The sequence below is a fragment of the Marinifaba aquimaris genome (genome assembly GCF_013328345.1).
Taxonomy (GTDB): Bacteria; Pseudomonadota; Gammaproteobacteria; order Enterobacterales; family Alteromonadaceae; genus Marinifaba; species Marinifaba aquimaris.
In genome coordinates, this window is record NZ_JABULX010000007.1 from 57,672 (window position 1) to 115,342 (window position 57,671).

Annotated in this window: 51 protein-coding genes and 1 other RNA gene (1 of these 52 only partly in view); 18 read left to right on the forward strand and 34 right to left on the reverse strand. The window is 41.0% G+C overall.

Annotated features, from left to right (window positions below; genetic code table 11):
- The 5 genes from aceF to ampD all read right to left on the reverse strand — a co-directional run.
- Window positions 1-1,734 carry the 5' portion of a pyruvate dehydrogenase complex dihydrolipoyllysine-residue acetyltransferase gene (gene aceF / locus HR060_RS06745; protein WP_174199528.1) on the reverse strand. Its footprint begins 198 nt before the window's first position, so 1,734 of the gene's 1,932 nt are visible here — the first part of the coding sequence; it begins with the start codon at window positions 1,732-1,734; its stop codon lies off the left edge, out of view.
- Window positions 1,735-1,749: 15 nt separating this feature from the next.
- The gene (gene aceE, locus HR060_RS06750; RefSeq protein ID WP_174199529.1) at window positions 1,750-4,419 is read right to left on the reverse strand and encodes a pyruvate dehydrogenase (acetyl-transferring), homodimeric type; all 2,670 of its coding nucleotides are present in this window, start codon (window positions 4,417-4,419) and stop codon (window positions 1,750-1,752) included.
- 85 nt (window positions 4,420-4,504) lie between these two features.
- Window positions 4,505-5,269, reverse strand: coding sequence for a pyruvate dehydrogenase complex transcriptional repressor PdhR (pdhR, locus tag HR060_RS06755; protein ID WP_174199530.1), 765 nt, complete (start codon window positions 5,267-5,269; stop codon window positions 4,505-4,507).
- Between the two features lie 374 nt (window positions 5,270-5,643).
- Complete coding sequence (gene ampE / locus HR060_RS06760) at window positions 5,644-6,507, reverse strand: beta-lactamase regulator AmpE (protein WP_174199531.1); 864 nt, start codon at window positions 6,505-6,507, stop codon at window positions 5,644-5,646.
- A gap of 37 nt (window positions 6,508-6,544) precedes the next feature.
- Window positions 6,545-7,093 (reverse strand): 1,6-anhydro-N-acetylmuramyl-L-alanine amidase AmpD, encoded by a 549-nt coding sequence (gene ampD, locus HR060_RS06765; RefSeq protein WP_174199532.1) that lies wholly within the window; start codon window positions 7,091-7,093, stop codon window positions 6,545-6,547.
- 23 nt (window positions 7,094-7,116) lie between these two features.
- Between ampD and HR060_RS06770 the strand changes: the two genes are divergently transcribed.
- From HR060_RS06770 to yacG, 9 genes are all read left to right on the forward strand, one after another.
- The gene (locus tag HR060_RS06770; protein ID WP_174199533.1) at window positions 7,117-7,647 is read left to right on the forward strand and encodes a retropepsin-like aspartic protease family protein; all 531 of its coding nucleotides are present in this window, start codon (window positions 7,117-7,119) and stop codon (window positions 7,645-7,647) included.
- Window positions 7,648-7,707: 60 nt separating this feature from the next.
- A complete protein-coding gene (gene nadC, locus HR060_RS06775; RefSeq protein WP_174199534.1) occupies window positions 7,708-8,547 on the forward strand; it encodes a carboxylating nicotinate-nucleotide diphosphorylase in 840 nt (279 codons plus the stop codon).
- 374 nt (window positions 8,548-8,921) lie between these two features.
- Entirely contained in the window at window positions 8,922-9,413 is a 492-nt protein-coding gene (locus tag HR060_RS19635; protein WP_217434884.1) for a pilin, read from the forward strand.
- A gap of 100 nt (window positions 9,414-9,513) precedes the next feature.
- Window positions 9,514-11,208 carry a type IV-A pilus assembly ATPase PilB gene (gene pilB, locus HR060_RS06785; protein WP_174199535.1) on the forward strand — a complete coding sequence of 565 codons (1,695 nt, stop codon included), beginning with the start codon at window positions 9,514-9,516 and terminating at the stop codon, window positions 11,206-11,208.
- Window positions 11,209-11,365: 157 nt separating this feature from the next.
- The gene (locus HR060_RS06790; protein ID WP_174199536.1) at window positions 11,366-12,595 is read left to right on the forward strand and encodes a type II secretion system F family protein; all 1,230 of its coding nucleotides are present in this window, start codon (window positions 11,366-11,368) and stop codon (window positions 12,593-12,595) included.
- Between the two features lie 14 nt (window positions 12,596-12,609).
- Complete coding sequence (locus HR060_RS06795) at window positions 12,610-13,506, forward strand: prepilin peptidase (protein ID WP_174199537.1); 897 nt, start codon at window positions 12,610-12,612, stop codon at window positions 13,504-13,506.
- An 8-nt stretch (window positions 13,507-13,514) separates the two neighbouring features.
- Entirely contained in the window at window positions 13,515-14,111 is a 597-nt protein-coding gene (gene coaE / locus HR060_RS06800; protein WP_174199538.1) for a dephospho-CoA kinase, read from the forward strand.
- Window positions 14,112-14,181: 70 nt separating this feature from the next.
- Window positions 14,182-14,928, forward strand: a complete 747-nt coding sequence (gene zapD / locus HR060_RS06805) for a cell division protein ZapD (RefSeq protein ID WP_174199539.1) — start codon at window positions 14,182-14,184, stop codon at window positions 14,926-14,928.
- Window positions 14,929-14,938: 10 nt separating this feature from the next.
- Entirely contained in the window at window positions 14,939-15,169 is a 231-nt protein-coding gene (yacG, locus tag HR060_RS06810) for a DNA gyrase inhibitor YacG (RefSeq protein ID WP_174199540.1), read from the forward strand.
- Window positions 15,170-15,195: 26 nt separating this feature from the next.
- Here the strand turns inward: yacG and mutT are convergent, their stop codons facing one another.
- The 3 genes from mutT to HR060_RS19640 all read right to left on the reverse strand — a co-directional run bounded on the left by mutT (window position 15,196) and on the right by HR060_RS19640 (window position 19,433).
- Window positions 15,196-15,588, reverse strand: a complete 393-nt coding sequence (gene mutT / locus HR060_RS06815) for an 8-oxo-dGTP diphosphatase MutT (RefSeq protein WP_174199541.1) — start codon at window positions 15,586-15,588, stop codon at window positions 15,196-15,198.
- A gap of 81 nt (window positions 15,589-15,669) precedes the next feature.
- Window positions 15,670-18,375, reverse strand: a complete 2,706-nt coding sequence (secA, locus tag HR060_RS06820; protein WP_174199542.1) for a preprotein translocase subunit SecA — start codon at window positions 18,373-18,375, stop codon at window positions 15,670-15,672.
- Between the two features lie 119 nt (window positions 18,376-18,494).
- Window positions 18,495-19,433, reverse strand: coding sequence for a M23 family metallopeptidase (locus HR060_RS19640; RefSeq protein WP_174199543.1), 939 nt, complete (start codon window positions 19,431-19,433; stop codon window positions 18,495-18,497).
- Window positions 19,434-19,513: 80 nt separating this feature from the next.
- Here HR060_RS19640 and HR060_RS06830 point away from each other — a divergent pair, with 80 nt between their 5' ends.
- Complete coding sequence (locus HR060_RS06830) at window positions 19,514-19,987, forward strand: DUF721 domain-containing protein (protein WP_174199544.1); 474 nt, start codon at window positions 19,514-19,516, stop codon at window positions 19,985-19,987.
- Window positions 19,988-19,995: 8 nt separating this feature from the next.
- Here the strand turns inward: HR060_RS06830 and lpxC are convergent, their stop codons facing one another.
- From lpxC to HR060_RS06930, 20 genes are all read right to left on the reverse strand, one after another.
- Window positions 19,996-20,904, reverse strand: coding sequence for a UDP-3-O-acyl-N-acetylglucosamine deacetylase (lpxC, locus tag HR060_RS06835; protein WP_174199545.1), 909 nt, complete (start codon window positions 20,902-20,904; stop codon window positions 19,996-19,998).
- A 356-nt stretch (window positions 20,905-21,260) separates the two neighbouring features.
- Complete coding sequence (gene ftsZ, locus HR060_RS06840; RefSeq protein WP_174199546.1) at window positions 21,261-22,436, reverse strand: cell division protein FtsZ; 1,176 nt, start codon at window positions 22,434-22,436, stop codon at window positions 21,261-21,263.
- Window positions 22,437-22,514: 78 nt separating this feature from the next.
- A complete protein-coding gene (gene ftsA / locus HR060_RS06845; RefSeq protein WP_174199547.1) occupies window positions 22,515-23,747 on the reverse strand; it encodes a cell division protein FtsA in 1,233 nt (410 codons plus the stop codon).
- 18 nt (window positions 23,748-23,765) lie between these two features.
- Window positions 23,766-24,527, reverse strand: coding sequence for a cell division protein FtsQ/DivIB (locus HR060_RS06850; protein WP_174199548.1), 762 nt, complete (start codon window positions 24,525-24,527; stop codon window positions 23,766-23,768).
- A gap of 5 nt (window positions 24,528-24,532) precedes the next feature.
- Complete coding sequence (locus HR060_RS06855) at window positions 24,533-25,450, reverse strand: D-alanine--D-alanine ligase (protein WP_174199549.1); 918 nt, start codon at window positions 25,448-25,450, stop codon at window positions 24,533-24,535.
- A complete protein-coding gene (gene murC, locus HR060_RS06860; protein WP_246283112.1) occupies window positions 25,443-26,879 on the reverse strand; it encodes a UDP-N-acetylmuramate--L-alanine ligase in 1,437 nt (478 codons plus the stop codon). Before murC ends, HR060_RS06855 begins: the two co-directional genes overlap by 8 nt.
- A 49-nt stretch (window positions 26,880-26,928) precedes the next feature.
- The gene (gene murG, locus HR060_RS06865; protein WP_174199550.1) at window positions 26,929-28,008 is read right to left on the reverse strand and encodes an undecaprenyldiphospho-muramoylpentapeptide beta-N-acetylglucosaminyltransferase; all 1,080 of its coding nucleotides are present in this window, start codon (window positions 28,006-28,008) and stop codon (window positions 26,929-26,931) included.
- Complete coding sequence (ftsW, locus tag HR060_RS06870) at window positions 28,005-29,219, reverse strand: cell division protein FtsW (RefSeq protein WP_174199551.1); 1,215 nt, start codon at window positions 29,217-29,219, stop codon at window positions 28,005-28,007. Before ftsW ends, murG begins: the two co-directional genes overlap by 4 nt.
- Complete coding sequence (gene murD / locus HR060_RS06875) at window positions 29,216-30,559, reverse strand: UDP-N-acetylmuramoyl-L-alanine--D-glutamate ligase (RefSeq protein WP_174199552.1); 1,344 nt, start codon at window positions 30,557-30,559, stop codon at window positions 29,216-29,218. The genes ftsW and murD overlap by 4 nt, the downstream gene beginning before the upstream one ends.
- Before the next feature lie 12 nt (window positions 30,560-30,571).
- Window positions 30,572-31,654, reverse strand: coding sequence for a phospho-N-acetylmuramoyl-pentapeptide-transferase (mraY, locus tag HR060_RS06880; protein ID WP_174199553.1), 1,083 nt, complete (start codon window positions 31,652-31,654; stop codon window positions 30,572-30,574).
- Window positions 31,648-33,042 carry a UDP-N-acetylmuramoyl-tripeptide--D-alanyl-D-alanine ligase gene (locus tag HR060_RS06885; RefSeq protein WP_174199554.1) on the reverse strand — a complete coding sequence of 465 codons (1,395 nt, stop codon included), beginning with the start codon at window positions 33,040-33,042 and terminating at the stop codon, window positions 31,648-31,650. The genes mraY and HR060_RS06885 overlap by 7 nt, the downstream gene beginning before the upstream one ends.
- A complete protein-coding gene (locus tag HR060_RS06890; RefSeq protein ID WP_174199555.1) occupies window positions 33,039-34,532 on the reverse strand; it encodes a UDP-N-acetylmuramoyl-L-alanyl-D-glutamate--2,6-diaminopimelate ligase in 1,494 nt (497 codons plus the stop codon). Before HR060_RS06890 ends, HR060_RS06885 begins: the two co-directional genes overlap by 4 nt.
- Window positions 34,525-36,270: a penicillin-binding transpeptidase domain-containing protein gene (locus tag HR060_RS06895; protein ID WP_174199556.1), complete on the reverse strand. Its 1,746-nt coding sequence runs from the start codon at window positions 36,268-36,270 to the stop codon at window positions 34,525-34,527. The genes HR060_RS06890 and HR060_RS06895 overlap by 8 nt, the downstream gene beginning before the upstream one ends.
- Window positions 36,267-36,626 (reverse strand): cell division protein FtsL, encoded by a 360-nt coding sequence (ftsL, locus tag HR060_RS06900; RefSeq protein ID WP_174199557.1) that lies wholly within the window; start codon window positions 36,624-36,626, stop codon window positions 36,267-36,269. Before ftsL ends, HR060_RS06895 begins: the two co-directional genes overlap by 4 nt.
- A gap of 20 nt (window positions 36,627-36,646) precedes the next feature.
- Complete coding sequence (rsmH, locus tag HR060_RS06905) at window positions 36,647-37,618, reverse strand: 16S rRNA (cytosine(1402)-N(4))-methyltransferase RsmH (protein ID WP_174199558.1); 972 nt, start codon at window positions 37,616-37,618, stop codon at window positions 36,647-36,649.
- An 11-nt stretch (window positions 37,619-37,629) separates the two neighbouring features.
- Window positions 37,630-38,079, reverse strand: a complete 450-nt coding sequence (gene mraZ, locus HR060_RS06910; RefSeq protein ID WP_174199559.1) for a division/cell wall cluster transcriptional repressor MraZ — start codon at window positions 38,077-38,079, stop codon at window positions 37,630-37,632.
- A 292-nt stretch (window positions 38,080-38,371) separates the two neighbouring features.
- Window positions 38,372-39,514 carry a lactonase family protein gene (locus tag HR060_RS06915; RefSeq protein WP_174199560.1) on the reverse strand — a complete coding sequence of 381 codons (1,143 nt, stop codon included), beginning with the start codon at window positions 39,512-39,514 and terminating at the stop codon, window positions 38,372-38,374.
- Between the two features lie 98 nt (window positions 39,515-39,612).
- Complete coding sequence (locus tag HR060_RS06920; protein WP_174199561.1) at window positions 39,613-40,086, reverse strand: Lrp/AsnC family transcriptional regulator; 474 nt, start codon at window positions 40,084-40,086, stop codon at window positions 39,613-39,615.
- A 74-nt stretch (window positions 40,087-40,160) separates the two neighbouring features.
- A complete protein-coding gene (locus tag HR060_RS06925; RefSeq protein ID WP_174199562.1) occupies window positions 40,161-41,426 on the reverse strand; it encodes a cysteine desulfurase-like protein in 1,266 nt (421 codons plus the stop codon).
- The gene (locus tag HR060_RS06930; protein WP_174199563.1) at window positions 41,426-42,088 is read right to left on the reverse strand and encodes a 2OG-Fe dioxygenase family protein; all 663 of its coding nucleotides are present in this window, start codon (window positions 42,086-42,088) and stop codon (window positions 41,426-41,428) included. The genes HR060_RS06925 and HR060_RS06930 overlap by 1 nt, the downstream gene beginning before the upstream one ends.
- A 227-nt stretch (window positions 42,089-42,315) precedes the next feature.
- Here HR060_RS06930 and HR060_RS06935 point away from each other — a divergent pair, with 227 nt between their 5' ends.
- Window positions 42,316-43,503 (forward strand): tetratricopeptide repeat protein, encoded by a 1,188-nt coding sequence (locus HR060_RS06935; protein WP_174199564.1) that lies wholly within the window; start codon window positions 42,316-42,318, stop codon window positions 43,501-43,503.
- Window positions 43,504-43,520: 17 nt separating this feature from the next.
- Here HR060_RS06935 and HR060_RS06940 read toward each other — a convergent pair whose 3' ends face one another.
- From HR060_RS06940 to rsmI, 5 genes are all read right to left on the reverse strand, one after another.
- Window positions 43,521-43,886, reverse strand: coding sequence for a cytochrome b562 (locus HR060_RS06940; RefSeq protein WP_174199565.1), 366 nt, complete (start codon window positions 43,884-43,886; stop codon window positions 43,521-43,523).
- Window positions 43,887-43,907: 21 nt separating this feature from the next.
- Complete coding sequence (locus HR060_RS06945) at window positions 43,908-44,900, reverse strand: glycosyl transferase family protein (protein WP_174199566.1); 993 nt, start codon at window positions 44,898-44,900, stop codon at window positions 43,908-43,910.
- Between the two features lie 26 nt (window positions 44,901-44,926).
- An RNA gene (gene rnpB, locus HR060_RS06950) (RNase P RNA component class A) lies at window positions 44,927-45,294 on the reverse strand.
- 51 nt (window positions 45,295-45,345) lie between these two features.
- On the reverse strand, window positions 45,346-46,056 hold the full coding sequence (locus HR060_RS06955) for a DUF6445 family protein (RefSeq protein WP_174199567.1): 711 nt from the start codon (window positions 46,054-46,056) through the stop codon (window positions 45,346-45,348).
- A 1-nt stretch (window position 46,057) separates the two neighbouring features.
- On the reverse strand, window positions 46,058-46,897 hold the full coding sequence (gene rsmI / locus HR060_RS06960; RefSeq protein ID WP_174199568.1) for a 16S rRNA (cytidine(1402)-2'-O)-methyltransferase: 840 nt from the start codon (window positions 46,895-46,897) through the stop codon (window positions 46,058-46,060).
- 124 nt (window positions 46,898-47,021) lie between these two features.
- Here rsmI and HR060_RS06965 point away from each other — a divergent pair, with 124 nt between their 5' ends.
- From HR060_RS06965 to HR060_RS06990, 6 genes are all read left to right on the forward strand, one after another.
- Window positions 47,022-48,842 carry a penicillin-binding protein activator gene (locus HR060_RS06965; RefSeq protein ID WP_174199569.1) on the forward strand — a complete coding sequence of 607 codons (1,821 nt, stop codon included), beginning with the start codon at window positions 47,022-47,024 and terminating at the stop codon, window positions 48,840-48,842.
- The gene (locus tag HR060_RS06970; protein WP_174199570.1) at window positions 48,826-49,194 is read left to right on the forward strand and encodes a YraN family protein; all 369 of its coding nucleotides are present in this window, start codon (window positions 48,826-48,828) and stop codon (window positions 49,192-49,194) included. Before HR060_RS06965 ends, HR060_RS06970 begins: the two co-directional genes overlap by 17 nt.
- 23 nt (window positions 49,195-49,217) lie before the next feature.
- Complete coding sequence (locus HR060_RS06975) at window positions 49,218-49,805, forward strand: SIS domain-containing protein (protein ID WP_174199571.1); 588 nt, start codon at window positions 49,218-49,220, stop codon at window positions 49,803-49,805.
- Between the two features lies 1 nt (window position 49,806).
- A complete protein-coding gene (locus HR060_RS06980) occupies window positions 49,807-50,385 on the forward strand; it encodes a BON domain-containing protein (RefSeq protein WP_174199572.1) in 579 nt (192 codons plus the stop codon).
- Window positions 50,386-50,801: 416 nt separating this feature from the next.
- Entirely contained in the window at window positions 50,802-53,474 is a 2,673-nt protein-coding gene (locus HR060_RS06985) for a TonB-dependent receptor (protein WP_174199573.1), read from the forward strand.
- Between the two features lie 72 nt (window positions 53,475-53,546).
- Complete coding sequence (locus HR060_RS06990; protein WP_174199574.1) at window positions 53,547-55,070, forward strand: tryptophan halogenase family protein; 1,524 nt, start codon at window positions 53,547-53,549, stop codon at window positions 55,068-55,070.
- Between the two features lie 25 nt (window positions 55,071-55,095).
- On the opposite strand, the gene HR060_RS06995 is transcribed toward HR060_RS06990, so the two are convergent.
- The gene (locus tag HR060_RS06995; protein ID WP_174199575.1) at window positions 55,096-56,634 is read right to left on the reverse strand and encodes a tryptophan halogenase family protein; all 1,539 of its coding nucleotides are present in this window, start codon (window positions 56,632-56,634) and stop codon (window positions 55,096-55,098) included.
- Between the two features lie 223 nt (window positions 56,635-56,857).
- On the opposite strand from HR060_RS06995, the gene HR060_RS07000 reads away from it, so the two are divergent.
- Window positions 56,858-57,550 (forward strand): SapC family protein, encoded by a 693-nt coding sequence (locus tag HR060_RS07000; protein ID WP_174199576.1) that lies wholly within the window; start codon window positions 56,858-56,860, stop codon window positions 57,548-57,550.
- Window positions 57,551-57,671 lie beyond the last annotated feature (121 nt).

Genomic DNA, 57,671 nt, shown 5'->3' on the forward strand with positions numbered 1-57,671 from the left:
AACGATAGGCGTAAATGAAGTACCACCGATACCACCAAGACTTGAGATAGTGAAAGTACCACCTTGCATGTCAGCGGCTTTAAGCTTACCGTCACGTGCTTTCTTAGATGTTTCGATTAACTCACGAGAAAGCTCTTCGATACCTTTTAAGTTCACGTTTTTGATAACAGGAACAACCAGACCACCAGGTGTCGCAACCGCGATACCAATGTTGATGAATTTCTTAACGATTAAGCTCTCACCGTCATCAGATAATGAAGAGTTGAAGTTAGGGAACCTCTCTAGCGCACGCGCTACCGCTTTCATTACAAATACTAGTGGTGTGATCTTAAGACCCGTCTGTTTCTTCTGATGGAATGCATTTTGTTCTTTACGGAACGCTTCTACATCAGTGATATCCGCTTCATCGAACTGAGTAACATGAGGAATAGTTGCCCAGTTGCGGTGTAAGAATGGACCTGAGATCTTTTGAATACGTGATAATGGTTTAACTTCTACTTCACCAAACTTGCTGTGATCAATAGGTTTAACCGGAACAATTTCAAGTACATTTTCAGGAATAGGACCTGATGCACCGCCAGCCGCTTTTGGTTTAGCAAGCTCAGCTTTAACATAGTTTTGAACATCTTCTTTAAGGATTCGACCCTTGCGACCTGTTGCTGAAACAAGTGTTAAATCAACACCGAATTCACGAGCAATACGACGAACAGATGGTGAAGCGTGCACATTTTTGCTTGGCTTAGCAGGTTCTACGTTAGCTGTTGGCTCTGTTTTAGCAGCTGGGGCTGCAGGAGAAGGAGCGGCTGCAGCTTGTGGTGCTGGAGCAGGTGCCGGAGCGGCAGCTGGTGCAGCAGAACCTTTTGTTTCAACTAAAACAATTAGTGAGCCTTCAGAAACCTTGTCGCCTACAGCTACCTTGATTTCTTTGACTGTACCTGCAAATGGTGCCGGTACGTCCATTGTCGCTTTATCCGTTTCTAGAGTGATAAGACCTGCTTCTTCTTCAATCTCTTCACCAACAGAAACTAATACTTCGATGATATCAACATCAGTGTCACCACCGATATCTGGTACTTTCACTTCTTTTACTTCAACTGCTGCAGGGGCAGCAGGCGCTGGAGCAGCGGCAGCTTGAGGTGCTGGAGCAGGCTCAGCAGCTGGTGCGTCTGTTGCACCGCCAGCCGTTTCAAGAAGTAGTACAAGTGTACCTTCAGACGCTTTGTCGCCAACAGCAATCTTAAGCTCTTTAACTACACCATCTTGTGGACAAGGAACATCCATCGTTGCTTTATCAGTTTCTAAAGTGATTAAGCCATCTTCAGCAGATACTGCATCACCCACATTAACTAATACTTCAATGACTTCAACGTCTGTGTCGCCACCAATATCTGGTACCTTAACTTCAACAACAGCAGTTGAAGACGCCGCTGGTGCAGCTTCAGCTTGAGGAGCTGCTGCAGGAGCTTCTTCTGCAGCTGGTGCAGGAGTAGCTTCAGCTGCGCCTGTTTCAACAGTCACAATTAAAGTACCTTCAGATACTTTATCGCCCACTGCAATTTTGAACTCTTTCACTGTACCTGCAACGGGTGCAGGAATATCCATTGACGCTTTGTCAGATTCAACTGTGATAAGTGAGTCTTCAACTTCAACTGTGTCACCTACGGCTACACATAGTTCGATAACTTCAACTTCATCACCGCCCACATCAGGGACTAATACATCTTGAATTGCCATTTATCTATTCCCCTATTAAGCGTAAAGCGGGTTGATCTTGTCTGCGTCGATACCGAACTTAGCAATTGCTTCGGCAACTACTTTCTTCTCGATTTCGCCACGCTTAGCTAATTCGTATAACGAAGCAACAACAATGTAATGCTCATTTACTTCAAAGTGAGTACGTAAGTTTTCACGGCTATCTGAACGACCGAAACCGTCAGTACCTAATACACGGTAATCGGTAGGAACGAAACCGCGGATTTGGTCAGCGTATTGCTTCATGTAATCCGTAACAGCAACAACAGGACCTGCAGCATCTTTCAATAATTCAGTTACATAAGGTACTTTTTCTTCAGCTTCTGGGTGAAGCATGTTGTAACGCTCACAATCTAAACCGTCACGCGCTAACTCGTTGAATGAAGTTGCAGAGTAAACATCAGAGCTGATGTTGTAGTCTTCCGCTAAAATTTGAGCAGCTGCACGAGCGCGCTCTAAAATTACACCTGAAGATAAGATATTTACATTAGCAGTAGGTGCTTTAGCAGCAACTGTCTCTAACTTGTAAAGACCTTTTCTGATACCTTCTTCAACGCCTTCTGGCATTTCAGGTTGAACGTAGTTTTCGTTCATTACTGTGATGTAGTAGAAGACATTCTCGTTATCACCGTACATACGCTTGATACCGTCTTGAACGATAACTGCAAGCTCATAACCGTAAGTTGGGTCATAAGTAATACAGTTAGGAACCGTACCAAAGTGTAAGTGTGAGTGACCGTCTTCGTGCTGTAAGCCTTCACCGTTAAGTGTTGTACGACCAGCAGTACCACCAATTAAGAAACCACGTGCTTGTAAGTCACCTGCTGCCCAAACCATATCCCCAACACGTTGGAAACCGAACATTGAGTAGTAGATGTAGAATGGAATCATTGGTAAGTCAGAATGCGAGTATGAAGTCGCAGCTGATACCCATGAAGACATCGCACCTAATTCGTTGATACCTTCTTGTAATACCTGACCTTTAGTGTCTTCACGGTAGTAAGCAACTTGGTCTGCATCTTGAGGTGTGTATTTTTGACCTTCGTGAGCGTAAATACCGACTTGACGGAATAAACCTTCCATACCGAAAGTACGCGCTTCATCTGGAATGATAGGAACAATGTTCTTACCAATTTGCTTGTCTTTTAATAATGCTGTTAAGACACGAACGAATGCCATTGTCGTTGAAATTTCACGACCTTTAGAACCAGCCGTTGTCGCTTTAAACGCATCCATTTGTGGAATAGTTAACTCTACAGATGAGTTTTCACGACGAACAGGCACCACACCACCTAAAGCATTACGACGGTCCATCATGTACTTGTATTCTGGGCTGTTCTCTGGGAAACGGTAGTAAGGTAAGTTTTCTAACTCTTCATCAGAAACAGGCACATTGAAACGATCACGCATGTGGCGGATGTTGTCTAAGTCCATTTTCTTAACGCCGTGAGCAATGTTCTTACCTTCAGCCGCTTCACCCATACCGTAACCTTTAACTGTCTTAGCTAAGATTACGCTTGGACGACCTTTAGTCGCTTTTGCTTTTGCGTATGCAGCGTATACTTTCTGTGGATCGTGACCACCACGGTTTAAACGCCAAATGTCTTCATCAGACATGTTAGCAACCATTTCTTTTAATTCAGGGTACTTACCAAAGAAGTGTTCACGCGTGAATGCACCACCTTTAGCTTTGAAGTTTTGGTATTCACCATCAACTGTTTCGTCCATTAACTGTTGTAATAAACCGTTAGTGTCTTTAGCTAATAATGCATCCCAGTAACGACCCCAAACAACTTTAGTCACATCCCAACCAGCACCGCGGAAAGTACCTTCTAATTCTTGGATGATTTTACCGTTACCACGTACCGGACCATCTAAACGCTGTAAGTTACAGTTAACGATAAACACTAAGTTATCTAACTCTTCACGTGAAGCAAGGCCGATAGCACCTAATGATTCTGGCTCATCAATCTCACCGTCACCTAAGTAACAATATACAGTTTGCTCTGAACAGTCTTTTAAGCCACGGTCAGTTAAGTACTTTAAGAAGCGAGCCATGTAGATAGCTTGCATTGGACCTAAGCCCATAGATACCGTAGGGAACTGCCAGTAATCCGGCATTAATTTCGGGTGTGGGTAAGAAGATAAACCATCAGCGAAAGCTTCTTGACGGAAGTTATCTAATTGATCTTCTGATAAGCGACCTTCTACGAAAGAACGTGCGTAGATACCCGGAGAAATGTGACCCTGGAAGTAAACTAAGTCACCGCCGTCTTTTTCATTTGGTGCACGGAAGAAGTGGTTAAAACCTACATCGTATAACATAGCTGAAGATTGGAAAGACGAGATGTGACCGCCTAACTCTAAATCTTTTTTAGAAGCACGAACAACCATCATCATTGCATTCCAACGAATTACCGCACGGATACGCGCTTCTAATTCGCGGTCACCCGGCATTGCAGGTTCTTGACCAGCAGGGATCGTGTTGCAGTATGCAGTAGTTGCATCAAATGGCATGTGAGCACCATTGCGGCGTGAAGTTTCGATCATTTGATCGATTAAGTAATGCGCGCGCTCTGGGCCTTCGTTTTCTAATACAGATTCAATTGAGTCGATCCAATCATGTGTTTCGATTGGGTCTACATCATTTTTAAGGATGTCTGACATCAGTTTTTCCTTATTGCTATTAAATTTTTTACCTAACTCTTGCTTCCATTGAATCAAGAGAAAAGCGTGAAATTAAACTTCTGTTCTATTGTTTCGTACTTTGTTGCAAGCGGCGTAAAGCGCGTTGGTTTCGGTCTAACTCCGATCCCATTTGCAGCAATGTTTCTTCAATAAAAGCTAAATGATGGTGCGAAGCATTGCGGGCCTGTATAGGATTGCCCGAAATAATCGCATTCATCAGAGATTCTCTATCATCATTTACTTGTCTTGCCGTATCCGGCTTAGACTTAAGCATCTGAAAATTAGTTTCAATATTCTGCTTAAGCAGAGGGGCCATAGCATTAACTAAATGCGAGATCACTAGGTTGTGAGAAGCTTCTGCAATGGCCTTAAAAAATTCAAATATGGCATCAATTTGATCGCCAACCATATTATCGTTGCATGAAATAATAGACTCAAAACTGAGTTTTATCCTTTCAAAATCAGCTGGGGTACCTCGAAGCGCAGCATAATATGCAGCAATCCCTTCTAATGCGTGACGAAACTCGAGTAGATCGAGCTGTGATTCAGGCTTAGATAAGATGAGTTCAAATAATGGATCGCTAATAGCACTTTGCAGGTTTTCACTGACAAAAGTGCCCCCGCCTTGACGACGAGTGACTAAACCTTTGGCTTCGAGTTTTTGAATGGCTTCACGCAGAGAAGGGCGAGAGACAGCAAACTGAGCAGCGAGTTCACGCTCAGGAGGTAGTTTTTGACCGGGCGTCAAACTACCTTCCAAGATCATGGCTTCAAGTTGCTTTAAAATAACATCGGCTAATTTTGGCTGGCGTACTTTATTAAACGTCATGCGTTAGCTGAATTTCTCTCTTTATATTTGAGCCAACTACTCAGGTTTGAAAAAGGTTTGGCTAAGCTTAGTACAAACTCGGCAAACATCGTAAAACTTCAACCATTGCGAGATACACCACAACAGAAATGCTTGCCAAACCACCACAATCAAACTCGGTAAATTGGTCTTACCAATCTAAATTTGCGCAATACTTTAGCAGAATTGGTGGTCTATGCCAATGCTTATTAGAAAATGTAACAAATTGGTCAACTAGCTTTACGTAAAGTAAAAAAGGTGAAAAGAGTCGATAAATGAATTGTTTAGAGGCTTGGTGAACGGTTAGATAAATACAAAAAAGGCCTGAAAAACAGGCCTATTTGATAACAGATTGGCTATTGTAAAATGCCAGCTATGGTCAGTGTAGCAATCACGGCAATACAAAAAACGACAGCCCTTTTCGCTAGTTTCAACATGACTTTTGGTTCAGTCAAACAATCACCATCTGGGCAAGTAAAATCTTCTGCAGCAACGGCTACTTTCCTCACATACTCCCTAGTATCGATTTGAGTATCAAATAAGTGTTCAAACCAATAACCAACAGCATTAGAAAAATTCCCAACAAACATATAAGCAAAAGTGGCTATTCTCGCTGGCACGAAGTTGAGCACCAGTAAAATATGATCTAGGACAGGTTCTGCATGGACAAAAGGCGTCTCAGCCCCCTCTGCTTTTAATTTCTGTATTTCGCTGAGCATAGCCATGCTAAAGGCATACAAAATAGCTCCCGCAGGCCCCAGTAATGCAAACCAAAAAATGACACTTATATAGTGGCGAAAATTAAGCCAAACAAGTGTTTGACCAAACGTTTCTTTGCACTGTTCTTGCTCATCAACTTGCATCCCAAGCTGCCTTGCGTACTCATAACACGCTTGTTTATCCCCTCTGTTGGCCGCTTCTAAATACTTTTTGTAAAGCATGCGTTGATTTGGGCAACCTAAACAAACGAATAAAATTAAACAACTGAATAAAATGCCAAACAGACTAAACCCAAGCAGGTGCTGAATGTAAAACAAAATAAGTACTGGCAGTAATAAACAAATCAATACTTGTTTTTTTAAGCTATTGATTGAATCAAACTTAATTTGATCGGCCAGTAAATTCCTATATATATTGTACCAAGAGGCATAATGTAATGACGATTTGGTTAACGCCATGCGTTCTAACAGTATTACCACTAATAAACTAATTAATGTCATCTTATATTCTTATCAAATTGGAAAGTAGGTTTTTGGGCTAAAGTTCGCTTTTATAGTAAGACCAATCAAAGCCCGTTCCAGGGTCCGTTTTTCGGCCAGGGGCAATATCACTATGCCCAACAATTTTGTCTAAAGTAATCTTAGGATAGCTTTGCATAATCGCACGCGTCACTTCTATTAAACTTTGGTATTGGGCAGATTCAAACTCACTATCATCAGTGCCTTCTAATTCTATCCCGATTGAATAATCATTACAGCCATCTACACCTGCAAAACTTGACACACCAGCATGCCAAGCGCGTTCATTAAAAGGTACATACTGGATAATTTCGCCATCTCGTCGAATCAAAATGTGTGAAGACACCTTAACGTCTTTTAAGTCAGCAAAGCTCGGATCGGCCTGACAGTCTAAGCAGCCTAAAAATAAGTCATCAATATAAGGTAACCCGTATCGCCCTGCTGGTAAGGATATGCAATGGATCACCAGTAAATTGATCTCTGTATTTGTGGGTCGAGTATTAAAATGTGGGGAAGCTTGGTAATGCACATCTGACAAGATATGATTAGCAATAGACAAGTTCTTCATTGTTTTATTAGGGTAGCTAAACTATGTCTGATGATTATCAACCAAAAACGCAAGATAGCACACAAAAGTTTGCAAAATGGATGCATTACGCCGCTTGGTTGAGTGCATTGCTACTGCTCTATGTGTTTTTTGATGACAGCCTGCAAAAGCAAGTTAACCCTAACATGGATCCCAACGCTAGGTTTGAAAATGGTGTTGCTCAAGTTGAGTTAAAGCGCAATCGTGCAGGTCACTATGTCACCACGGGTTTCATTAATGGCAAAGAAGTTACTTTTCTACTCGATACCGGAGCAACTAACGTATCTATACCTGAAAAGTTAGCTCAGAGATTGAACCTGGAATACGGTTACGAGCAAAGAGTTAATACCGCTAATGGTCAAATTACCGTATACAGTACCAACATCCCTACCCTAGAAATTGGTACCATTAAGTTGAGAAACATCTCAGGGAATATCAACCCTTATATGGATGGAGAGGGCATCTTATTGGGTATGAGTGCACTAAAACGGTTGGAGCTGGTGCAAAAAGGTGATTATCTGACGCTGCGCTTATAAATAGCTATTCTGGCTGATATCCATTAATATTTGCTGCATCAAAATATTAAGACCTTTGTTATGACGTTATCAGCCTCTATTCAATCTCAAGTAGCGCAAGCTTTATTCGAAGACTTAAACGGCAGCCAAGCCGATTTAGATATTACCGCGCAACTAATACCTGCCGCACAAACATCAAATGCAAAAGTCATAACGCGTGAAGATTCTATAATTTGTGGTGTAGATTGGGTTAATGAAACATTCAAACAACTGGATGAGGGCTTAGAAATTCAATGGCTAGTCAAGGATGGCGACGAAGTTAAAGCAAATAGCACTTTATTTACGCTATCTGGCAATGCCCGAGTGATATTAACTGGTGAACGCACCGCTCTAAACTTCTTACAGACGCTGTCAGGAACGGCAACTGCTACGTCTATTTATGCCAAGCAAATCGCTCATACAGACACCAAATTACTCGACACAAGAAAAACCATTCCAGGACTGAGACTAGCACAAAAGTATGCAGTTAAATGTGGTGGCGGCGCCAATCACAGAATTGGCTTATACGATGCGTTTTTAATTAAAGAAAACCATATTGCCGCTGCAGGCGGTATTGATAAAGCAGTTGAGCAAGCCCACCAAATTGCGCCGGGAAAAAAGGTTGAAGTAGAAGTGGAAAATAACGATGAATTAAAACAAGCGCTTAACGCTGGCGCTGACATCGTGATGCTTGATAACTACCAACCTGAAGATATCGCTAAAGCGGTCGAAATAGCCAATGGCCAATTACAAATAGAAGTATCAGGCGATATCACCATAGAGACAATTGCCAACTACGCCCAACCTGGCGTCAACTTTATTTCAAGCGGCGCTTTAACTAAACACGTTAGAGCAGTCGATCTTAGTTTGCGACTCGAGTGATTCTAACAATAACGGTCATGCAGACTAAAAAAACACCACAATTTATTAACATTCTCTAAAAACGGCTTAATTTTAAAAGCCGTTCTTTGGAAACAAATCGCTTTATTTTGAAGCCCCTTACAAACTGGACAGACCTCTTATGTGCACTGCAAGGCCTTGTAAATAAAGGCCTTAAGCCATTAAGATGTGAATTACATTCCGTTACAAACATTAACCTAAATTAAAGCTTGTTTAGGTTTTTTTATTGATCTAATCTTAGCTTTAACGTCTGTCAACAATAATAAAAGTCAGGCGGTTACTGACAGTTTGTAGTCGTTGGTAACGGGCTGTCGCCTAAATAACAACTTTGGAGAAACTAATTTATGAAAAACCAAATGAAAAAATCGCAAGGTTTTACATTAATCGAATTAATGATCGTAGTAGCGATTATCGGTATCTTAGCTGCAGTAGCGGTACCTGCGTATAATGATTACATTAACTCAGCTCGTCAAACAGAAGCAGTGCAAACAGCAGAGTCACTTAAAAAAGTGGTAGCGGCATGTGTTACAACTCAAACAGCGCTAGGTGCTCCTAACTTGAATGCTTGTGTTGCAAGCCAAAATGGTATTCCTGCAGCTATTGCTGCTACAGCAGGTTCAACTGTTTTTTGTGCTAACGTAGTAGCCGGCGGTATCATCCATGTCGAAGCACAAAGGGATGCTCCTGCGGCAGGTGCGGTGCAAAATGATATTGATTATGGTATTACATTAACACCTGTAGTAGCAAATAGCCGTGTTACCTGGTTAACTTCTGAAAATATCGATGGCACAGCAAACAACCAAGCTGGTGCAACGGCCTCTACAATAAACGGGAACTGTGCTAACTAGTTTTAATTTTCCCTTTTAAAAAGCGGCTTATGCCGCTTTTTTTGTATCTGTAGTAAACTCAGTGTAAAGTTAAAAAAGAATAAAAAAGAATTAGCTTTATATGAACACTAGCTTAATTTCCAGTCTTACACAGATTGGCCTAATCAATAATGCAATTACAGAAGAGTTATCCGCGCTCGAAGAAGTCACTAATGATTTATCTTTTATTAAAGCACTATGCAATAAAACAGATAACCTAAACGCTTTTTCAATCGCTGAGCAACTTAGCCGTTTTCATCACATTCCTTTTGTAGATATTGAAAGTATCGATTTTTCAAACTTCGATCGAGAAAAAGTCAATGAAAAACTCATTCTCAAACATCAATGCTTACCTATCCATCAAAAAGGCAGAGTTTTATATTTAGCAACTGCGAACCCGCAAAATTATGCCGCGTTAGAAGATTTCCAATTTAGCACAGGTCTTGCTGCTGAATTTATCTGTGTCAGCGCTGATCTTCTTCAGCAAACCATTGATAAATTATTAGAAGAAGAAGAGCTGGGCCTCGATGACTTTAATGAGGAAGAGTTAACGGGTATTGAAGTTGCTGAAGATAAAACACAAGATGATGATGATGCGCCAGATAAAGATGATGCACCGATTGTTGTTTATATCAACAAAATTTTATTAGATGCCATTAAAAAAGGCGCGTCCGATTTACATTTTGAGCCTTATGAAAACTCGTATCGCGTGCGTTTTCGAATCGATGGTGTTTTACATGAAGTTGCATCCCCACCAGTTAACCTATCAACTCGTTTAGCAGCACGTTTAAAAGTCATGTCGCGTTTAGATATTGCAGAGAAACGTAAACCGCAAGATGGACGTATCAAGCTAAAGATATCGAAGAAAAAATCTATAGATTTTCGTGTTTCAACCTTGCCTACCATGTGGGGCGAGAAGGTAGTAATGCGTATCCTAGATTCATCAAGCGCAATGTTAGGGATAGATGTATTAGGTTATGAAGCAGAACAAAAAGAAAAATATTTAAATGCATTAAATCAACCACAAGGCATGATTTTAGTTACAGGGCCGACGGGTTCGGGTAAAACCGTATCGCTTTATACTGGCTTAAATATCTTAAATACTGCAGAGCGTAATATCTCAACAGCTGAAGACCCAGTTGAAATTAACTTAGAAGGCATCAACCAAGTACAAATTAACCCAAAAGCCGATTTAACCTTCGCAGCAGCATTACGGTCATTCTTACGTCAAGACCCTGACATTGTTATGGTTGGTGAGATTCGTGATTTAGAGACTGCCGAGATTGCGGTAAAAGCGGCACAAACTGGTCACTTAGTATTGTCAACACTTCATACTAACTCAGCACCAGAGACACTCACTCGTTTATTAAATATGGGTGTCCCGAGTTTTAATATTGCAAGTTCAGTATCACTTATTATTGCTCAACGTCTCGCTCGTAGGTTATGCAAACACTGCAAAGAACCAGAAACGGAATTACCAACAGAAAATGAGCTTTTAAAATTTGGTTTTACTCAAGAACAAATAAGCAATATGACGCTATACAAACCTGTTGGCTGTGAATTGTGTTCTGGTGGTTATAAAGGCCGGGTTGGTATTTATGAAGTGGTACCTATCACATCAGAAATTGCTCATTTAATTATGCAAGAAGGCAATTCATTGCAAATTGCCGAGCAAGCACAAAAAGAAGGCTTTAATAACCTAAGACAATCAGGTATCAAAAAAGTGCTAGATGGTGTGACAAGTTTAGAGGAAGTATCTAGGGTTACTAACTATTAAATCAATAGACTGAATATAGTTATATCAATTGCTAGGCTGACAAAAAATTATGCAGGCGTTATAGTAATCGAATATCAGGCTCTTAGAGCTGAAAATTTAAAATCCAATAGCAAAATTAACCTGTCGATATCAGGTCGTTATTGTTAGGTTGAATCACATGGCACCAAAAAATACAAAAAATAAAGTCAAAGAACCCAGTGAATTTCAGTGGAAAGGTGTTAATCGCCGCGGTGAAAAAGTTAATGGTACTCTCGTTGCGGAAACATTAGCCCAAGCTAAATTACAACTCCGACAACAAGGTGTAACCCCAACACAAGTTAAAGCAAAAGCTAAATCGAGGAAAAAAGGCAAGGTTACCTCAACTGATATTACCGTAATGACTCGCCAACTCGCGACCATGCTTGCTGCAGGTGTACCATTAGTGCAATCGGTAGAACTCATCTCTCAAGGTTCAGACAACCCAGCATTAAAGAAATTACTGGCAGATATTGGTACCGATATAGCTGCAGGTAATCCATTAAATCAAGCATTAAGGAAGTACCCTCTTCACTTTGATGATTTATATTGTGATTTGGTCATGGCAGGTGAGCAATCTGGTGCTTTAGAAGGCATTTATGACAGAATTGCAGTTTATAAAGAAAAATCAGAAGCGTTAAAATCTAAAATTAAAAAAGCAATGTTCTACCCTGCTGCAGTAGTCGCTATAGCAACGATTGTCACGATTATTCTTCTGTTATTTGTAGTGCCACAATTCCAAGAAATTTTTGCCAGTTTTGGAGCAGAATTACCTGCTTTTACTCAAATGGTCATTGGAATTTCAGAAGTTCTACAAGACCACGGGCTAAAAATAGCCGCTATTTTGGCCATTGCAGTGGCTGCATTTTTATATACCTACAAACGAAACCGCAAACTCAGGGACAACCTAGACGGAGTGCTATTAAAACTTCCCGTAGTTGGCATGATAGTCAATAAAGGATCACTTGCTCGTTATGCAAGAACATTAGCAACAACCTTTTCTGCTGGTGTACCATTAATCGAAGCACTGGATTCTGCAGCGGGTGCATCTGGGAATGCTGTATACCGTAAGGCAATTTTAAATATCAAACACGAAGTATCAGCTGGTATGCAAATGAACATTGCTATGCGTAACACTAACCTATTCCCCGCTATGGTTGTACAAATGGTGCAAATTGGTGAAGAGTCGGGTGCAATTGACGATATGCTAAATAAGGTTGCCGCTATTTATGAACAAGAAGTTGATGATGCGGTAGATGGCTTATCATCATTAATCGAGCCATTAATTATGGCTGTGTTAGGTGTTGTAATTGGTGGCCTTATCATCGCCATGTATCTACCTATCTTTGAGATGGGTAAAATTGTTGGTTAAGTTACTAAAATTATATGTTTGATAATATCTTCACTCTTTTTCTCGAAAACCCTAGCCTTTGGCTAGGGTTTGTTTTTATTTTCAGCCTTTTAGTTGGTTCATTTTTAAATGTCGTTATTCATCGTTTACCTATCATGCTCGAGCGAGAATGGTTTTGTGAATGCAGAGATTTACTTGCAGATGAACTGAATAACAAAGGCAAAGACAATCAAAAAAAACAACAAGAAACTTACAACCTTGTTTTACCTAACTCTACCTGTCCTAAATGCAAATCATCTATCAAGCCATGGCAAAACATTCCCATCATCAGCTGGCTAGTTTTAAGAGGAAAGTGTGCTAATTGTGATAATCCAATTTCTGTACGGTATCCTCTAGTTGAGCTACTAACAGGCTTAGCAGGTGCTTTTGCCGCTTGGCATTTTGGCTTTGGGCTAGCAGCCATTGCCGCACTTATTTTTACCTTTATGCTGATTTCATTGACCTTTATTGATCTTGATAAAATGCTACTGCCAGATCAAATCACCCTACCGCTATTATGGTTAGGTCTATTAATCAACATTAACTCAACCTTTGTTACGTTAGAAAGTGCCGTTATTGGTGCAGCATTGGGTTACCTGTCGCTCTGGTCTATTTTCTGGCTCTTTAAACTAATCACAGGTAAAGAAGGTATGGGCTATGGCGATTTCAAACTACTCGCAGCCCTTGGAGCTTGGATGGGCTACCAAGCTTTACTACCCATAATATTAATTTCATCTTTTGTCGGCGCTATTTTGGGTATATTAATCATGAAATTTCAAAATGAAGGTGAAAGTAAACCCATTCCCTTTGGTCCCTATTTAGCTATAGCTGGCTGGATTGCATTTTATTGGCGTGACGACCTTACTCAGTATTACTTAGCAAATTTCGTTTAAATTCAAAAATGACTAAACTAATTATTGGCTTAACCGGTGGAATTGGCTCTGGTAAAAGTGCGGCTTGTCAGCTATTTGAAGAATCTGGCATCGATATTGTCGATGCAGATCTAATCGCAAGAGAAGTCGTTGCTAAAGGTCAGCCAGCACTTGAGGAAATTAGTACTTATTTTGGCTCTCATGTTCTTCAAGACGATTGCGAGCTAAATCGAGCCGTACTAAGAAAAATTGTATTCTCTACTCCAAATGCAAAAGCTTGGCTCGATAATTTACTTCACCCAATTATTCGAGAACAAATGATTGTTCAAGCTCAAAGCGCTCATTCAGCTTATGTTATTTTGGCCATCCCACTTTTAGTAGAAAATAACTTATCTGATCTCGTCGATCGTATTCTAGTCATTGACTGCCCAGAAAGCTTGCAGATTGAGCGAGCTAGCAAACGCGATAAAAACTCAACTGACTTAATAAAAAGTATAATAAAGACCCAAGCAACAAGAGAACAAAGAAAAGCAGTAGCTGATGATATTGTTGATAACAGTCGCGATCTTGCCTATTTATCCCAACAAATTGACAGTTTTCATCGCAAATATCTAAGTTTAATCTAAACTAGTTGTTAACCTTAATAAAACTAAGTGTTATTGTAGGCGATTAAGTAGAAAAATAAGAATCATGACCATGGCTTGTGTTGAATACGAATTCCCACTAAATGAGAAAATACGTACTTATCTCAGAATTGAGTATTTGATCAACCGTATGAAGTCATTGTCTACTGACCTATCAGCTGAATCTATGATAGGTTTTTTCGAAGCCTTATTTGCAATAGCCGAAGTTACAGAACGCGGTGATTTAAAAGGTGACCTGCTCAAAGATCTAGAAAAACACGAAAAAAACCTAGTAGCATGGTCACAACACCCCAATATTGACGATTCTGCACTCGGCGATGTGCTACAAACAGTAATGCGCACTACCAATGCTTTACAAAAGTCAGGCCGACTCGGTCAGGAAATCAAAGAAGATAAATTTCTTTCCTCTATCAAGCAAAGATTTAATATTCCCGGTGGTACTTGCTGCTTTGATCTACCACACCTACATTTCTGGCTGCATCAAGACGAGGCTTGTAAACGTCAAGATATCAATAACTGGCTCGGATATGTCGAAATACTGGACAACGTAGTTAGCTTAGATCTTAAGTTTGTTCGAGACCGTGGCGAAAGTGCTCACGTAACTGCGAATAACGGTTTTTATCAAGACGCGACCGAAAATACTGAACTATTGTTAATTTCAGTGCCTGCTGAATCTCAAACCTACCCAACCGTGAGTGGCAACAAACACAGGTTCTCTATTCGCTTTATGGAGCTTTGTAACGAGCAAGGCAAGGCTGCCTCAGAAACAGATATTTCTTTCAAACTCACTTGCTGTTAATTTTTACCCTATGAACGTAAATTGTCCTACCTGTAAAAAAGAAGTTGTTTGGTCAACAGACAATGAATTCCGTCCTTTTTGCTCTAAACGTTGTAAGTTAATTGATTTAGGCGAATGGGCTAGTGAATCTAATGTAATAAAAGGCGAAAATCTTAAGCCTAATCTGACAGGTCATATCGATGAGTTCGATATTGAAGAGATGTTAGGTGAGCAATTAAACGAGCAATTTTTTAAAGAGTAAGCCTGAGTGTTCAGGCACCCTATCATTTAAAGCTGCTCAATAGCTTGTAAAATAACTTTATTCGCTTCTGGAAATTGATAGTTGTGAAGCTCTGCTATTTTAACCCACTCAACTTTCTGACCTTCTAACCCTTTTGCATCACCACTAAAATCGTAGCTAACTAAAGTTTCTAATTTTACTGCTTTATCACCGTAATCGTGCTCAACGGTGATCAAAGATTGAGCTGTATTGATCCCAATATTAACTTCTTCAAGAAACTCTCTCTGCAGAGCCTGAAGACAGCTTTCACCTTCCTCTACTTTACCGCCAGGAAATTCCCATAAACCGCCCTGGTGCTGCTCTTGATGCCTTTTTGCTAACAAAACCCTTTGATCTTGGTCAATAACAACACCAACGGCAACATGTACTTGCTTTTTCATTCAATAAATTCCACTTTAATAAAAAACCCGAATAGCAATGCGCTATTCGGGTTTTATTTTTCTAGCTTGATACCCTTTAAACTATGATAAACGGCCGTGACAAGCTTTGTATTTTTTACCAGAACCACAAGGACACGGATCATTACGGCCCACTTTAGCATAAGAATCTCTTACAACAGGTGCTTGCTGCTTTTTCTGCTGTTCTGCTAATTGATTTTGCTGCTCGTGTTGCAGTTGTTGCTCTTTAGCTTGTTGAGCACGGCGTTGTTGCTCAATCGCCTCTGCGTCTTCATCACGTACTTTTACTCGACATAAGATACTGACAACATCTGTCTTCAATGCATCAAGCATTTGTGAGAACAACTCAAAAGATTCACGTTTGTATTCTTGCTTAGGGTTCTTCTGTGCATAACCACGTAAATGAATACCTTGACGTAAGTGATCCATTGCCTGTAAATGCTCTTTCCAATGACCATCTAACGTTTGCAGCATGATACCTTTTTCAAAGTTGCGTAATACGTCTTCACCTACCTGCTGTTCTTTCTCGGCATAATCATCAATAAAGGCTTGTAAGATACGCTCACGTAAGTTTTCTTCATGTAACTTATCATCTTCGTCTAACCATTTTTGGATTGGTAAATCCATCATGAACTCTGATTTTAATCGCTCTTCAAGACCCGCGACATCCCACAACTCTTCAACCGATTGAGGAGGAATAAACTGATCGACGGTATCCGATACTACGTCCTGACGAATAACATCGATTGTTTCTTTAATATCGCCTTCATCAAGTAATTCATTACGTTGCTGATAAACAACTTTACGTTGATCATTTGCCACATCATCATATTCAAGTAACTGCTTACGAATATCGAAGTTACGACCTTCAACTTTACGTTGGGCATTTTCAATAGCACGGTTAACCCATGGGTGCTCAATTGCTTCACCACGTTCCATACCTAACTTCTTCATTAAGTTAGATACTCGCTCTGAAGCGAAAATACGCATCAACGAATCTTCCATTGAAAGATAGAAACGAGATGAACCTGCATCACCCTGACGACCTGCACGGCCACGTAATTGGTTATCGATACGACGAGATTCGTGACGTTCAGTACCAATAATATGCAAACCACCGGCATCTAAAACGGCATCATGACGTTTTTTCCATTCAGTTTTTGCATGCTCTGTTTGTTGTTCAGTCGGCTTCTTAAGTTTAGCTAAATCAGCGTCTAAGCTACCACCTAAAACAATATCCGTACCACGACCTGCCATGTTTGTCGCAATAGTTACAGCTCCAGGTAAACCAGCTTGGGCAACAATATCAGCTTCTTTTTCGTGGAATTTAGCGTTTAATACTTGGTGGTCAATTTTTGCTTTCTTCAAAGCAACTGATAAGCGCTCTGAGCTTTCAATTGAGATAGTACCAACTAGTACAGGACGTTTATTAGTGACACAGTCTTTGATGTCTTCAATAATCGCTTCGTACTTTTCTTCTTCGGTTAAATAAACCAAATCAGCCATGTCGTTACGAACCATAGGCTTATTAGTTGGTACAACAACTGTTTCTAAACCGTAGATGTGATTAAATTCAAAGGCTTCTGTATCTGCGGTACCTGTCATACCAGCAAGTGTCTTGTATAAACGGAAGTAATTCTGGAAAGTAATAGAAGCGAGAGTTTGATTTTCGTTTTGAATTTTCACACCTTCTTTTGCTTCAACAGCTTGGTGTAAACCCTCAGACCAACGGCGACCTTCCATTGTACGACCAGTATGCTCATCAACAATGACAATTTCTTGGTCTTTAACAATGTAATCTACGTCTTTTTCAAATAACTTATGCGCACGAAGAGCAGCGTTCACATGATGGAATAATGCGATGTTACCCGCTGAGTATAGAGAATCATCTTGGTCGATGATACCGCGTTCTTTTAAGATTTCCTCGATGCGCTCTTGACCGCGTTCAGTTAAATGAACCTGCTTTGACTTTTCATCAAGTGAGTAATCACCTGTGCTTTCAACACCTTCTTCGTCTTCTTTCTCTTGCTCTTCAAGCAAAGGAACGATTTCATTAAGGCGCTTGTACATTTCAGAACTATCTTCAGCTGCACCAGAAATAATAAGCGGAGTACGTGCCTCATCAATTAAAATTGAGTCAACTTCATCGACCACAGCAAAATCTAGGTTACCTTGCACGCGCTCTTCAGGACTAAACGCCATGTTGTCTCTAAGGTAATCGAAGCCGAATTCATTGTTTGTACCATAAGTAATATCTGCTTGGTATGCGGCTTTTTTCTCAGCGCCGTGCATACCAGGAATATTACAACCTACTGTCATTCCCAAGAACTCAAATAATGGACGAGCCCATTCACCATCACGTTTAGCAAGATAGTCATTCACTGTTACCACGTGAACAGAACCGGCCAAACCATGAAGGTATGAAGGTAACGTTGCCGTTAAGGTTTTACCTTCACCAGTACGCATTTCTGAGATTTTGCCTTGGTGTAAAATCATGCCACCAATAAGCTGTACATCAAAGTGGCGCATACCAAATACGCGCTTACTCGCTTCACGAACAGTGGCAAATGCTTCAGGAAGTAATTGGTCAAGCGTTTCGCCTTTTTCTAGGCGAGCTCTAAACTCAGCGGTTTTTGCTTTCAATGCATCATCGTCTAAAGCTTCAAAGCTTGGCTCTAATTCATTGATTTGTTTAATTACTTTGTTGAATTTTTTTAAAATTCGGTCGTTTCTACTACCAAATATTTTGGTTAGAATTTTACTGATCATCAATCTGTTTCCTGAAGCTTTGCTTGCCCATCGTGATTGTTAGCGGCAAGCGCCATTTTGCTGATGGCTTCTAATTATTTGTTATCTGCGGTCAAATTAACTAAAAACAAGTTTGAACGCTACTTTTTTTGCTTACGGTAAACATATTTAAGTGGGTCGATTTGTTTACCATTTTTTAAAATCTCGTAATGAACATGTGGTCCAGTGGACCTACCTGTACTACCCATAACACCAATTTGTTGTCCTTTAGTGACAACATCACCTAAAGATACAGTAATCGCCTTGTTGTGCCCGTAACGAGTTTTTAAGCCATCTCCATGGTCGATTTCAATTAAATTACCATAGCCATATCGCTCACCAACCCAGGTAATAATTCCTGCACCGGTAGCGACTACTTTGTTGCCTTCTTCCCCAGCAAAATCAATGCCTTTGTGCATGGCTGGTAAACCACTGAATGGGTCTTTGCGCATCCCGTAATAGGAAGAAAGCCAACCGCTTGTGATAGGCCGGCCAGATATGTAGCTTTGAACATCAACATCGTGATTCATCATCACTGACTCTAATAGCCCGAGCTGACGCTCTTGCTCTTCTAGTTCAGCTAACATCGAATCAATGTTGGTTAAAATGTGATGTTCCGTATTCTGCTCACCAAAACTGGCTAAGCTTAATTCTGACGCAGGTCCACCCGTTGCAGGTAGTACTTCAAAGTTAAATTCATCACCTTCTAGGTTAGCTTTGGCCTGTAGGCCAGCTCCGAGTGCATTTATGCGCAGCATTTGCGACTGAAGTTCACCTAACTTGAGCTTTAATGCGCCCAGTTCTAGCTGAGTTTGCTCTCTGAGCTCTTCAACTTGCTGTTTTTGATCGGCTAGTAAATTTTGTGCTTTTTGTACTGGGGTCAAATTATCGGAAGCGGGAGAGGCAGTTAACCACGAGATGACAGATAGAGTTAACAAGGCAAGACTAAACATTACAATAAGCAGCACAATCCAGTGTCGTTTGTCTAGACGCCACTCAAGCTCCACATCGTGCTTTTTGTAGTTAATTGATAATGCCATTAGGTTATAATCTCTATATCCGCAGGGGGCCTATTGTATGACCACCGTTTTATTCCAAATAACTTTGTATAAGTATAGCTATGAAAAAGAGGCCTAAATCGCTCCAGCAAGTTTTTGATCAATCAAAATTTGCCCAGCCAAAATATGACCAAAAGGCCGATTATAACAGCCAGTTACAACATGAGCTAGCGAATTACCTACCGCCAGAATGGCAAGGACAAATTTTTGTCAAAAGTTATAGTGATGGTATTTTAGAGTTAGCTATTGCTAATGCCGCATTAAAAATGCGATTTAATGCGTTTCGGCTCGATCTGCTCTCGCATCTACGTACCCAAATACCCGAGTTGATATCAATCAGAGACAAGGTTGATCCCAAAGCAGGAAGTCATCAACAATCACCAAACCTCAACCAAGTTAAAATAGAACAATCGGTCAACGCTAGGCCATTATCAGAAAAATCCAAAAGCCTGATTAGTCAGAGTATGCAAACTATGCCAGATGAACTGCAACAAGCGCTGGCACGTCTAGTCAAGATAAGTAAGTCAGGTAAGTAGCCAAGGCATTATGCATTGGCTGGAATGAAGTTGAGTGGAGCTTGATCTTTTTCATTAAAGTCAGCCCAAGACCAAGCATCTGTGTTTTCCATAATAGCTCGAAGTAGCATGTTATTGAGGGCATGGCCTGATTTATAAGAGCGCATCTCACCTAATAAAGCGTGGCCTGTCATATACATATCGCCAATAGCATCTAAAACCTTATGCATGACAAATTCGTCATCATACCTCAAGCCATTGGCGTTAAGCACTTGGTACTCATCAAGTACGACAGCATTGTCGAAACTACCACCCAAGGCCAGATTATTTGAGCGCAAGTACTCAAAGTCTTTCATAAAACCAAATGTGCGAGCTCGGCTTACTTCTCGGATAAAATTATCACTCGAAAACTCAAAATTAACGTGTTGCTTAGTAGCCGCAATAGCTGGGTGCAAAAAATCAACACCAAAATCTAATTTAAAGCCTTGATAAGGTAAAATTTCAGCCCACTTATCACCGTCTTCAACTCGAATTGGTTTATCGATACGGATAAAGCGTTTAGCAACATTAAGTTCTTCTATCCCTGCTTCTTCAATTAAGAAAATAAAAGGGCTAGCACTACCATCAACAATTGGAACTTCATTGGCATCAAGTTCAACGATGAGGTTATCGATACCTAAACCAGCAAGCGCAGACATCAAATGTTCAACTGTAGAAACTGCCACACCATTTTCGTCTGTCATACAGGTACACATACGGGTATCTGTAACGGCTTCTGGACTAACCTTTAGATCAACAACGGGATCACAATCTACGCGGCGAAAAATAATACCAGTATTAGCAGGAGCTGGACGTAAGGTCATATGAACCTTCTCACCTCTGTGCAACCCCACACCAGTATTTGATACGCTTTGTTTTAAAGTTCGTTGATAAATCATATTTAGGCGTCGTTTTTCCTATATTCTTGTTTAAATTATAGCCACTCTTGACTAAAAGGGCGGCGATCCTAGCATATCCAAGCCATTTGTAACAAATCGGATTGTTTTTATTAGTTTTAGTTCACTCTAAATCCATAAGTTTGTTATTTCTGTATCCTTTCGTATCTTCCCTGCATATATGTGCATTTGCACATTCCAATCCAAGTTCAAGTTTTAAACTTAAATTTATTTCGCTCAACGCGAAAACCCGTTTGCGGTTTAAGCCGCAAACGGGACAAAGCAGGGTGTAACCAATTCAGTTACACCGAGTGGAGAACTGCTTTAACAGCTAGAAATCTAGCCAAATAATATGTTATTTAGTCAGCTTGCTTTCTTAAGAAAGCTGGAACATCTAAGTAATCTAAGCTTTGTTGTTGTCCTGGCTGACTTGCTGGTGCTGCGGCTGGAGCAGCTTGTGCAGGAGCAGCAACACGAGATTCGATATTCACTGCCGCAGAACCGACTTCAGTGGCTGTGAAACTTGTAGCAGCTACTGGCTCTGGACGAGCACTCGGGACTAAAGAGATATCAGCTTTTCTTTCACCAATACCGGTTGCAACAACCGTTACTCTTAGTTCGTCTGACATATCTGGGTCAATAACAGCACCAACAACAACTGTCGCATTTTCAGAAGCAAATGCCTTAACTGCATTACCTACCGTTTCAAATTCATCGATACTCATATCCATGCCAGCAGTGATATTAACTAAAATACCGCGTGCACCTGATAAATCGATATCTTCTAAAAGTGGCGATGAAATAGCAGACTCAGCCGCTTCTTCAGCACGGTCTTCACCAGAAGCAACACCTGTGCCCATCATAGCTGTGCCCATTTCAGACATCACTGTACGTACGTCTGCAAAGTCAACGTTGATCAAACCAGGGCGCGTAATTAATTCTGCAATACCTTGAACCGCACCTAAAAGCACATCATTCGCCGCTTTGAAAGCATCTAATAATGTTGTGCCTTTCCCTAAGACTTTTAATAGCTTGTCGTTAGGAATAGTGATAAGTGAATCAACTGATTCAGCTAAGTGCTCAATACCTTGCTCAGCGTAGTTCATACGCTTCTTACCTTCAAAAGGGAAAGGCTTAGTTACAACGGCAACCGTTAAAATGCCTAGCTCTTTTGCAACACTGGCTACCACAGGCGCAGCACCAGTACCCGTACCACCGCCCATACCGGCAGCGATAAAGACCATATCAGCACCTTCAAGTGTTTCTTTGATCGCTTCGCGATCTTCTTCAGCACTCTTGCGACCAATCTCAGGGTTCGCACCAGCACCTAAACCTTTAGTAACTGTATGACCAAGTTGAATTGTTTGTTCAGCTGAAGAGTTACGCAATGCTTGTGCATCCGTATTCGCTGTAACAAATTCAACGCCTTCTATTGTGTGTTTTACCATGTGTTCGACAGCGTTACCGCCACCGCCACCAACACCTATGACCTTAATGACAGCTTCGTCATTATGCTCACTCATTAAATCAAACATGTTTTTCTCCACTTACCTGTTTGTTACTTTAACATTAATCTTAAAACTAAGATTCATTTTTTTACTCAGTGCAAAGCACTAAAATTCACCTTTAAACCAGCTAGTTAGGCGTTGCCACCAACCAGCACTCTCAGCGCTGGTTTCATTTGAAACGCCACTGGATAATTCAACTTTCCCGTATTGCAAAAGCCCGACGGCTGTTGCATAAGCGGGGTCATCAACATATTCCGTTAAGCCTTTAATTTGTGCAGGGCTTCCTAAACGTACCGGCATTTGAAAAACATCTTCGGCAAATTCAACCGCGCCTTCCATTTTGGCGGTACCACCTGTTAATACGACACCTGCAGCAATTTTATCTTCCAAGCCACTGCCGCGAATCTCTTCCATAACTAATTCAAATAGCTCTTGGTATCTCGGCTCGACAACTTCCGCTAGCGTATGTCTAGACATAGAACGAGCAGGTCGACCACCAACACTTGGAACTTCAATACTGTCTTCTAAGCTCACTAAATTGCGCAACGCGCAGGCATATTGCACTTTTAATTCTTCAGCATGGCTAATCGGCGTACGGAAAATTTGAGCAATATCTTTGGTAACTTGGTTACCCGCAACGGCGATAACAGCGTTGTGACGAATCGCACCGTCAACGTAAATCACCACATCGATAGTGCCGGCGCCTATATCAACAACGGCTACACCAAGCTCTTTCTCATCTTCGGTTAATACTGCATCACTTGAAGCAATAGCCGAAAACACTAAGTCATCCACTTTGAGACCGCACTTTTCGGCGCATTTGACAATGTTTTTTGACATATCATTAGCGCAAGTTACCAAGTGCACTTTCGATTCCAAGCGAACACCCGACATACCAATTGGGCTTTTAATACCCTCTTGGATATCAACACTATATTCTTGTGGTAATACGTGTAACACCCTGCGTTCAGCTGGCAGCGGAACCGATTTCGCAGTATGAATAACGTTATCTACATCCTCCTGCGTTACTTCATGTTCGCTAATAGGCACCATGCCATTTTCGTTTTGACATTGGATGTGGCGACCTGAAATACCAAGATAAACCGATGCAATTTGGCAATCTGACATTAATTCGGCTTCTTCAACGGCGCGTTGAATAGATTGCATGACTAAATTGAGATCGTTCACGCCACCTTTATCCATGCCGCGAGAAGGATGAGAACCTACACCAACAATACTAATTGCACCATCAGGTAAAATTTCACCAACGATCGCAACAGTTTTTGCTGTTCCTATATCTAAGCCAACAATTAAATCTCTTTCCGTTGTTTTTGGCATTATTTCACTCTATCTCAATTACTTAGTTTTAGTCTCTTGTTCTTCTTTAACACCCAAGGCAAAGCCGGTGTCATACCTTAAATCAACATATTCAATGTCGTGTTTAGCAGCTAATTTAGGCAACAAATCCAAAAATCGCTTACTGCGGTTTAACCAATCCTCGCGACCCAAGTTCACGTTTATGCCATTATCCAATGTCAGTGATAATGCATGACGTTCAGATAGCGCCATTTCATTAATGGCTAAACCGTATAAGCTAATTAATTCAGTTAAGTCTGAATAAATTTTCAGTGCTTCTTTTTCATCCCCTTCAGGGCCATATAGCTTAGCTAAAGCTTGTTGTAACCTGGACAAATCTGCCTGAAACACATCGCCTTGGGTGTTGAGTAAAAAATCCCCATTCCAATGCACCGCAGGTGCTTGTTCCGTTACATAAATTTTTAAGCGATTAGGCCACTCTTTTCTCACCGAAACTCGGTAAACCCAAGCAAGTGACTCAACGCGCTGTTGTACCTGGTTAACATCCAATGTAAAAAAGCTTTGTCGCATTTGAGGCCTCAAAGCCTCCAGTACATCGCTGGGTATGACATACTCTTCATGGCCTTTGACCTCGAGCTTCTCTATTGGCAATGCATTCTCATCGTGTAACCATTTGACACTGTATTCAAATAAACAAACAAGACCGATGACAGTCCAAAAAAAGAACACTAAACCAGCCCAAAACGGCCAGCCTACCTGCTGGGCTTTTTGCTGCCAATCAGCCCAAACATGCTCACTCATATTCGTTATTTAGCCGATTCCAAAATGGTGATGACCAAATCAGAAAAATCATAGCCTTTAGCTTTAGCAGCCATCGGTACTAAGCTTTTTTCAGTCATACCCGGTACGGTATTGGCCTCTAATAAATAAAACTGACCATCGGCATCACGCATTAAATCAACTCGGCCCCAACCTTCTGCGCCAGCGGCTTTAAATGCCTTAGCAGCAATATCTGCTACATAACTTTCATCTTCTGGGTTTAATCCACTGGGACAAAAATACTCTGTCGAATTGGTTAAGTATTTGGCTTCGTAATCGTAAAATTCGTTTGGCGTTTCCATGCGAATGCTAGGTAAAGCGTCACCGTTTAACATTGCAACGGTAAATTCAGGGCCATTAATAAATTGCTCAATTAAAATATTCGTGTCGTATTTCAAGGCATGCGTCACAGCAGCTTCTAATTCCGCAGCATTAGTCGCTTTATTCATACCAATGCTTGAACCTTCATGTGCTGGCTTTACAAAAACAACACCAGATAGCGTTTCAATAGCATGCTCAAAATCAAAGTTTGCTAAATCCGATTTGCTTAATTGGATAAATTTAGCAGTGGGTAAATTTAAACTTTGCCACACTAATTTAGTGCGAATTTTATCCATAGCTAACGCTGAACCGAGTACTCTAGAGCCGGCATATGGAATCGCTAAATAATCCAGTACTCCCTGAATAACACCGTCTTCTCCTCCGCGACCGTGTAAACAGTTGAAAACTCTTTTATAGCCTTGCTCTTTCAACGCAAGAGGCGATTGTGTTTTCGTATCGAACAGATGCGCATCAACCCCTTTCTCAATTAGGGCATTATGGACAGCTGTTCCAGATTTTATTGAAACATCACGCTCGGCTGAAGTACCACCGTATAGCACCGCTACTTTACCAAAGTCAGTCATTTGTCTGCTCCTTGGTGTATTGGGCCATTTTTGCCTTATCGAGCTTTAACTCTGCTAATAGCTTTGCCATACCGCCGATATTGCCCGCGCCTTGTGTGATCAATACATCATTTGGTTTCAAACTCACGGCCAATTGTCCTGGTAACTCAGCGAGCTCAGCCACATAAATTGGTTCTTGATCCGTTGTTTGACGAATAGAACGGCATAATGACCGGCTGTCAGCGCCTGCAATTGCATCTTCGCCAGCACTGTAGACTTCGAGTAATATCAACTGGTCAACTTGACCTAGTACACGAACAAAATCTTCATACAAATCACGGGTACGTGTATAGCGGTGAGGTTGATAGACCATCACTAGACGCTGCTGAGGAAAAGCAGCACGTAGAGCTTTAATCGTTGCCAGTACTTCCGTTGGGTGGTGCCCATAATCATCAAGCATTTCCACCGGCGCGTTATCTTCAGTCGCTAGATCAAATTGCCCTAAGCGTTCAAAACGTCGGCCAATGCCTTCAAACTGACCAAGTGCAGCTAAAATAGCATCATCGGCAATGCCTTCATCACAAGCAACGGCTATTGCAGCAGTCGCATTGAGCGCATTGTGTTTACCCGGTAAATTCAGCCCGACAGTTAAATCATCACCTTCTGGACGTTTAACCTTAAACTGGCAAGCTGAGCCTGTTTGCACAAAATCAACGATTTGGTAATCCACACCATCACTGAATCCATAGCTGATGTAATTACGGCTAATTTGGGTTGCTAACTCACGTACATTTTCGTCGTCAAAACATAGAACAGCAACACCGTAAAATGGCAAGTTATGTAAAAACTCACGGTAAGTTGCCATCATTTTACTGAAATCACCGTCATAGGTATCCATATGATCAGCTTCAATATTCGTGACAATGCTAACCATAGGTTGTAAGTGCAGGAATGAAGCATCTGATTCATCTGCTTCAGCTACAAGGTAACGGCTTTTACCTAATCTCGCGTTGGTGTTGGCGCTGTTTAGCTTGCCACCAATAATGAAAGTGGGATCGTAGTCAGCTGCAGCAAATAAACTCGCCACTAAGCTTGTTGTGGTGGTTTTACCGTGTGTACCTGCCACGGCAATGCCGTGACGATAACGCATTAATTCAGCTAGCATTTCAGCGCGCTGGATAACGGGAATACGCTTATCGTTAGCTGCAACAACTTCAGGGTTTTGTTTAGATACTGCACTAGAAATCACGACTACATCGGCTTGTTCAACATTAGTATCATCATGGCCAATAAAAATATGTGCCCCTTGACCTGATAATCGCTGAGTATTTGCACTCTGCGCTATATCTGAGCCTGAAACCTGATAGCCATCAGTCAGCAGAACTTCGGCGATTCCGCACATGCCGGAACCCCCTATGCCCACCATATGAATGCGTTTTACACGACGCATTTCAGGTATTTCAAAATCAGCTATTCGACTCACTTTATCCTCTATTCTTCTAACAACTTGCTGTATTAACAACAATATTGGCAACTTGTGATGTCGCGTCTTTAACGGCGACATCGGCACAAGCTTTTGCCATTTCATTTAACTGTTCTGGTAACTCAGCTAATAAAGTTAACTGCTTTACCAACTCGCCCTGCTCTAGTTCATTTTGCGGTAATAAAATACCGGCACCAGCATGAACTAAAACTTCTGCATTTCGCGTTTGATGATCATCAACGGCATGGGGTAATGGCACTAAAATACTCGGTACGCCTGCAAGGGCTAATTCAGACACTGTCAATGCGCCCGAACGACAAATAACAACATCAGCCTCTTGATAGGCCGACGCCATATCCGCAATAAAATCAGTTACAGAAATATCTGCGCCCTGCTTTGTAGCTGCGTGATAGTTTTGTTCAACCTTGCCGGCTTCATCTTTACCAGCCTGATGTAACACTCTGATTCTATTGCCTTGTCCGGCAAAGATACTGACAGCTTCTGGTACCTTTTCATTCAGGACTCTTGCACCTAGACTGCCCCCGACCACCAGCACATTGAGAGTCGGCCCCATTGATTTTGGTTTAGTGCTTTGAATACTTGAGCGGACAGGATTACCTACAATTGCATTGGCTTTTAAACCTTTAGTACCCTTAAAAGCCACCAGCACTTTATTAGCAATTTTTGATAGGACCTTATTTGTTAATCCAGCAGCCGCATTTTGTTCATGAATCACCAGTTTCTTTGCTAAAAGTTTTGCCGCAATACCACCCGGTAAAGCGGCATAACCACCAAAGCCCACCACGACATTGGGATCAAACTGGCGTATTAGCTGTATGCCTTGCCAAACAGCATGTATGACCATAAATGGTGTCAGTAACTTTCGGAGCAAACCTTTATTACGAACACCTTTAATATCTATAAATTTTATTGGATAGCCGTGATTAGGAACCAATTGAGCTTCCATACGCTCGGCTGTACCTAACCACAAAATTTCCCAGCCTTGTGACGATAATTCATCAGCTAGAGCCAAACCTGGAAAGATATGTCCTCCAGTACCACCAGCCATGATTAGGGCGCGTTTAGATTGACTCATTTTGACCCCTTTCTTTTTCTGGTAGCTTGTACTTTTTCAATTCTCAGTTCGTAATCAATACGAAGTATTGCTGCAAGCGCTAAGCTCATTACAAGTAAGCTACTGCCACCATAGCTAACTAAAGGAAGCGTTAATCCTTTTGTCGGTAACATACCAGCACTGGCACCAATGTTTACAAAAGTTTGAAAACTCATCCAAATACCAATAGCAAAAGCAAAATAGCCTTCAAATAGTCGCTCTGATTTCATTGCTCGGTTACCCAGCGCAAGGATTTTTCCCACCAGTAAAAACATAATGACAATAACGGTTAGTACACCGATAAAACCCGTTTCTTCAGCCAACACAGCAAATACAAAGTCAGTATGTGCTTCTGGTAAAAAATGCATTTTTTGAATGGAATTACCCAGCCCCATGCCAAACCAATCACCTCGTCCATAAGCCATTAAGCTTTGTGTGAGCTGATAGCCACTCCCAAACGGGTCACTCCAAGGGTCTAAGAAAGAAGTCACTCGACGCAAGCGATAAGGTTCAAGTAGTATCAAAGCGACAACGGCAGAACACCCGGCCATGAATAAACCAAAGAACTGAACAAGCTTAGATCCCGCTAAAAACAATAAGCCCACAGTTGTCATAAACATGACAATAACGGTACCTAAATCAGGTTGCAGTAATAGCAATAGTGCTAAAAAGAAGAACACAGCGAGAGGTTTGATAAAGCCTTTGATGTTTTCTTTCACCTCTTGCTCTTTTCTCACCAAATAACCAGCTAAGTAACAAAAGAAAAATAACTTAGCAGGCTCTGCAGCTTGAATATTAATCGGCCCAAGTGCTAGCCAACGGGTACTACCGTTTACTGTCTTGCCTATCAATAACACCAACACAAGTAGTGCGAAAGCGAGCAGTAGCAAATAAGGATTTTTATCTTTCCACCACTGCATTGGGACTTGCACTGCAACAGTAATCACAATGCCGCTTAAAACAATGTAAAAAATATGTCGAATAGCAAAATGAAGGGGGTTGTCATACAGCTTACTCGCCACTGGCATTGAAGCTGAAACCACCATCAATAAGCCAATAACCAGTAAACATCCGCAAAGAATAACTAACGTACGATCATAAAGTTTATGACCCTCGTTGGCATAGAAGAATTCGTGCCAAGCATCCTGTAGTTTATCTTTAACAGTGGTCTGCATCACTTGCTCAGTACTCATGACAAGGCCTCCACTGCATGCTGGAAGGCTAACCCTCTTTGTTCAAAGTTCTTGAACATATCTAAAGATGCACATGCAGGTGAAAGCAAAACAATATCACCAGGTACAATATGACCTTTTGCAATTTTCACGGCTGTTTCTAGGCCATCAACTTCTATAGCGCCATCAATTAAGTTTGCTATTTGACCGCCATCGCGGCCAAAGGTAATCAATTGTTTTACTGATTTTTCAAATGCAGGTTGTAGTGGCGTGAAGTCAGCCCCTTTACCTACGCCTCCTGCTAACAAAATTATGTTTTTGTTTTCTGCTAAGCCTTGAAGTGCCGCGAGTGTAGCTCCTACATTTGTCGCTTTTGAATCGTCTATCCATAAACAATCGAGCTTTCTGCTGACTAATTGGCAGCGATGCGCTAAACCTTGATAATTCGTCAATGCATGCTCAACGCTTTGTTGTTCCAACTGATAGAAGTCTGCCACCGCTAGTACCGCGAGCATGTTAGCTTGATTATGTTTACCAACCAATGATGTTTGGGAGAGCGAGTAGTTAACGCCAGATTTGCTAATCGCTTGTTGTGAAACAATATACCAATCTGCACCTTCTGCTGACGATAGACCAAAATGAGTTGCTTGTTTATAGTCTTTTGCCAACTCATCTTTGACAGGGAAAGTTGAGTCATCATCACGGTTATAAACAATTAAGTCAGCGCCATTAAAGATTCGACGTTTCACCAGCGCGTATTCGGCAATATCTGTATATCTATCTAAATGGTCTTCGCTGATATTTAATAACAAAGATACGTTGGCTCTAAAGCTTGGGCAGAACTCCAATTGAAAGCTTGATAGCTCCAAAACGTAGAAATCTGCATCTGGTTTATCGAGTAACAAGGTTAGAGCCGGGATACCAATATTGCCGCCAATAGCAGCACTTTGATGAGCTTGTTCAAACACGTGGCCAAGTAAACTGGTCACCGTAGATTTGCCATTTGAACCCGTAATAGCAATGATCTGCTTATCACAAGCATGGGCAAATAACTCTATTTCATTAATAAGTTGAACACCATTTGCTAACAACTTATCAAAAATAGGACCTCTTGGGTCTAAGCCAGGGCTCATCACTAAGTAGTCGAGCTTAGATAGCGTATTAAAGTCAAGTTCACCCAGATGCACGCGTTCTTGATTTAATTGCTGATATATCTCATCAAGATTGGCTAAGTTTTCTCTGGTATCAAAAACATCAGGCTCAATATTTTGAGCTAATAAAAAACGCAAACAGGACTGACCACTTAGCCCTAAGCCAAGAATGCCAAACTGTTTATGTTGATTATCGTGAAACCAGTTCATGAGAATAATGACCTAACGAATCTTCAAAGTGGCTAAGCCAACCAGTACTAACATCAAACTGATGATCCAAAAACGAACAATCACCCGCGGTTCTGGCCAACCTTTCAACTCATAATGGTGATGAATAGGTGCCATTCTAAAGATGCGCTGACCTCTCAGCTTATAACTGCCGACTTGCAAGATGACGGAAATGGTTTCCATCACAAATACACCACCCATAATGAATAACACGAGCTCTTGGCGAACAAGGACTGCAATAACACCCAAAGTAGCACCTAGTGCTAATGAGCCTACATCTCCCATAAAAACTTGAGCTGGGTACGTGTTAAACCACAAGAAGCCTAAACCGGCACCTATAATTGCTGTGCAAACAATGACTAACTCACTAGTTTGAGGAATATAAGGAATATTGAGGTACTCAGAGAAATTAGCATTACCTGTCATGTAGGCAAAAATGGCTAACGCTCCAGCAACCATCACAGTTGGCACAATCGCTAGACCATCTAAACCATCAGTTAAATTGACGGCATTACTCGTACCGACAATGGTGAAGTAAGCCACTAACAAATAAAGCGCACCTAACTGAGGTAAGACATCTTTAAAAAATGGAACAACTAACGCAGTCTCTTCTGGTTGCTGTGCGGTAAAAAACAAATATGCGGCAACGGTTATCGCGATAGCTGATTGCCAAAAATACTTCCAACGTGCAATTAAGCCTTTGCTGTCTTTTCTAATGACTTTTCGATAATCATCAACAAAGCCAATGACACCATAACTAATGACCACAAATAACGTGACCAATACATATTTATTACTTAAATCTGCCCATAACACAGAAGAAGCAACGATGGCCGCTAAAATCAGGAGCCCGCCCATTGTTGGCGTCCCTGACTTTGAAAAGTGTGATTCAGGGCCATCATCTCGGACCGTTTGACCAATTTGCATTCTTTGTAAATAACGAATGAGTTTTGGTCCAAAATACAGAGATATGAGTAATGCCGTTAAGATACTCAAGATAGAACGCATTGTCAGATATGAGAATACGTTAAAAGACGGCTCAAATTGTGTTAGCCATTCTGCCAACCAAACTAACATGAGCTAACTCCTTGTTGTGCTTGTAATGCCGTTACAACTCTTTCCATTTTGGCACTACGTGAGCCCTTAACTAACAGACATACAGGTTGTTCAGTTAACGTTTCTAAGCGCGCATTTAGGCTGTGCATCAGCTCTTCAAATTCAGAAAAATGTTTATCGTCTTCATGCTCTGATTGAGCATGTAAACTCAAACTACCTAAGGTATAGATTTCATCTATGCCTAATTTACGAGCGTATTGGCCAACTGCAGCGTGTGCATCAAATGCATACTCTGCTAACTCTCCCATATCACCCATAACAAAAATTTTGTGCCCCTTTTCTTGGGCTAATACATCTAACGCGGCTTTCATTGACGCTTCGTTAGCATTGTAACTATCATCTATGGCTAATAAATTAGCTTTAACTTGAATGCGATCAAGGCGACCTTTAACACTGTCTACCGCTTCCAATCCTTTTACAATTTGTTCGTTTGTTAAACCTAGCGCGAGTGCACATGTTGTTGCAGCTAGTGCATTGGCAATATTGTGCTGACCAGATAAATTCAATTTAACAGGGAGTACTTCGCCTTTGATATTAAGCTCGAATTGACTGGCACCATTTGCATCTACATTTAGTTCAATATTTTCAGCCGTTACATCAGCAACACTTGAGTCCATAGAAAATGCCATCATTTGAAGCTTGTCTAAACGGCTTTGCCAGCTGTGTATAAATTCACAATCAAGGTTAACTACGGCAGTGCCAGATTCAGTCAACCCGCCATATATTTCACCTTTTGCCTGTGCAACGCCTTGCAAAGAGCCAAAGCCTTCCAAGTGTGCACCTGCAACATTGTTAACCATAGCGACGTCAGGTTCTGTTAACCCTACGGTATAAGCAATTTCACCGATGTGGTTGGCACCTAGCTCAATAACGGCATATTCATCACTTTGTTCAAGACCGAGTAATGTTAGTGGAACGCCAATTTCATTATTAAAATTTCCACCTGTCGCATGGGTTTTTCCCGCTTGGACACATATTGCAGCAAGTAATTCTTTTACCGTGGTTTTGCCGCAACTCCCGGTTATTGCAACCGTTTTAACATCGGCTAAACGCTTTACTTCACGACCAAGTAGACCAAGTGCTTTTAATGTATTCTTTACAACAATTTGCGGGACTGTAGTATTCACTTCTCGTTCGACGATTAATGCACTTGCAGCAGATGCGTTTTCTATAAAGTCATGTGCATCGAATCGCTCCCCAACCAAGGCAACAAATAAATCACCTTGATTAACGGTACGAGTATCAGTAGAAACCTTGTTAATCACCTTTGCTAAAACACTTTTGTCATTCGCACAGACTAATTTACCTGAAGTAATTTCTAATACTTTAGCTAGCGTTAATGGAATCATGCTGCGGCTCCTATCAACTGGTTAATAAAGTGTCGTTCATCATAAGGGTGACGCACCCCATTAATTTCTTGATATGCCTCGTGTCCTTTGCCAGCTACCAATACCAAATCATTGGTATGGGCACATTTTAGCGCCTGTTCAATAGCGATTTGACGATTAACTTCAGTGTTATATTTAACTTGGTCAGAAAAGCCATTTGTAATGTCAGCAATAATGGCATCCGGTTGCTCAGTTCTTGGATTGTCTGATGTTACCCAGATATGATCTGCGTATTGTGCTGCTATTTTTGCCATCAGCGGGCGTTTAGCTTTATCGCGATCACCGCCACAGCCGAAAACTAAATGTAATTTCGTGCCTGTCGTTAAATGAGAACGACAGCCCTTCAACGCTTTTTCTAAACCATCTGGTGTGTGGGCAAAATCAACAATCACATTACAATGTGATTTAGAGTGAAACAGCTCCATTCTACCATTTGCACCTTTCACCCCAGCTAATGCTTTACAGGCTTGATTCAAATCCCAGTTCGGTAACTTTAGTAAACACCCCAGTGCCAATAACGCGTTATCAACATTAAAGTCTGCTAAAAGTGGTAAAGACAAATTCTGTTGCTGCGCAGCTGCTGAGACAGTTAAATCAAAACCAAGTGAATTCGGAGAAAAGTGTTGGCAGTACAAATCACTTGCGGCTGAACGAGAAACTCGTGTTAGCGTCGGTTTCTGCTTGTGCTCAGTCGTAATTTGTAAAGCCAACATCTCACCCCACTTGTTATCTGTATTGACGATGGCATGCTGTGCAGAGTAATCACTAAACAACTTGGCTTTTGCTTGAAAGTAATCATCCATATCACGATGAAAATCGAGATGGTCGTGCGATAAATTTGTAAATGCGGTTATAAGAAAAGTCAGCCCCAAGATACGCTGTTCAGCTAATGCGTGGCTAGATACTTCAATAACAACGTTACTAACACCGCTTTTTGCAAAGCGTGCTAAATGGCGATATAAATTAATTGCGACAGGTGTCGTATTGGGGTTAGCAATATCCAATTCACTTGAATACATGCCCAACGTACCTATGTAAGCGTTTTTACCTGGCTCATTTTGTTCAAGGCATTGATAAATTAAATCTGCAGTAGTGGTTTTGCCATTTGTGCCAGTAATGCCAATAAGTTTTAGATCTGCGATATCACCTTGATAATAGGCTTTTGCTAGCTGGTTTTGTTTATCTGCTAGTTGATAAACATTCACAACCCATGCGTTGTATTGTTGATAGCTTTGGCCGTGCTTAGCTATATGCTCAGTTTCTCTGAGAATAAGCCCTGCGCCTTGGGCAACCGCTTGTTCAATATAATCACGGCCATCATTGTGCTGCCCAATAATCGCAACAAACACATCACCTTGTTTTATCGATCGAGAATCTAGCTGTAAGTCGTTAACTGAGATTTCAGGTAATGAACAGTTTAAAACGGACTCAAGATGTAGAAGGTTAGACACTAGGTGTTCCCTCCTGATGCTGAGCAATTTCTAAGGTTTTTTCTGGTAACTGATCTGGATTTTGATTAAGGATTCGAAGTGCGCCAGATACTACTTTACTGAAGACGGGGGCAGCGACGTCGCCACCGTGATATTCATCGCCTTTAGGATCATTAATGACAACAACGGTTGCAATTTTAGGGCTAGACATAGGCGCAACACCAGCAAAGGTTGCGTAATAATCATGACCATAACCACCTGCAACAGCTTTTCTCGATGTGCCTGTTTTACCAGCAATTCTAAACCCTTTAACGGCAGCTTTGATACCAGTGCCGCCTTCTTGAGTCACTTTTTCCATCATTTTCAAAACTTGATTGCTGGCTGTTGCGGAAAAGCGCCTTTCACCTTCATTCGGCTTGTCGAGCTTTAAAATGGAAAGAGGGCGTTGAATGCCCCCAGCTGCAATAGTTGCGTAAAAGTGTGCGATTTGTAATGGGGTGACAGACAACCCATAACCAAATGACAGTGTGGCTAACTCGAAGTCTGACCAGCGCCTCCGATCATAAAATACGCCAGCACTTTCACCTAAAATCATACTGCCAGTATCAGAACCAAATCCCGCGTTGTAATAGGCATCTAGGTAATGTTCAACTGGCATGGATAACGCTAATTTAGTCACCCCGACATTACTCGATTTTTGCAGAATCGACACAAGATCCATTTCGCCATAATTTTTAGAGTCGCGAACACGTCTACCACCAATTTGCATCCAACCTGGTGCAGTATCAACCATATCTGTGGCTGCTATCGAACCAAATTCAAGAGCTGAAAGAACCACAAGGGGCTTGATCGACGAGCCAGGTTCAAAGTTATCAGTAACAGCGCGATTTCGGGAGTTTCTCGATGTCAATGTCGAGCGATTATTTGGATTAAAAGAAGGGCTATTAACCAAAGCTAAAATTTCACCACTGGTGACATCTATCATCACCAGTGAGCCTGAATCTGCACCGTGGTATTTGACTGCTTTTTTCAATTCTTGATAAGCAAGTGCTTGAATACCTTGATCGATAGACAAGTAAACATCTTTTGCAGGTTTAGACTCTTCCTCATCAAGAACTTTGATGACACGGCCCCTTGCATCTTTTAATACATGTCGTTTGCCTGCTTCACCCGTTAAGGCCTCATTAAACTGCTTTTCAATGCCTTCGATACCGTCATCATCAACATTGGTAAATCCCACTAAGTGGGCACTTACTTCACCGTAAGGGTAATAACGCTTTGATTCTGCACGAGTGTAAACACCAGGAATATCAAGTTGCTCGACATACTCAGCCATTGATGGCGGAATATGACGACCAAGGTAAATAAAGCGTCTCTGTTTTTCGATAGCCGTTTCTACCTTCGCGAGCAATTTGTCATGTGGCTTATTAAGCACTTCAGATAATGCGCGCCATTGGCGAGTTTTTTCTAGTCCTTGATGTTGACCAATGACTTTTGGGTCGGCCCAAACCGTATTAACAGGCGCACTGATGGCAAGCTCTAAGCCGTTGCGATCTTTAATCATGCCGCGATGAACTTGATTGGCCAAAAAGCGGTGAGTACGTCTATCACCTTGTTCACGCAACATTTCAGGATCTATCACTTGGATATAGGCAGCACGAAACGCAAGGCCGGTAAAGACCAAGGCAACAGCAGCAAAAACAGTATAAAACCGCCAATTGCTTATTTGCTTTTTCTGTTTTGCGTTACGTTTATTCATTCTGCTGTGATAACCACTTCGTCCTTCCTTTCAGGACGTTTCATTTGCATTTGTTTACGTGCAACTTTTTCAACTCTGCTGTGTTCAGACAGTGCGTTGTGTTCTAACAACATATGTCGCCAGTCGACATCTAGTGTGTCTTGTTCATCTTGCAGCTGTTGTAGCTGCGTATTTAAATCTCGGTTTTTCCAAGCAAAATAAATCACCGAATAAGCACTGGTTAATACTGCTAAGATCAATACTATGATGACCTTATGTGCCCACCAATCAGACATAATAACCCAAGCTAAATTAGGCTGTTTGCTTTTATCTTTTTTCGGCTTAACCGTTTTATCTTGCTTGCTTTCTTTACTCATAAAGTCACTTGTTTTTGACTTTATGCTAATCGTTCAGCGACTCTTAGCACTGAGCTTCTCGACCTTGGATTAAGCTCGATTTCTTCTTTTGAAGGCTTTTGTGCCTTACCAATGGCTTTGAGCTTTATATCTTTACTCAATTCATCATCGGTTACAGGCAAGCCTCTTGGAACAGGCTTAGCTTTACTCTCTTTGTTAATGAATCGTTTAACAATACGGTCTTCTAACGAGTGAAAGCTAATAACCGATAATCTGCCTTTTGGCGCCAACACTGCTAAGGCAGCTTCAAGTGCCTGAGTAATCACACCTAATTCATCATTAACCGCAATGCGAATAGCCTGAAAACTTCTCGTAGCAGGGTGTTTTCCCGGCTCTTTTTTCTTAATAATCCGCTCTATCAAACTAGCTAAATCATTAGTTCGAAGAAAGGGTTTTTCCACACGGTCTTTGACGATCGCTCGAGCAATGGCTCTTGCCCATTTCTCTTCGCCGTATTCTTTTAATACACGGTTGATTTCATCTTCATCCGTTTTGGCTAACCATTCAGCTGCAGATTGACCTTGTTCAGGGTTCATCCGCATATCTAATGGACCATCACGTAAAAAGCTGAACCCTCTTTCAGCATCATCAAGCTGAGGCGAAGAAACACCTAAGTCGAGTAACACACCGTCAATCTTGCCAATTAACCCGCGCGCTTCTATACATGCAGCCAAATTGGCAAAATTACTGTGAATGATCTCAAAGCGAGGATCGTCTGCAAACTGTGTCAACGATGATGCATGAGCAATTGCTGTTGGGTCTTGATCAAAAGCAATCAACTTACCATTTGCTGATAATTGCTTAAGGATTTCTCCACTATGGCCACCGCGACCAAAGGTTCCATCAACGTAAACACCATCAGGATTAATCGCCAAGGCATCAATCGACTCGTGTAAAAGAACGCTAATATGAGATTTGCTCTGTTCAACTTGGGCTTGGATTTTATCAACCATGAAATACCTATTTAGAAGTTAAAATCCATCAATTCAGAAGCATCGGCTTGAATAGCCTCTATATCTGCATCCATTTGTGATTGCCAAACACTTTGGTCCCAAATCTCAAATTTGTTTAACTGACCGACCAACATTAACTGCTTTTCTAAACCAACTTTTTCGCGAAGTACCGGCGGTAAAACAAAGCGACCGTTTTTTTTATCGATCTCGCCTTCAACCGCAAAGCCAAGTAACACACGTTTAAAAGCTAAAACTTGCTTGGTGTTACTTTGTTTTTTTAACTCTGATTCAATAACTTCCCATTCAGATAATGGATAAAGCATCAAACAATCAGGCTGACGAGGGTCAATCGTACACACCACAGCGCCATTGCATTCTTCATGCAACAGCTCACGGTAACGAGCAGGGATAGCAATGCGCCCCTTATCGTCCATTGTGATGTTGTTTGTACCTCGTAACACTATCGTTTACCCAGTAATCAAAATTGGTTTAAAAATAAATTTTTATTAAAAGTGATCCACTTTGATCCACTTTATTCCACAATTGCACAGTTTCGACCGCTAGACTAGTTTTGTCAAGCCGTAAATCGACTCATCAGAAAGCAAAAAAGCCCATAAACCACGGGCGTTTCGAGCAAGGTGTTGAAAATAGTGGGGAAAAGTGGAAAAGTCTGAAAATGAGATTTTTTTCGTTACAAAATTGCAACAAAAGACACCTATTTCTAATAGGTGCCTTGGGGTAGCAGAAAAGTAATTAAGGTTTTGTGAACGGCGTCACAAAAGTAGGAGAATCGAGTTGGGCAACAATATCTGTTTTACTGAGGATACCAGTGTCGCTATTGCGCTTAAACAACACGAGGTTGTTACTTTTTTGATTAGCAACAACAAGGTATTTCTCATCTTCAGATAAAGCAAAATCGCGCGGCCAATCACCAAAGCTTGAAATGTGCTGGATCACTGTCGCATAACCTTCATTATCGACTTTGAAAACACTCACTAAATTTACGCCGCGCATAGTAATGTACAAGTAGCGTCCGTCTTTAGAGAACTTAATCGCTGCCGCATAATTTTTACCTTCCGTATTTTTTGGCAAGGCATTAATGCGCTGGAATGCTTTTAATTGGCCTGTTTCCATATTGATATCAGCACCAACAAGCGTGTTACTCAATTCATTTAAAATATAAACGCGATTCTTGTGAGGGTGGAAGGCTAAATGTCTCGGGCCATCACCTGATAACATACTGAGCGTTTTTTCGGTTTCAAAGCGAAAACCATCGTCTTTGTGAAGATAAACACTGTCAGTACCTAAATCGATTGAATATGCAAACTGACCTGTCGACTCCCAATTGTAAAAATGCATATGAGAGGTTTCTTCTTTTTTACCTCTAGCCTTGCCTTGAAAGTTAGCTATTTTTTTTAGTTTTCCGCGTCTATCCGCAATTTCAAAAACATTTACATCGCCTGAACCATAATTAGCGATTGCTACCTGTGTTTCCGCTGGATTAAAGGCAATATAGCAAGGTCCATCACCAACATTAGAGACGCGCTGGCGATACTTAAACTGCTGAGTAGGTGTATGCCAAATAAATTGATTGATTGCACCATTAGCACTTTCATCTACAGCATAAAGACGAGTGTGAGAAAAATTTAATGCAAAATAAGAAGGGTTTTTGCTAACAGCAACCGTGCCTTTATTTTCAAAGGTTTTAAGGTGTGGGGTGTAAGTGAATAAGTTGATACCTTCACTGCTACCAGCAGTGTAAGAGCCAGTAAGGAAGTGTACAGGAGGACCTTGCTCATCACTAGAAGCAAAAACCGCTGTACTAGCGAAAATTGAACTGGATAACAACCACGCAAGCGTTAGCTTGATGCGACAAAAAAATTTAGCATTAATCATGCATTTACTTCACATTTTATAAACATCTTTAAAGAGTCTATCGCAACTCTGTTGGCAGATAAACCTTAGTTTGTTGAAACTTCAACCACTTAAATAGATTAACCAAAACTGATGGGTAACGTGGTGGTATTTTTTACTTCAGTCATAGTGAAATGACTTTGCGCTTCTAATATATGAGGGAGCTTGAGTAAACGACTTCTCAGAAAATGCTCATAGGATTCTATATTTTCAGCAACCACTCTTAAAATATAGTCCATAGAACCAGAAATAGTCCAACATTCAACAACTTCAGGGTAACCAACAATTGCGTGCTCAAATTCTTCAAGCATATTACGTCCATGGGAAGACAACTTAATATTGACAAAAACGACGACTCCCAGACCTAATTTGTGTCGGTCAAGCAAAGCAACATTTTTAGCGATGTAGTTTTCTTCTTGTAAGCGATGAATTCGACGCCAACAGGGTGACTGTGATAGGCCTACTTGCTCCGCGATTTCTTGAGCGGTGAGTGTTGCATCAGATTGTAGTAAAGCCAGTATTTTTTTGTCTGTTTTATCTAAAGGCGCTGTCATTTATGCATAAATTTTCTAATAGTGATCGCCTAATCATAGGCGATCAATTATTGAAGATAGAAATGCGCCAGATATCAACGACTCTGAAATTTAGCTAAAATGGAAAATAAGGTTTCCAGTTCATCGATTTCGTTGTAGTGCATACAACCAATACGAATGACACCACCTTTATCGGCCAAACCCAATTGCTCAACCAACCCCTTGGCGTAGAAGTGACCATTCCACGCACATATATTCTGCTTGGCAAGTGCCTTTACAACAACTTCAGGACTATGCTCAGCAAATCGAATTGCGAAAGTAGGAGTCCTTTGTTCAGCACTCGAGAGGCCGTAAAGCTCTACGCCATCAAGCTTTTGTAAAGCGTTTAAAAAATAACGAGCTAACTGTTGTTCATATTCAACAACGAGTGCAAAGCTTGCTTCAAGTCCAGATCTTTTATCTGAATAAGGGCCCGCAAGGCCAGCTAGGTAATCAATCGTTTTGACAAAGCCAGCCATTGCTTCGAAGTTTTGTGTACCGGTTTCAAAGCAAAAAGGAATATTATCTGGTGCGGGCTCAACTTTGTAAGGCTTTAACATCTTTAGCACTGATTGCTTTGCATAGAGCACACCTAAATGTGGGCCAAAATACTTATAAGCGGATGTGACTAATAGATCACAGTCTAAACGTTGAACATCAAGCAAACCATGTGGGGCAAAATGTACTGCATCTATATAAGTTAATGCACTAGAGTGCTGCTTTACTATGTCTACAACTCCCTCAACATCAACAACAGTGCCCGTTGTATTAGATGCATAAGTAAAAGCGACAAGGCGTGTTTTCTCATTCAGGCATGAAGCTAGATGTACTAAATCCAGATTGCATTCGGGCTCAGTCACCTTGATAAGATGAACTTTGACACCTTTTTCCTCCGCTGCAAGTACCCAAGGCGAGACATTTGAATAATGATCCAGTGCAGTGACGATAATCTCATCACCTGGCTGCCAAGTATTGGCTATCATTCGGCTAAAGCTAAAAGCTAGGCTTGTTGCATTGGCCCCAAATACAATCTCATCAGTCGAGGCGGCATTGTAAAAAGTTTGAGCAGAAGCTCGGGCTTGTGCCATCAACTCAGTAGTCACTTGGCTAGAAAAATAGTGCCCACCTAAATTTGCATTGTATCTGCCTAAATAACTTATCATGGCATCGAGTGCACTTTGATTAACTTGGCTACCGCCTGGGCCATCAAAAAAACACACTGGCTTATCATTATGCAATTGTGCTAACGCCGGGAATTGTTGGCGGATAGCTTGAATATCTAGCTCTGCAGTTAACTGCTCTGCCGTATTAACAGCCGACATTAACTATTTACCTCAACTAAGCGATTAACATTTGCAGTTAATACGAAAACATCCATGTGCGCATCACCTTCTTCTGTCGCTGTTATTTCAGCAGCGCCGTGATAAAAGCGGCGATCGTTTAAAACAACAAACTCACCGTGATCAAAAGCATATTGCATAATAGGCGCGCTGTCGCGGTTTTCGTAAATTTGTAACTCACCACCAGAAATATGTTCGCGATCGATCACGAAAATACCAATGCGATCAAAACCGTCTTGGTGAACTCCTTCAGGTGCAACAGGAGTCGGTTTACCCGGAGAAGCTATGATGCGAATTTGGTGTACTTCAATATCTGCTTCATCGTCTACATGCGCCATCGCTTTAAACTTATCGAACATTTCATTAAACGCGATGCTCTGAACAATGTTGTCTTCAATTTCTTCGTATTGACGCTCAACATCACCTTGGAAGCGATTGATCTCGCTCGACTGCACAAATGTCTTTGTTGGTAAACGAGATAGATGACCATTGGTGTAGCGAAAATGGGAATAACGGCGAAGGCGAAAGCCGCCATCAAGATAAGGGTTGGGTGGTAAGTGGTCGAAAGACTCTGCTAAAAAATGAATATTATCTTGGTCTAATTTCCCAAGTTCCAAAAAGAAATCTTCTTTAAATGCCAGCATGACACACCTCAAATTTATCTAATAATTGTTATTTAAGTGTACGTAAGCTCGGGGGGTGTTTTTTTGCAAAAAGCAGTTTAAGTTATCAAGGAATTAGTATTTTTTTTCAAAAATAGCGGTAATTTTAGAACGAAATTACCTTATTGGAGTCGTCGTCTATCTAGTTTGAACTTGAGTTCTAAATTGAGCTGGACCATGCTTATAGTGTATCTAAGGAGAATGCCACCATGAGTCGATTACATCTGTTGTTGGTAGCAAGCTTAAGTGTTTTTAGCTTAACTGCTTGCCAATCAACGTCTGAACCTGACTTTTCAGTTTCTTCTAACCACGCTCAGTATTTTCAAGATCAAACCTTTGATCTAAGCTTTCAGCAGCAAGTTGAAACGAAAGCAGATATCTTCAAATTAGATCCAGAAATTATCGATACTGTTCGAGGCCAATTCGAATTAGGCCAACGCGCACAAATACGCATTGAAGCCTTTATGCAACAAGTATTAGGTAAGCCCAATGTTGATATTTTATATCAAGCCCATGCTGACTTAACGGCTTCTCAAGCATACCGCAACAAAACCGCCAACTGCTTATCTTTATCAATTATGGCTTATGCACTTGCCCAGCAAGCTAAACTGGACGTCGAATTTCAAGAAGTAAAAGTACCTGAACTTTGGACAATGCGAAATGGAAATCGATTAGCCAATGGCCATGTCAACGTTAGGATTTTAGCTAAAGATTATTTACACGATGGCCGTCATATCACTTATGAGCGCACATTAGATTTTGCACCAGAGATCGCAGCCCAAAAATTTAGAGCAAAGCGTATAAGTAAACCCAGAGTTCAAGCATTGTTTTACAACAATAAAGCCGCACAAGCGATTATTGATGAGAACTATGACCTAGCGTATGCCTATATAAAAGCAGCGTTGAATCTCTACAACGCTGATTCACCTACTTGGTCTAACTTGGGCTTAATTTACAAAAGAAAAGGGCTTTACGAATTAGCCGAAAACACCTTCTTGAAAGCCGCTTCATTAGACCAAAAAAACTATACACCGTTGGATAATCTAGTTGGTTTATATCAAAAAACAGGTAGGGACCAAGAAGCAGAAGATTTAAAAGCTGAGCTTGAGTACAAGCGTAAGAAAAACCCTTTTTATCATGCTCTTAAGGGGGATATAGCCTACAAAGAAGGCAATATGGAGTTAGCAATAAAGTCGTATAAAAAAGCTATAAAACTCGATAGTAGTCCGGATGAATTTTATTTCGGTATTGCCAAAGCCTATTTTGAGCTTGGGGATAATGAATTAGCGTTGAAGTATTTAAACAAGGCTAAACTGAAAACAGACTTCAACGATGTAGCCAGACGTTATCAACGCAAGATTAATGCGTTACAAAATTTGCATGCTTATCAGTTTTGATAGGCATGCAAATATAATTAATGCTTTTGCTTAATCACTTGCTCGTGATACAAATCTTTTGTCTCGATAAGCGCTTTCAGTTCTGCTTTAATTAATTCAATATCGCCATCGACAAATAAGTTTTCTAAGCGTTCAACATGTACTGCAATTTCTTCTAAACCTTCTTTGTATTTCGCTTGTTCAGCAGTAGGTATAGTTTGCTGCTGAGCTAAAGCTAAACCTTGCTTAAATTCAGCTAAAGCAGGCTTCATTTGCTCGACGGTTTGTGCTCTTTTTAATACTTTATAAGACTTTGCCATCTGCTCCATTGAAGATTGTAATGGGGTAGGTTGTGTACAGGCCATTAACAACATCGCAAACATGGCAGAAATAATAAACTTCATATTTCCTCACTAATTAATAAATCAAAATACGTTTCGGTTTCGCTGAGCCCATAGCTGCTCTGCTCGGGTACAAGCTTGCACTGGACTAAGCGCCTCTAATAAAACAAGGTAAGCAGATAAAGAACCAATAACAGCAGCCCTCGCATAGGTAGCTTGTTTATCATCAAGCTGCTCTTGCCAAAATAGCTTTAGCTGATCGAGGTCTAATTCACGTGGTTTAATCTGCCTACTTTCAAGTAAATTGGGTAAAACCACAGGCTCAACGACATCTTGTCGATTGAGATGGATAGCGACTTCTCTTTCTGGGTTTACTTCAACTTCGCCACCCTCTCCTCGGATACAAGCAACGTTTTGATCACCCAATAGAGCGGCAACTTGAATATGCCTAGCATCAAAGTCACGATGAAAAACGCCGTGAAAACTGTATTTAGCTCGACTGGGGTTAAGCATTCTCGCCAAGCTGTTTGCAGCCGAGCGCAGTCCAAACAAACTGCGCATCTGAATCAGTTTATCCAACTCAGTATTAATATCTGCCAAGTCTATGTAAGCGAGATTACAACACTGAATATGTTCAGAAATATCTTTAGCGTCTTTTGCAATCGGCCAGTTAAAATGCTGAAAAACTTGTTTTAAATACAGCCTTTCAGATTCAGGCTCTTGTGTGCCATGCATTAATACGCGATAGCCATTTTCCGCTAACACTTTTATCGCCAGCACAAACCAAGGTAAATGCCTTCTTTTTCCGGCATAACAACCAAAGTCAATGTCAATACAGTCAAGGTTTTGAATATCTGGGCGAGTTGCTTGGCGAATCGCTTTAACAAAACCGGCTAATTCATCTTGATGTTCTTCTCTAACCCTGAGTAGCATTAAAAATGCGCCAAGCTGCTCTGGTGTGACTTGCTGTTGCATAATCAAACGCATTGCATCGAACGCTTCTTCTTCGGTGAGATAGCGACCAGAGCGTTGACCTCGTCCGATTGCTTTTATGTATTGTTTGAAAACGTCACTCATGATGAATTTAGCTGTTGAAAATGGAGAGGGAAAGTAGGTCTATAAGCCGGGTTCTGTTATCTACAGTCATTCGTCTAGACCTTATATTGCTATAAGGTTCGAGCAACCTACCCGGTTCCAACGCGGGTCGCGCCATAAGGAACCCTATTTGGTCTTGCTCCGAGTGGAGTTTACCTCGCCGCAAGCTGTTACCAGTTGCGCGGTGCGCTCTTACCGCACCCTTTCACCCTTACCATGCAAGCATGGCGGTCTTCTCTCTGCTGCACTTGTCGTCGGCTCACGCCGCCCAGACGTTATCTGGCACCCTACCCTATGGAGCCCGGACTTTCCTCCCCTTTATCCGTCTACCCTCGAAAGGGCACAACGATAAAGCAGCGACTGTACGACCTACTTTCCGACGAGCATTCTACCTCGTGACAGACCGAGAATAAAGTAAAGTCAGTATTTAGACACTAAAACCAAGAAAAGAAGCGACAGAAAGCCTGCCTGTTTCGATATCATTAATGCAGCTAATATCGGGATCAATATCAGCACAGTGCAAGTAATTACTAGGGTAAACCACTAATCGATTGAACTGAGCCTGAACTTGTCCCACACGTTCAAATACGCTAGTCGATTGATTCAAATACCCCTTGTGTTCATCCGGTGTAGCTTTAACCGCTTCAACCATCTCGTACATCAATTCTCTTTCAGCCGTGGTCAACTTAATTTTATTTTGCGCTTTAAAGTTATAAAGACTGGTACCACCATGCGGTTGATCACAAAAATAATGAACACATGCAAACTCATGTTCTTCAAGACAATCGACATGCGGCATTTTTTGGTAAAGGTTTAAATCACTTTCAGCTAATGTGGTCAAAGATAAATAAGCTGTGGGAGGCAAACTTTTTATCGGCTGTTGCTGATAAAAATGTTCGGAGATAACGGTTGTTAGAGCAGTTTCAAGGTTGGCAATGTAGTTTTTTGGCATCGCTTCTCGAATACCTGGATATAAAGTTCCATCTGCACCAACTTGCTTAAAAGCGGCTTTTTCTTTAGCAAACGCGATAACTTCATCAGGGTTATCGAGAAAATCATCAATCACGACAATAAAGTGCTCTGTATCCTGCAGATAAATTTTATTTAGCCTAAACAGAGGGTTAACTTTAAATTCCATATTATTTATCCGACAGCGTAATTCCGTATTCGTAAACTTGTTTTTTCTTTAAATCAAACGTTTGAGCAACAATACCTGAAGCCACTTTCAGCGGTAGGTGCTCTATTAAACTTTCTAATAACTGTTTTGCTCTGTCATCCAATTGACCGCTACTTGCAACACCTTCAACAATCAGTACAAATTCACCTTTTTGTTGGTTGTGATCAGCCTGCATCCAATCGATGACATCTGCTACCGCTCCACCTTTTATGGTTTCAAATGTTTTCGTAATTTCACGAGCAATGACGATTTGCCTTTTATCGCCAAGGGTCTTTTGTACATCTGCTAAGCTCGCTAAAATTCGATGTGGTGATTCATAAAAGACACTTGAATAACTGCGCTCTGCTAATAGGCTTAATACGTCACATCTGGCTTTAGTTTTAGCGGGCAGAAAACCACCGTAGTAAAACTGGTCTGTGGCTACACCCGCTGCAGATAGAGCAGCAATCAAAGCGCAACTTCCAGGTATAGGCACAACTTTAATGCCTAACTCGCGGCACTTTTTAACTATGGTATAACCTGGGTCATTAATTAATGGTGTACCCGCATCAGACACTAGCGCAATAGATTGACCGGCTTGTAGCTTAGTTATCAGATTATCTGATTGAGTAGATTCATTGTGATCGTGATAAGCAATACACTGGGCTTCGATTTCATATTCAGATAACAAACGTTTAGCCACTCGCGTATCTTCTGCAGCAACTAAATCAACGCCCGCTAAGACATCTAAAGCACGAGCGCTAATATCTTTTAAGTTACCGATAGGTGTTGCCACTATATATAAGTGTGAAGCTTGGATCATTTTGTTATCTCAGAAGTGCCAATAAGACTTGCAGACAAGTTTTTACAGGATGTTAGTTCGTAAGCGCATAGTATATACTCATCAAACTTGATAACAATTGTTATTCTTATGGAAACCCCGTTACATGAGCCAAGTCAAATATTTATCCATTGTTGCGCTACTTTTAGCCAGTTTGGTTGCTTGTACAAGCACACCAAAAAATCAGGCTAAAGTCGAAAAAGCGACAACGACTAAAACAGATAAACAAGCTCGCCAACCAAAAACAGCAGCTGATTACCTTGCAAGAGCAGAAATAGCCACTTCCGAGCAACAAGCGGCTATTTGGTATACCAGAGCATCGGATGAATTATTAAAAACGGGTCGAGCAATTGAAGCTCATGCACTACTTAGCCAAATTTCCCCCGCTTTACTGACTGATTTTATGCGTCAGCAATATCAACTTTTTATGGCAGAAAGTTTGTTATTGCTAGGTGATGACCAACTCAGCTACCAAATTGCCAAAGAGCTCAAACCCATCAATCAATTTGAATCAAGAGTTTTATTGGTCAAAGCGGATTCTGCAGCAGCAAGCCAACACGACTTAGCGGCAGCTCGGGCGCGAATAGCAATGATAGAATCAGGACTATTTCAATCGGAACAAGGCATTTTCAATCAGCAAATTTGGCATCACGTTAATCAACTGCAAGATGTTAGTTTGACCAACTTTGTATCAAATAAAGAACCCACATTAAGTGGCTGGCTACAACTGGTCAAAATCAGTAGAGACTTTGCTGACCAATCTGAATTAATGCTAAATAAGATAAAGCAGTGGCAACAGACGTACCCTGAACACGCAGCAGCTCAATCTTTACCGGATGACCTTTACCAAGCGCTGAATACTGAACAATACCCTGTCAATCAAGTCATGGCAGTATTACCTTTAACAGGGAAGTTTGCGAAACAAGGAAAGGCCGTACAACAAGGGATATTGGCAGCGAGTTTGGATTCAGATGTAATTGTGCAGTTTATTGACAGCCAAAACTACGACTTTACTCAACCAACGCCCGAAAATATCGATTTTGTAATAGGTCCTTTATTAAAAGAAAACTTATCTAACTTTGCCCAGTACTTTGCTGGTATTCCGGCCTTGCACCTCAATCAAATAGATGAGTTAACATTAACCCCTAGCCATTATTCATTTGCTTTAACACCAGAGAGCGAAGCGATACAAGCTGCAACTATGCTCGCCGAGCAAGGTTATCGAGCACCTGCAATTATTGCTGCCAATAACAGCTTTGGTCATAGAATTAGCCAAACGTTCAAACAAACATTCGAGCAAAAAACTAATAACAAAGCCCATCTTGCTTATTTTAACTCGGCTGATGATATGAAAAATGTAGTTGAACAAGTATTAGGTACTAAATCGAGTCGCACTCATATCAAAACGATGAAAACACTATTTAATAATGCCAAAAAGTTTGAATCTGAAGTACGTAATAAACAAGACATCGATATGATTTACTTGGTTGGAGACCCAACACAAACTAAATTACTTAAACCATTTATTGACATCAATACGGCATCTTACACAAAGCCAGCACCTATTTACGCTACTTCAAGAAGCTATACCAATAATATTGATATGCTTGATTTTAATGACTTAGCCAACATTACATTCAGTCAAATACCTTGGCTACTGCCAGGTGACAGTAAGGAACAGGCGCTAGCACAAGAAATGAGACAGGTTTGGCCTAATAGCCAATTTGCGACCCTAAGCTTATTTGCTTTTGGCTATGACGCTTTTTCACTTTTGCCTAACTTAGCAAGAATGAAAGCATTTTCTGGTTTCTATCAATCAGGATTGAGTGGCGAATTATCGGTTAATCGCTCAGGCCAAGTCGAGCGCAAGCTTGCTTGGGGACAGTTCAAGGCTAACAAAATTATTCGCCGTGACACTATTCACTAAGCTAACAACCCGAGTTAAGGGTGCAATATATGAAAAAAAAGCAGCCAACTTTATTTCAACTCAAGGTTTATCGGTAATAGAACAAAATTGGCATGTAAAAGGTGGAGAGCTCGATCTCATTGCCAAACAAGGCAATAAGCTCATATTTATCGAAGTAAAATACCGAAAAAGTAAGCAATACGGCAATGCTGCCAGTACCGTCACTCCATCTAAACAACAAAAAATAAAAAGGGCAGCGATACTTTACATGCAAAGCATCGGCTTAAATAGCCAATTAACATCATATCGCTTTGATATTATCAGTTTTGATGGCGATAATAGCGCGCCAAACTGGATCCAAAACGCATTTTAACCTTCAAAATTTATACATAAATAATGCAAGAATTAATAAAACAAAGCTTCACTGAAAGTATCCAAACTAAGATTGCTGCGGCAGATATGCTGTCGGACAATATCAGTACTGCTGCAGAAAAGTTAGTAACCTGCTTACTAGCAGATAAAAAAATTATCTGCTGTGGAGATGGTTTTGCTCACGGTATTGCCAGCACACTCGTCAGTTCATTACTGCACAGGTTTGAAATTCCACGCCCTAGCCTACCAGCAATCTTATTGCATTCTAATAACGCAACGATGACCAGCCTGGTTAGTTATGAAGAAAGTGACAATTTATATGCGTCTCAGTTGAGAACAATCGGTCAAGCAGGTGATGTGTTAGTTGTATTTGCAGCTGATCTAAATAACCCGGTTATCTTAAGAACAATGGAAGCGGCCGTGGCCAAAGATATGGTTATTATTGCACTTACAGGTGGTGATGGTGGCGAAATTGCCGGATTACTCGGGCCACAAGATTTAGAAATTCGTATCCCATCAAGTCAAACCATACGTATTTTAGAAGTTCAACAACTCATCGCACATAGCTTGTGTTATGCCATTGAAAACACTTTATTCCCCGGAAACTTATAAGATGAAAAAATTCGCTCTCTTACTCTCTGTTCTTATTATGCTTCCTGCTATTCAAGGTTGTGCAGTTGTCGTTGTTGGTGCTGCGGCAGGTGCTGTAATGACAGCACATGACAGACGCTCAATGGGCGCTCAAGTTGAAGATACAGAAATAGAAGTAAAAATTGGTGCACGCATAGCTGAGCACCAAGAATTAGGCGATCGTGTAAATATTAATGTAATCAGTTACAACCGACGTGTTTTATTAGTTGGGCAAGCTCCTTCGTCACATCTAAAAGGTTTAGTAGAACGCGTAGCGCATTCTTACGAAGGCGTGGTTGAAGTGCATAACCGTATAAAGGTGAAGAAAAAAGTCAGTTTAGATGTTACCTCTAATGATGCTTGGTTAACTTCTAAATCAAAAACGAACTTGCTAGCAGCAGAAAACTTCGATGGCTCCCATATAAAAGTCGTTACCGAAGATAGTGAAGTGTTCTTAATGGGTATTGTCACTGAACAAGAAGCAGAAGAAGCCATTAACGTGGTTAGGCATCTGAGAGGGGTAGAAAAAGTGATCGATGTATTCGAATATCGATATGACTAATCCTTCTAATTATTCCAAGGGGAATGGTGACATTCCCCTTAAGGCTGCAATAACTACCACTTCATGCCAATCGTAGAAAAATACAAAAACCCTAAACTGCTCCAAAAGTTCAATAAAAGATCTAAAAAAGCGGTAAAAGTTCACATAAATTAACTAAAAAAATAGTAACAAATAATTATGAAAAACTGTGTAACAGTTCTCATAATTGAATTATTCAAAGTGTTAGCGTTCTAAAAAAACACCTCCACAGGCCTTATAAATCAAGCACTTCACTCTTCTCTACTAATCCTCACATTTTGCGGGAAAGGTCATTGCAATACGTAAATAATTTGTGTATGTTTGTTCGTAATGGCTTCATGTCATTAAAAAACTACAACAGAAATACATAATCAATAATAATTAATAAGGGGACAGTAATGTCATCTTTAAAACTAAATAAAATCACTCACGCTATGAGCTTAGCAGCTCTAATGGGCGCGACAGTTTCAGCTCCAGTAGCTTTCGCAGCAGAAGCAGCAGCTGAAGAAGAAGTTGAAGTAATCCAAGTACGCGGTATCCGTGGTTCATTAAAAGAATCAATGAATACTAAGCGTTTCTCAACTGGTACAGTTGACGCGGTAAACGCAGAAGACGTTGGTAAATTCCCAGATGCAAACGTTGCTGAATCATTAGCACGTATCCCAGGTGTATCTGTTTCACGTACATTCGGTGAAGGTTCTGCAGTTTCAATCCGTGGTGCTTCTAACGGCTTAACTCTTACTACATTAAACGGTCAAAACGTAGCTTCTGCTGGTTGGTACTCACAACAAGCAATCGACCGTACGTTTAACTACTCAATGCTTGCTCCAGAAATGATCGCTGGTATCGAAGTATACAAATCATCACAAGCTGACCTTTTAGAAGGTGGTGTTGGTGGTACAGTTATCGTTAAAACTCGTAAGCCATTAGACTTAGATCCATTAACAGTTTTCGCATCTGCTAAAGGTACATACGGTTCAGTTTCTGAAGAAACAGATCCAAGTGTTTCTGGCTTAGTTAGCTGGAAAAACGAAGACGAAACTTTCGGTGTTTTATTAGCACTAGGTTCTAACGAATACAACCTAGACCGTAAAGGTGACGAGAGCTTAATCAGCTGGGGTGGTCGTATTGCACCAACTAGCTTCCAACAAGAGCGTAACCGTACAAGTATCGACTTCACTGCTCAATACGCTCCAACTGACGATTTAGAGTTTGGTTTCCACTACATGAACATGGAATTAGAAGCTGACGGTACTAACGTTCAGGTTTGGATTCCACAAGATCAAAGCAACTGTTCTGAGTTCATCGATCAACCAAACAGCCAACACTTCGACGGCATGATCCCAGTTAACTGTACAAGTACAACTGAGTGGGCTTCAAACGCTGGCGCTGGTGGTCAACCATACTGGGACGTTCGTCCTCGTTTAGCTACAATGGAAACTGAGTTATTCGCGTTTGACTTCACTTACAAAGCAGACGGTGCAACTTTTGAATTCCAAGCTGGTTTATCTGACGCGGAAGGTGGTACAAACTTCGAAACTAACCACGCTTATTTAACTCCATTCTCAGGTTCTGTTGGTGTAACTGACCAAACTCAAACTCCAGTACACTTCTCAGATCAACGTAACGGTGACTTCTCATTACCTTCAGCTGGTGAATACTTCGGCTGGGAAGGTTTACAAACTTCACAAGTAGTAAGCCAACCACGTACTGACGAAGAGCGTTACTTCCAAACTGACGTAACTTTCGATGTTGATTTAGGTGCAATCACTTCAATCAAGACTGGTTTCCGTTGGTCAAACCACGAAATCGCGCAAAACGCATTCCGCGGTGTATTTGATGGTTTCGATGGTGCAGCTGATGCATTAATCCACGACGGTTCAGAGTTCCAAAGCGGTATGGTTGAAGCTGGTAACGGTTTCATGATCCCACAAGCTAACTCAGCTCGCATCCTTGCTCACACTCGTGAACATTTAACTGGTTTCGGTGAAGAGCGTTCAGGCGTTGGTTCATTACAAGAAGAAACAATTGCAAGCTACATCATGGCTAACTTCGAATCAGAAGGTTTCCGTGGTAACTTCGGTTTCCGTTTCATCGATACTAAAGCAACTGGTAAAGCATTTGCTATCGACCCAGACTTCGTAGATCCTGAGTACTCTTTCAATAACACTTACACAAATGAGACTGTTACTGAAACTTACTCTTACAACGAAATCTTACCAAGCTTAAACATCGCATATGACTTATCTGATGATTTAATCTTACGTTTCGGTGCTGCTTCAGTAATCGCACGTCCTAACTACAACGACATGTTCACTAACTCTGCATTAGTAGGTTACGGTGACAACATCGAAGGTAACGAAGGTGTAATTAAAGGTTCTGTAGGCTTAAACCCATTCAAAGCATTCCAAAGCGATTTAGGTGTTGAATGGTACTACTCAGAAGACAGCATGGTTGCAGCAGCGTTATTCGCTAAGTCAATCCAAACTTTCACAACTTCATCAGCTCAAGCTGGTCAAGCTATCGGTATCATCGACCCTGATACAGGCGCTGACAGCTGGAACGTTGAATCATATGAAGATGGTGAAGGCGGCGATATCATTGGTTTAGAATTCCAATTACAACACGCTTTCGACAACGGTTTCGGTACAGTTATCAACTATACTTATGCTGATTCAGAAGCTGAAGACAAGACTAACTTCGCTGACCACAACCCAGAGTTATCAGATACTTCAGAGCACACTGTTAACTTAGTTGGTTACTACGAGAATGATGACTTCTCTGCACGTGCTGCATACAGCTGGCGTTCAGAGTACATGATCCGTGAAACTGGTTTCTATGGCGCTCGTGAGCACCAAGACTTCGGTACATTAGACTTAAGCGCTTCTTACAACTTAACAGAAAACATCACATTAACTGCTGATGCTGTAAACGTTACAGAAGAAGACAGTGAGCAAATGGGTAACGATGCAGTTTCTGCTTCTAACCAAGCTCGTTTCGCTAAAGGCGTACCAAACGCAGTTTACTACGGTGAAGCTCGTTACTCTGTAGGTGTTCAATTCCGCTTCTAATTGATTCGGATTTGTCCTATTATCAAGAACCCGGCATTTGCTGGGTTCTTTCGTTTTTAATGGGTATAAACAATGACAATAAAAAATGTTGCCATTATCGGCGGTGGTACTGCAGGATGGATAACAGCCAATCATTTAGGGAAAGCACTCGAAAAAGAGCAAATTCAAATCACACTAATTGAAGATCCTGATACGCCTATCATAGGTGTCGGTGAAGGTACTGTCCCTATGATGCGGCAGACTTTACAACACTTTGGTATTTCAGAGTCGGAGTTTATTTCTCAGTGTGATGCAACCTTCAAACAATCAATTAAGTTTGTAAATTGGTTAGATAAGCACCAGCACGGTGAAAATAACTATTACCATCACTTATTTGATTACCCATTCCCATTTAACGAAGATTTAACGCCATACTGGCTAAATAAAACTGAACAGAGCTTTGCCGATACGGTTTCATTTCAAGGCTTAGTTTGTGACAACTTCAAAGCACCTAAACGCATTACAGATAAAGAATATGAAGGAGCAACCACATACGCTTATCACTTAAATGCAGCAAAATTTGCGAAACTATTGAAAAAACACGCTGAAGAGCAATTTGGCGTTAAGTATCTATCAGCAAAAATTACCGATGTTACATTTTCAGAAGATGGTTCAATACGAGAACTACTAACTGACAAGGCCGAATCATTACCATTTGACTTTTATGTTGATTCATCGGGCTTCCAGGGTTTTTTAATCGAGAAAAAACTCAACGTAGGATTAATTGATAAATCGAAAGAACTGCTAACCAATACTGCTATTGCAGTACAAGTGCCGACAGAAAAAGACCGAATTATACCGCCATATACTATCTCAACAGCACATCAGGCTGGCTGGATATGGGATATAGCGCTACCAGAGCGCAGAGGCGTTGGTTTTGTATTTTCAAATAACCACCTAAACACGGATTTAGCTTACCAAAAAGTAGAACGTTACATTGGTCGCTCTTTAGATGAGTTATCACCAAGAGAAATTAAGATGCGTATCGGCTTTAGAGAAAAGTTCTGGGCGCATAACTGTGTCGCCATAGGGCTTTCTCAAGGCTTTGTAGAGCCTCTAGAAGCAACGGCATTACTACTTACAGATTTCTCAGCCAAACTACTAGCAGAACGCTTCCCAAGGGACAAACAAACCCTAGCGCCGCTGGCACGCAGATACAATGAACAATTAACAGAAGTTTGGACAAACACGCTCGATTTTATCAAGCTTCATTACTGCATCTCAGACAGAACTGACTCAGACTTTTGGATTGATAATAGAGCACCAGAAACGATTTCTCAGCGCCTTGCGGATAGACTTGCTATCTGGCAGCAAACAAACCCTGTTCGCTCTGACTTTCCATCAAAAATTGAGGTATTCGATATCGAGAATTACCTCTATGTTTTATATGGAATGAAATTTAAAACAGCGCCACCAGAGCTAGATTTAAATTACAGCAATAGAGCGGAACAACAAAGTGCACAAGTAAACCAAATGGCTAAGAAACTTGCTGAAGAGTTACCGCAGCACAGGGAATTATTAGTGAAGATAGCCAAATACGGGCTTAATCAAATATAAAAAAAAGGGGCTTAAAGCCCCTTTCTTACATCTTGTATGCTTTTATCGTTTGTCTATTAGACATTAAGCTATTTGGTGCGCTCGAAGCCATAGATTGAATTGAGGCCAAGCTTTTAGTCACTACGTCCTCTGGTGCCATACCGCACTCAACATAGTCTGGGTAATACTCCAAACCATAAATAATATACTGCCAACTTGCGACGCCAAAAATATCGTACTTGTTAGGGAAATCGCCTTCAGAAACAGCGTAATGGCGCCAAGCTTCTAGCTTTTGTAACAAGGTTTCTGGAATCGAATCTGGGTTGGTTTGCTCAATCCAAAACTCACTGTCAGTACGCTTGGTTAAGCAATAGTGAAGTTTGATAAAGTCGATTATGTTGTTCCAGCGGCTAGTAAAGATTTCATTATATTGTACTTCTCGGATAGCCATTGCTGCTCGATTACAAGGGAAACGGGCTGCTAATGAACGGATACCCGCTTCAACCATAGCAATAGCAGTCGCCTCTAATGGTTCAACAAAGCCACTAGCAAAACCAACAGCAACACAATTCTTAGCCCAAGACTTTTGACGATAACCACTGGTGAAGCTAATGTGTCTAAGTTTGACATCAGCATCTTCTGCAAGGCCTAAATATTTCTTAAAAACAATTTCAGCTCGCGCCTTGTCTGTATGTTTAGAAGAATAAACATAGCCACAACCACGGCGAGTTTGAAGACTAATATCCCAGATCCAACCGGCTTCTTGTGCTGTTGAAATCGTATGAGTCGGAATAGCTTGATTTTGAGAGTCATATTGAACTTGCATGGTAACAGCCGTGTCTACTGCAAGATATTTGCTCTTATCTAAGAATGGTACTTTTAACGCTTTATCGATAAGTAAAGCAGCGAAGCCTGAACAATCAACAAAAAAGTCAGCGCTGTGATGCTGGCCATCTTCAGCAATCAGATAATCAATGAAACCATCGCTATCTAGCTCGGCTTTTTCAATGTCGGCAAATGTGTGTTTGACGCCAAGTTTTTCAGTTGCATGCTTGCGAAGGAGTTGACCTAGCTTGCCTGCATCTAAATGATAGGCATATTTGGCCAACCAGTTATATTCGGGTGTTTGAGTTGTTTTCGGGGCTAAGTTTTTATCACATAAATGTGATTGCACAGTAACACCGTGACTGAAACTGCGACCTTGAGGTTCGTCTTTAAAGCGCTTCAACCAATATGAAGAAATGTCTAAGCCATTAGGTTTTGCTGGTGGATCAAAAGGGTGATAATAAGCATGCTGCTTTTGGGCAGGATCATATAGCCAATTCCTAAACTCAGCGCCTTGCTTAAAACTAGCGTCGCATTCTGTTAAAAACTCTTTTTCTGACAATCCAATTTCATGAAGCGTACTTAGGATAGTCGGGAATGTACCTTCACCTACACCAATATTTGGAATATTTTCCGACTCAATCAGCTCAACTTGGATATCTCTGCCCGTTTTGATAAACGAACTTGCTAACATAGCAGCGGATAACCAGCCTGATGTTCCACCGCCTAAAACTATTACTTTTTCTACATTATTATTCATAAAAGCGTCTTCATCTATACACCAACTACGTCAGAGATTATCACCTTCAACTTGGTATGTCATTTATTAGCCTTTCTACGCAGCCACTATTAATACTGGATCAACAGATAAATTAACCTAAGTCAAAAAAGCGATAGATAACACGCATAAATATTTTCGTTTGTAGGTTGTAACTAAATATATTAACCTGCGTGCAGATAAGCATTCACTAACGGAGAGAATAATGACAGCTCAATTTGAAGGTCTAACAAAAGAAAAACACGCCGATATCAAAATTGATGACAATAAAAATATCCAAGCTACTGAAAACCAACACTTATTACCTTTATGTGTAGATGAGTTTTCTGCTGCATGCCATTCTTACCCAATTGTATTCGTAAAAAATTCTGAGACAGGTCAGTTCCAGCCCGTTGCTTTATTAAGTACCGAAACGCAAAAGAACAACTTTTTCCAAGATGGTAACTGGGTTGCTGAACACCTTCCACGCTGTGTATTAGTGCCTCCTTTCGTACTCATTGCTGATGAGAAAGATCCTGAGCAAAGATACATCACTCTAAATACTCAGAGCAACGCGATTGCAAGTGAAGGCCGAGCATTATTTGAAAACGGTGAAGAAACTGATTACCTGAAAAGTAAGAAAGAACTATTAATCCAACACACAAATATGTCTGGTTTAACAGCAGAGTTCTGCAAACTTCTCTCTTTATATGATCTTCTCGTGCCAACTAGCCTTACAGTAAAAGCAGAAGGCCAAGAAGATAAAACTATCGATGGCATTTTTATCATTGATGAGAAAAAACTGCCAAACTTAACACAAGAAATCACGAGTGCGATTCAGGCAAAGAACTTCTTCTTACCTATCTATTCACAGTTATTATCACTTAGCAGAACAAAGTTATTAGCTCCAAAAGCTTAATTCTTCTCCAGAGGCTAAATTATTCAACTAATTTAGCCTTTTTTAACACTTCCTGCCCTCCCCTCCTTTTGCCTTTTACTCCAAAAGTATCGTAGAATCTATCCATAAAAATAAGTAGCAA

Coding starts and splice junctions, on each gene's coding strand:
- HR060_RS06980 (WP_174199572.1), top strand. CDS start 49,807: ATGAAAAAATTCGCTCTCTTACTCTCTGTTCTTATTATGCTTCCTGCT.
- HR060_RS06895 (WP_174199556.1), bottom strand. CDS start 36,270: ATGAATAAACGTAACGCAAAACAGAAAAAGCAAATAAGCAATTGGCGG.
- HR060_RS06855 (WP_174199549.1), bottom strand. CDS start 25,450: ATGACTGACTTTGGTAAAGTAGCGGTGCTATACGGTGGTACTTCAGCC.
- pdhR (WP_174199530.1), bottom strand. CDS start 5,269: ATGACGTTTAATAAAGTACGCCAGCCAAAATTAGCCGATGTTATTTTA.
- HR060_RS06955 (WP_174199567.1), bottom strand. CDS start 46,056: ATGGAATTTAAAGTTAACCCTCTGTTTAGGCTAAATAAAATTTATCTG.
- HR060_RS06930 (WP_174199563.1), bottom strand. CDS start 42,088: ATGCTGGCATTTAAAGAAGATTTCTTTTTGGAACTTGGGAAATTAGAC.
- yacG (WP_174199540.1), top strand. CDS start 14,939: ATGAACGTAAATTGTCCTACCTGTAAAAAAGAAGTTGTTTGGTCAACA.
- HR060_RS06965 (WP_174199569.1), top strand. CDS start 47,022: ATGAGCCAAGTCAAATATTTATCCATTGTTGCGCTACTTTTAGCCAGT.
- HR060_RS06770 (WP_174199533.1), top strand. CDS start 7,117: ATGTCTGATGATTATCAACCAAAAACGCAAGATAGCACACAAAAGTTT.
- coaE (WP_174199538.1), top strand. CDS start 13,515: ATGACTAAACTAATTATTGGCTTAACCGGTGGAATTGGCTCTGGTAAA.
- HR060_RS06830 (WP_174199544.1), top strand. CDS start 19,514: ATGAAAAAGAGGCCTAAATCGCTCCAGCAAGTTTTTGATCAATCAAAA.
- HR060_RS06935 (WP_174199564.1), top strand. CDS start 42,316: ATGAGTCGATTACATCTGTTGTTGGTAGCAAGCTTAAGTGTTTTTAGC.
- rsmH (WP_174199558.1), bottom strand. CDS start 37,618: ATGGTTGATAAAATCCAAGCCCAAGTTGAACAGAGCAAATCTCATATT.
- HR060_RS06995 (WP_174199575.1), bottom strand. CDS start 56,634: ATGAATAATAATGTAGAAAAAGTAATAGTTTTAGGCGGTGGAACATCA.
- HR060_RS06985 (WP_174199573.1), top strand. CDS start 50,802: ATGTCATCTTTAAAACTAAATAAAATCACTCACGCTATGAGCTTAGCA.
- ftsL (WP_174199557.1), bottom strand. CDS start 36,626: ATGAGTAAAGAAAGCAAGCAAGATAAAACGGTTAAGCCGAAAAAAGAT.
- zapD (WP_174199539.1), top strand. CDS start 14,182: ATGGCTTGTGTTGAATACGAATTCCCACTAAATGAGAAAATACGTACT.
- ampD (WP_174199532.1), bottom strand. CDS start 7,093: ATGAAGAACTTGTCTATTGCTAATCATATCTTGTCAGATGTGCATTAC.
- HR060_RS06915 (WP_174199560.1), bottom strand. CDS start 39,514: ATGATTAATGCTAAATTTTTTTGTCGCATCAAGCTAACGCTTGCGTGG.
- aceE (WP_174199529.1), bottom strand. CDS start 4,419: ATGTCAGACATCCTTAAAAATGATGTAGACCCAATCGAAACACATGAT.
- ftsZ (WP_174199546.1), bottom strand. CDS start 22,436: ATGTTTGATTTAATGAGTGAGCATAATGACGAAGCTGTCATTAAGGTC.
- pilB (WP_174199535.1), top strand. CDS start 9,514: ATGAACACTAGCTTAATTTCCAGTCTTACACAGATTGGCCTAATCAAT.
- nadC (WP_174199534.1), top strand. CDS start 7,708: ATGACGTTATCAGCCTCTATTCAATCTCAAGTAGCGCAAGCTTTATTC.
- rsmI (WP_174199568.1), bottom strand. CDS start 46,897: ATGATCCAAGCTTCACACTTATATATAGTGGCAACACCTATCGGTAAC.
- secA (WP_174199542.1), bottom strand. CDS start 18,375: ATGATCAGTAAAATTCTAACCAAAATATTTGGTAGTAGAAACGACCGA.
- lpxC (WP_174199545.1), bottom strand. CDS start 20,904: ATGATTTATCAACGAACTTTAAAACAAAGCGTATCAAATACTGGTGTG.
- HR060_RS06975 (WP_174199571.1), top strand. CDS start 49,218: ATGCAAGAATTAATAAAACAAAGCTTCACTGAAAGTATCCAAACTAAG.
- HR060_RS06850 (WP_174199548.1), bottom strand. CDS start 24,527: ATGAGTGAGCATGTTTGGGCTGATTGGCAGCAAAAAGCCCAGCAGGTA.
- ampE (WP_174199531.1), bottom strand. CDS start 6,507: ATGACATTAATTAGTTTATTAGTGGTAATACTGTTAGAACGCATGGCG.
- HR060_RS19635 (WP_217434884.1), top strand. CDS start 8,922: ATGAAAAAATCGCAAGGTTTTACATTAATCGAATTAATGATCGTAGTA.
- mraY (WP_174199553.1), bottom strand. CDS start 31,654: ATGTTAGTTTGGTTGGCAGAATGGCTAACACAATTTGAGCCGTCTTTT.
- mutT (WP_174199541.1), bottom strand. CDS start 15,588: ATGAAAAAGCAAGTACATGTTGCCGTTGGTGTTGTTATTGACCAAGAT.
- murC (WP_246283112.1), bottom strand. CDS start 26,879: ATGCGTCGTGTAAAACGCATTCATATGGTGGGCATAGGGGGTTCCGGC.
- HR060_RS06885 (WP_174199554.1), bottom strand. CDS start 33,042: ATGATTCCATTAACGCTAGCTAAAGTATTAGAAATTACTTCAGGTAAA.
- HR060_RS07000 (WP_174199576.1), top strand. CDS start 56,858: ATGACAGCTCAATTTGAAGGTCTAACAAAAGAAAAACACGCCGATATC.
- HR060_RS06920 (WP_174199561.1), bottom strand. CDS start 40,086: ATGACAGCGCCTTTAGATAAAACAGACAAAAAAATACTGGCTTTACTA.
- HR060_RS06925 (WP_174199562.1), bottom strand. CDS start 41,426: ATGTCGGCTGTTAATACGGCAGAGCAGTTAACTGCAGAGCTAGATATT.
- ftsW (WP_174199551.1), bottom strand. CDS start 29,219: ATGAGTACTGAGCAAGTGATGCAGACCACTGTTAAAGATAAACTACAG.
- HR060_RS06940 (WP_174199565.1), bottom strand. CDS start 43,886: ATGAAGTTTATTATTTCTGCCATGTTTGCGATGTTGTTAATGGCCTGT.
- HR060_RS06990 (WP_174199574.1), top strand. CDS start 53,547: ATGACAATAAAAAATGTTGCCATTATCGGCGGTGGTACTGCAGGATGG.
- HR060_RS19640 (WP_174199543.1), bottom strand. CDS start 19,433: ATGGCATTATCAATTAACTACAAAAAGCACGATGTGGAGCTTGAGTGG.
- murG (WP_174199550.1), bottom strand. CDS start 28,008: ATGAGTCAATCTAAACGCGCCCTAATCATGGCTGGTGGTACTGGAGGA.
- HR060_RS06790 (WP_174199536.1), top strand. CDS start 11,366: ATGGCACCAAAAAATACAAAAAATAAAGTCAAAGAACCCAGTGAATTT.
- HR060_RS06795 (WP_174199537.1), top strand. CDS start 12,610: ATGTTTGATAATATCTTCACTCTTTTTCTCGAAAACCCTAGCCTTTGG.
- murD (WP_174199552.1), bottom strand. CDS start 30,559: ATGAACTGGTTTCACGATAATCAACATAAACAGTTTGGCATTCTTGGC.
- ftsA (WP_174199547.1), bottom strand. CDS start 23,747: ATGCCAAAAACAACGGAAAGAGATTTAATTGTTGGCTTAGATATAGGA.
- HR060_RS06945 (WP_174199566.1), bottom strand. CDS start 44,900: ATGAGTGACGTTTTCAAACAATACATAAAAGCAATCGGACGAGGTCAA.